The sequence below is a fragment of the Pseudotabrizicola sp. 4114 genome (genome assembly GCF_031457365.1).
Classification (GTDB): domain Bacteria; phylum Pseudomonadota; class Alphaproteobacteria; order Rhodobacterales; family Rhodobacteraceae; genus Pseudotabrizicola.
This window is the reverse complement of record NZ_JAVDWP010000006.1, coordinates 56,395-114,065: the sequence shown is the minus strand read 5'-3', so window position 1 is coordinate 114,065 and position 57,671 is coordinate 56,395. Positions and strand designations below refer to the sequence as shown.

46 protein-coding genes (2 of these 46 only partly in view) are annotated in these 57,671 nt (G+C 64.6%); 26 read left to right on the top strand and 20 right to left on the bottom strand.

What is annotated here, in order from left to right:
* A protein-coding gene (locus tag J2X53_RS14970) for an LLM class flavin-dependent oxidoreductase (RefSeq protein ID WP_349038300.1) crosses the window boundary here: on the top strand, positions 1–617 show its 3' portion. It extends 430 nt beyond the left edge of the window; 617 of the gene's 1,047 nt are visible here — the last part of the coding sequence; its start codon lies beyond the left edge, outside the window; the stop codon is at positions 615–617.
* Positions 618–761: 144 nt separating this feature from the next.
* On the opposite strand, the gene J2X53_RS14965 is transcribed toward J2X53_RS14970, so the two are convergent.
* Together J2X53_RS14965 and dapE are read right to left on the bottom strand one after the other, a co-directional pair.
* A complete protein-coding gene (locus J2X53_RS14965) occupies positions 762–1,187 on the bottom strand; it encodes a GNAT family N-acetyltransferase (RefSeq protein ID WP_349038299.1) in 426 nt (141 codons plus the stop codon).
* A complete protein-coding gene (gene dapE, locus J2X53_RS14960; RefSeq protein ID WP_349038298.1) occupies positions 1,184–2,332 on the bottom strand; it encodes a succinyl-diaminopimelate desuccinylase in 1,149 nt (382 codons plus the stop codon). Before dapE ends, J2X53_RS14965 begins: the two co-directional genes overlap by 4 nt.
* Positions 2,333–2,633: 301 nt before the next feature.
* On the opposite strand from dapE, the gene J2X53_RS14955 reads away from it, so the two are divergent.
* A complete protein-coding gene (locus J2X53_RS14955) occupies positions 2,634–4,214 on the top strand; it encodes a Hint domain-containing protein (protein WP_349038297.1) in 1,581 nt (526 codons plus the stop codon).
* A gap of 3 nt (positions 4,215–4,217) precedes the next feature.
* Positions 4,218–5,204, top strand: a complete 987-nt coding sequence (locus J2X53_RS14950) for a Hint domain-containing protein (protein WP_349038296.1) — start codon at positions 4,218–4,220, stop codon at positions 5,202–5,204.
* Here J2X53_RS14950 and J2X53_RS14945 read toward each other — a convergent pair.
* A complete protein-coding gene (locus tag J2X53_RS14945) occupies positions 5,201–5,536 on the bottom strand; it encodes a hypothetical protein (RefSeq protein ID WP_349038295.1) in 336 nt (111 codons plus the stop codon). The genes J2X53_RS14950 and J2X53_RS14945 overlap by 4 nt on opposite strands.
* Positions 5,537–5,691: 155 nt before the next feature.
* Positions 5,692–6,519 (bottom strand): 2,3,4,5-tetrahydropyridine-2,6-dicarboxylate N-succinyltransferase, encoded by an 828-nt coding sequence (gene dapD / locus J2X53_RS14940; RefSeq protein WP_349038294.1) that lies wholly within the window; start codon positions 6,517–6,519, stop codon positions 5,692–5,694.
* Positions 6,520–6,599: 80 nt separating this feature from the next.
* On the opposite strand from dapD, the gene J2X53_RS14935 reads away from it, so the two are divergent.
* Positions 6,600–7,406, top strand: coding sequence for a TIGR00730 family Rossman fold protein (locus J2X53_RS14935; RefSeq protein WP_349038293.1), 807 nt, complete (start codon positions 6,600–6,602; stop codon positions 7,404–7,406).
* A gap of 9 nt (positions 7,407–7,415) precedes the next feature.
* Here J2X53_RS14935 and J2X53_RS14930 read toward each other — a convergent pair whose 3' ends face one another.
* From J2X53_RS14930 to J2X53_RS14920, 3 genes are all read right to left on the bottom strand, one after another.
* Entirely contained in the window at positions 7,416–11,267 is a 3,852-nt protein-coding gene (locus tag J2X53_RS14930; protein ID WP_349038292.1) for a translocation/assembly module TamB domain-containing protein, read from the bottom strand.
* Complete coding sequence (locus J2X53_RS14925) at positions 11,267–13,102, bottom strand: autotransporter assembly complex family protein (RefSeq protein WP_349038291.1); 1,836 nt, start codon at positions 13,100–13,102, stop codon at positions 11,267–11,269. Before J2X53_RS14925 ends, J2X53_RS14930 begins: the two co-directional genes overlap by 1 nt.
* A 164-nt stretch (positions 13,103–13,266) precedes the next feature.
* Positions 13,267–14,547 carry an ROK family protein gene (locus tag J2X53_RS14920; protein WP_349038290.1) on the bottom strand — a complete coding sequence of 427 codons (1,281 nt, stop codon included), beginning with the start codon at positions 14,545–14,547 and terminating at the stop codon, positions 13,267–13,269.
* Positions 14,548–14,760: 213 nt separating this feature from the next.
* On the opposite strand from J2X53_RS14920, the gene J2X53_RS14915 reads away from it, so the two are divergent.
* The 7 genes from J2X53_RS14915 (at position 14,761) to J2X53_RS14885 (ending at position 23,616) form a co-directional block, all read left to right on the top strand.
* A complete protein-coding gene (locus J2X53_RS14915; RefSeq protein WP_349038289.1) occupies positions 14,761–15,786 on the top strand; it encodes a substrate-binding domain-containing protein in 1,026 nt (341 codons plus the stop codon).
* A gap of 157 nt (positions 15,787–15,943) precedes the next feature.
* Positions 15,944–17,257, top strand: a complete 1,314-nt coding sequence (locus tag J2X53_RS14910; protein WP_349038288.1) for a sugar ABC transporter permease — start codon at positions 15,944–15,946, stop codon at positions 17,255–17,257.
* Between the two features lie 10 nt (positions 17,258–17,267).
* Positions 17,268–18,029 (top strand): ATP-binding cassette domain-containing protein, encoded by a 762-nt coding sequence (locus J2X53_RS14905; protein WP_103334254.1) that lies wholly within the window; start codon positions 17,268–17,270, stop codon positions 18,027–18,029.
* The gene (gene xylB / locus J2X53_RS14900; RefSeq protein WP_349038287.1) at positions 18,029–19,465 is read left to right on the top strand and encodes a xylulokinase; all 1,437 of its coding nucleotides are present in this window, start codon (positions 18,029–18,031) and stop codon (positions 19,463–19,465) included. Before J2X53_RS14905 ends, xylB begins: the two co-directional genes overlap by 1 nt.
* Positions 19,462–20,763, top strand: coding sequence for a xylose isomerase (xylA, locus tag J2X53_RS14895; protein WP_349038286.1), 1,302 nt, complete (start codon positions 19,462–19,464; stop codon positions 20,761–20,763). The genes xylB and xylA overlap by 4 nt, the downstream gene beginning before the upstream one ends.
* A 10-nt stretch (positions 20,764–20,773) precedes the next feature.
* Complete coding sequence (locus J2X53_RS14890; RefSeq protein ID WP_349038285.1) at positions 20,774–22,081, top strand: vanadium-dependent haloperoxidase; 1,308 nt, start codon at positions 20,774–20,776, stop codon at positions 22,079–22,081.
* Positions 22,078–23,616 carry a CRTAC1 family protein gene (locus J2X53_RS14885; RefSeq protein ID WP_349038284.1) on the top strand — a complete coding sequence of 513 codons (1,539 nt, stop codon included), beginning with the start codon at positions 22,078–22,080 and terminating at the stop codon, positions 23,614–23,616. Before J2X53_RS14890 ends, J2X53_RS14885 begins: the two co-directional genes overlap by 4 nt.
* Here J2X53_RS14885 and J2X53_RS14880 read toward each other — a convergent pair.
* On the bottom strand, positions 23,606–24,493 hold the full coding sequence (locus J2X53_RS14880) for a YihY/virulence factor BrkB family protein (RefSeq protein ID WP_349038283.1): 888 nt from the start codon (positions 24,491–24,493) through the stop codon (positions 23,606–23,608). The genes J2X53_RS14885 and J2X53_RS14880 overlap by 11 nt on opposite strands.
* 112 nt (positions 24,494–24,605) lie before the next feature.
* On the opposite strand from J2X53_RS14880, the gene mgrA reads away from it, so the two are divergent.
* The 6 genes from mgrA (at position 24,606) to J2X53_RS14850 (ending at position 31,590) form a co-directional block, all read left to right on the top strand.
* Positions 24,606–25,634 (top strand): L-glyceraldehyde 3-phosphate reductase, encoded by a 1,029-nt coding sequence (gene mgrA / locus J2X53_RS14875; RefSeq protein ID WP_349038282.1) that lies wholly within the window; start codon positions 24,606–24,608, stop codon positions 25,632–25,634.
* Between the two features lie 129 nt (positions 25,635–25,763).
* The gene (locus J2X53_RS14870) at positions 25,764–26,603 is read left to right on the top strand and encodes a flagellar motor protein MotB (RefSeq protein WP_349038281.1); all 840 of its coding nucleotides are present in this window, start codon (positions 25,764–25,766) and stop codon (positions 26,601–26,603) included.
* Between the two features lie 96 nt (positions 26,604–26,699).
* On the top strand, positions 26,700–28,019 hold the full coding sequence (locus J2X53_RS14865; protein WP_349038280.1) for a flagellar hook-basal body complex protein: 1,320 nt from the start codon (positions 26,700–26,702) through the stop codon (positions 28,017–28,019).
* A gap of 10 nt (positions 28,020–28,029) precedes the next feature.
* A complete protein-coding gene (flgK, locus tag J2X53_RS14860; RefSeq protein WP_349038279.1) occupies positions 28,030–29,487 on the top strand; it encodes a flagellar hook-associated protein FlgK in 1,458 nt (485 codons plus the stop codon).
* Between the two features lies 1 nt (position 29,488).
* A complete protein-coding gene (locus J2X53_RS14855; protein ID WP_349038278.1) occupies positions 29,489–30,493 on the top strand; it encodes a hypothetical protein in 1,005 nt (334 codons plus the stop codon).
* Entirely contained in the window at positions 30,490–31,590 is a 1,101-nt protein-coding gene (locus J2X53_RS14850) for a flagellar basal body P-ring protein FlgI (protein WP_349038277.1), read from the top strand. The genes J2X53_RS14855 and J2X53_RS14850 overlap by 4 nt, the downstream gene beginning before the upstream one ends.
* Positions 31,591–31,755: 165 nt before the next feature.
* On the opposite strand, the gene map is transcribed toward J2X53_RS14850, so the two are convergent.
* Positions 31,756–32,562 carry a type I methionyl aminopeptidase gene (gene map / locus J2X53_RS14845; RefSeq protein ID WP_349038276.1) on the bottom strand — a complete coding sequence of 269 codons (807 nt, stop codon included), beginning with the start codon at positions 32,560–32,562 and terminating at the stop codon, positions 31,756–31,758.
* A 137-nt stretch (positions 32,563–32,699) separates the two neighbouring features.
* Between map and J2X53_RS14840 the strand changes: the two genes are divergently transcribed.
* From J2X53_RS14840 to J2X53_RS14830, 3 genes are read left to right on the top strand one after another with little or no spacing between them, the layout of a single operon-like run.
* Positions 32,700–33,419: a molybdopterin-binding protein gene (locus tag J2X53_RS14840; RefSeq protein WP_349038275.1), complete on the top strand. Its 720-nt coding sequence runs from the start codon at positions 32,700–32,702 to the stop codon at positions 33,417–33,419.
* Positions 33,416–34,126, top strand: a complete 711-nt coding sequence (locus J2X53_RS14835) for a GNAT family N-acetyltransferase (protein ID WP_349038274.1) — start codon at positions 33,416–33,418, stop codon at positions 34,124–34,126. Before J2X53_RS14840 ends, J2X53_RS14835 begins: the two co-directional genes overlap by 4 nt.
* A gap of 21 nt (positions 34,127–34,147) precedes the next feature.
* Complete coding sequence (locus J2X53_RS14830; protein ID WP_349038273.1) at positions 34,148–35,140, top strand: OmpA family protein; 993 nt, start codon at positions 34,148–34,150, stop codon at positions 35,138–35,140.
* A gap of 36 nt (positions 35,141–35,176) precedes the next feature.
* Here the strand turns inward: J2X53_RS14830 and J2X53_RS14825 are convergent, their stop codons facing one another.
* Positions 35,177–36,082, bottom strand: coding sequence for a LysR family transcriptional regulator (locus J2X53_RS14825; protein ID WP_349038272.1), 906 nt, complete (start codon positions 36,080–36,082; stop codon positions 35,177–35,179).
* Between the two features lie 292 nt (positions 36,083–36,374).
* On the opposite strand from J2X53_RS14825, the gene J2X53_RS14820 reads away from it, so the two are divergent.
* From J2X53_RS14820 to J2X53_RS14810, 3 genes are read left to right on the top strand one after another with little or no spacing between them, the layout of a single operon-like run.
* The gene (locus tag J2X53_RS14820) at positions 36,375–39,707 is read left to right on the top strand and encodes a transglutaminase family protein (protein WP_349038271.1); all 3,333 of its coding nucleotides are present in this window, start codon (positions 36,375–36,377) and stop codon (positions 39,705–39,707) included.
* A gap of 7 nt (positions 39,708–39,714) precedes the next feature.
* Complete coding sequence (locus J2X53_RS14815; RefSeq protein WP_349038270.1) at positions 39,715–42,126, top strand: circularly permuted type 2 ATP-grasp protein; 2,412 nt, start codon at positions 39,715–39,717, stop codon at positions 42,124–42,126.
* Complete coding sequence (locus tag J2X53_RS14810) at positions 42,123–43,007, top strand: transglutaminase family protein (RefSeq protein WP_349038269.1); 885 nt, start codon at positions 42,123–42,125, stop codon at positions 43,005–43,007. Before J2X53_RS14815 ends, J2X53_RS14810 begins: the two co-directional genes overlap by 4 nt.
* A gap of 38 nt (positions 43,008–43,045) precedes the next feature.
* Here J2X53_RS14810 and J2X53_RS14805 read toward each other — a convergent pair whose 3' ends face one another.
* The 7 genes from J2X53_RS14805 to chvE form a co-directional block, all read right to left on the bottom strand.
* Positions 43,046–44,551, bottom strand: a complete 1,506-nt coding sequence (locus J2X53_RS14805; RefSeq protein ID WP_349038268.1) for an aldehyde dehydrogenase (NADP(+)) — start codon at positions 44,549–44,551, stop codon at positions 43,046–43,048.
* A gap of 81 nt (positions 44,552–44,632) precedes the next feature.
* Positions 44,633–45,544, bottom strand: coding sequence for a Gfo/Idh/MocA family oxidoreductase (locus J2X53_RS14800; protein WP_349038433.1), 912 nt, complete (start codon positions 45,542–45,544; stop codon positions 44,633–44,635).
* Between the two features lie 11 nt (positions 45,545–45,555).
* Positions 45,556–47,298 (bottom strand): L-arabinonate dehydratase, encoded by a 1,743-nt coding sequence (araD, locus tag J2X53_RS14795; protein ID WP_349038267.1) that lies wholly within the window; start codon positions 47,296–47,298, stop codon positions 45,556–45,558.
* 7 nt (positions 47,299–47,305) lie between these two features.
* The gene (gene araD1, locus J2X53_RS14790) at positions 47,306–48,286 is read right to left on the bottom strand and encodes an AraD1 family protein (RefSeq protein ID WP_349038266.1); all 981 of its coding nucleotides are present in this window, start codon (positions 48,284–48,286) and stop codon (positions 47,306–47,308) included.
* 8 nt (positions 48,287–48,294) lie between these two features.
* Entirely contained in the window at positions 48,295–49,485 is a 1,191-nt protein-coding gene (mmsB, locus tag J2X53_RS14785) for a multiple monosaccharide ABC transporter permease (RefSeq protein ID WP_349038265.1), read from the bottom strand.
* Positions 49,486–51,015 carry a multiple monosaccharide ABC transporter ATP-binding protein gene (gene mmsA, locus J2X53_RS14780; protein ID WP_349038264.1) on the bottom strand — a complete coding sequence of 510 codons (1,530 nt, stop codon included), beginning with the start codon at positions 51,013–51,015 and terminating at the stop codon, positions 49,486–49,488.
* 64 nt (positions 51,016–51,079) lie between these two features.
* Entirely contained in the window at positions 51,080–52,147 is a 1,068-nt protein-coding gene (chvE, locus tag J2X53_RS14775; RefSeq protein WP_349038263.1) for a multiple monosaccharide ABC transporter substrate-binding protein, read from the bottom strand.
* A 172-nt stretch (positions 52,148–52,319) separates the two neighbouring features.
* Between chvE and J2X53_RS14770 the strand changes: the two genes are divergently transcribed.
* A complete protein-coding gene (locus J2X53_RS14770) occupies positions 52,320–53,240 on the top strand; it encodes a LysR family transcriptional regulator (protein WP_349038262.1) in 921 nt (306 codons plus the stop codon).
* Between the two features lie 6 nt (positions 53,241–53,246).
* Here the strand turns inward: J2X53_RS14770 and J2X53_RS14765 are convergent, their stop codons facing one another.
* Positions 53,247–54,194 carry a 2-hydroxyacid dehydrogenase gene (locus J2X53_RS14765; RefSeq protein ID WP_349038261.1) on the bottom strand — a complete coding sequence of 316 codons (948 nt, stop codon included), beginning with the start codon at positions 54,192–54,194 and terminating at the stop codon, positions 53,247–53,249.
* An 80-nt stretch (positions 54,195–54,274) separates the two neighbouring features.
* Positions 54,275–55,675, bottom strand: a complete 1,401-nt coding sequence (gene gndA, locus J2X53_RS14760; RefSeq protein ID WP_349038260.1) for an NADP-dependent phosphogluconate dehydrogenase — start codon at positions 55,673–55,675, stop codon at positions 54,275–54,277.
* A gap of 243 nt (positions 55,676–55,918) precedes the next feature.
* Between gndA and J2X53_RS14755 the strand changes: the two genes are divergently transcribed.
* On the top strand, positions 55,919–56,674 hold the full coding sequence (locus J2X53_RS14755; protein WP_349038259.1) for an SDR family oxidoreductase: 756 nt from the start codon (positions 55,919–55,921) through the stop codon (positions 56,672–56,674).
* Entirely contained in the window at positions 56,671–57,168 is a 498-nt protein-coding gene (locus tag J2X53_RS14750; RefSeq protein ID WP_349038258.1) for a gluconokinase, read from the top strand. Before J2X53_RS14755 ends, J2X53_RS14750 begins: the two co-directional genes overlap by 4 nt.
* A gap of 12 nt (positions 57,169–57,180) precedes the next feature.
* Here J2X53_RS14750 and J2X53_RS14745 read toward each other — a convergent pair whose 3' ends face one another.
* Positions 57,181–57,671: the 3' portion of an amidohydrolase gene (locus J2X53_RS14745; protein ID WP_349038257.1), read on the bottom strand. Its footprint extends 361 nt past the window's final position; 491 of the gene's 852 nt are visible here — the last part of the coding sequence; its start codon lies beyond the right edge, outside the window — the gene reads right to left on this strand; it ends in the stop codon at positions 57,181–57,183.

The window sequence follows — 57,671 nt, the reverse complement described above, 5'->3', positions numbered from 1 at the left end:
GTCTGGTGCGCGAGAAAAAAGTGTCGTGGAAGGGTGAGACCCGGTCGCCCTTGAAAAATCAGGTGGTCTATCCGCCACTGGGGCCAAAGGGCCTGACCACCTGGGTCGGCGTCGGCGGCAGCCCCGAGTCGGTGGTGCGCGTGGTGCGGCAGGATCTGCAGCTGATGCTGGCGATCATCGGCGGCGACCCGGCGCGGTTTGTGCCCTATATCGACCTCTATCACCGCGCCGTCGCGTCGATGGATGCCAAGGTGCGCCCGATTGGCGTGCATTCCCCCGGCTTTGTCGCCGCCACCGATGAGGCCGCGCGGGAAGGCCTGTGGCCGCATTACCGCGAGATGTTCGGCCGGATCGGTCGCGAACGCGGCTGGCCGCCGGTGACCAAAGAGAAATATCTGGCCGAGGTCGAGCATGGCTCGCTCTATGTCGGCAGCGCCGAGACGGTGGCGAAAAAGATCGCCAAAACGGTCAGAACGCTGAAAATTGATCGGTTTGACCTGAAATACGCCACCGGGCCGCAGCCGCATGGCGATCTGATGGAGTGTATCCGGCTCTATGGCGAAACCGTCATCCCGATGGTGCGCGACATTCTGGCCAGCAACCGCCCTGCTGCCTGACGGCAGTTCGGGTAAGGGCCTCCGGCGGGAGTATTTAAGAAAGCTGCAAAGCCTGATTGGATTGCACCTTTCTTAAATACTCCCGCCGGAGGCGACGGGTCGGGCAGAGGACCGAAGGCAGTAGGGTCGCCCCCGACGCTTGCGCTACCCCTTAAACGCCATCACCATGTCGCGGTGCGGGATGCCCGCATCGTCGTAGACCGGGCCTTCGGCGACAAAGCCCAGCCGTTCGTAAAAGCCCAGAGCATGGGTCTGCGACCCCAATTTGGCGCGGGTGATGCCGGGCTGGCGGCGCAGTTCCGCAAGCGCCGCCAGCATCAGGGCAGCCCCCAGCCCGGTGCCCCGCGCGGCGGGCAGCACGCAGACCCGACCGATCTTGCCGGTGTCCCCCGACAGCAGCAGCCGGGCCGAGCCCATCGGCACCCCGTCAAGGGTGGCGAGCATGTGAATGGCGCCCTCATCCCTGTTGTCGAGCTCCTCTGCCTCGGCCACGCCCTGTTCTTCGATGAACACGGCGCGGCGTAGGCGCAGGCAGGCGGCGATGTCGCGGGTGGGGGCGATATGGATCATGCGAAGTACTCGCGCAGGATACGGGTGTAGATGGTCTTCAGCTGGTGGATCTGCGCCACCTCAACCCGTTCATCAACCTGATGCATGGTCCGGCCCACCAGACCGAATTCCACCACCGGGCAGTGATCCTTGACAAAGCGCGCATCCGACGTGCCGCCCGAGGTCGAGGCCACCGGCACGCGCCCGGTTTCCGCTTCGACAGCCTTGGCCACCATGGCCGAGAAATCACCGGGCGGGGTCAGAAAGCTTTCGCCGGAGATCTGGAGTTTCAGGTCAAGCTGTACCCCGGTTTCCCCGGCCACCGCCTGTGCGTGATCCTGCAGCCAGCGGCTGAGGCTTGCGCCGGAATGCAGGTCGTTGAAGCGGATGTTCACCGTGGCCGTGCCGCGTGCCGGAATGACATTGGTGGCGGGGTTGCCGCAATCAATGGTGGTGATCGCCAGCGTCGAGGCGTCAAAGTGGTCGCTGCCCACATCCAGCGGCTTTTCCTCCAGCCGGGCCAGCAGCTTGACCAAAGCCGTCATCGGGTTCTTTGCCCGGTGCGGATAGGCGGAATGCCCCTGCACCCCGGTTGCGGAGATAAAGGCGGTCATGCTGCCGCGACGGCCGATTTTCATCATCTCGCCCATTTCATTCGGGCAGGTCGGCTCGCCGACCAGACAATGCGTCATGCGCTCGCCCTGCCGGGCCATCCAGTCGAGCAGCGCCACCGTGCCATCGACCGAAACCCCCTCCTCATCGCCAGTGATGGTCAGGATCACTGCGCCATCGGGTGGGGTTTCGCGCACGAAATCCACCGCAGCGGCGGCAAAGGCGGCGACGCCCGATTTCATGTCGGTCGTGCCGCGACCATACATCCAGCCATCGACCACCACAGCGCCGAACGGATCATGCGTCCAGGCGGCAGCATCACCCACCGGCACCACATCGGTATGCCCGTTGAAGCCGAAACTGCGGTTGGCGCCGCGCAGGCCCCAGCGGGCAAACAGGTTTGACACGCCGCCCCGGTCAACCCGCGTGCAGTCAAACCCCGCGCCCGACAACAGCGCCTCCAGCAGTACCAGCGCGCCACCTTCCTCTGGGGTCACCGAAGGGCAGCGCACCAGAGCGGCGGTGAGGGCGACAGGATCGACAGGTTCTGGCATAGCAGCACTCCGTAATGGGATTGCCACAGGCATACCGGCCCCGCCCGCGCCCTGCAACTGCGTGACGCGACACGCCATATTGTTGCCGCCGCGACACGCTCTGGCCAACGCAAATGCGGCCCCTGCAGCAGTGTGGCCAAAAGAGGGATGACTTGCGGCGAAACTCTGGTAACCATTCATTAAACAACACGTCCCAGAGGCAGGGCAGAGCAGGGTCAACGCACCCATTCCGACAAAACGCTCCGGCAGGCACCCGCCTGACCGCTTTTGATGCTCTGTCTTCCAACGGGGGGAGGCAGTCTTGGCGACAGGCGCAGAACTGAACTACAACGTCAACGCAAACGCCATGACAATGGCCAATGCGATGTTCGGCAGTGGTGTGTCCGTGGTGGGCGCAAGCTATACCGGTCCACGCGACAGCTCGGCGACGTTTACCAACGGCAATCTTGCCCCCGGCGTGCTGCCCTCCTCGTCCGGGGTGATCCTGTCCACCGGCAACGTGCGCGATTTCACCCAGTCCAGTGGTGATCCGAACCGGGCGACCGACACCACCACCGATACCACCGGGGTCGACAACAACAGCCAGTTCAATGCCGTCGCCGGGGCAACCACCTATGATGCGGCCTGGATTGATGTCGATTTCATTCCGACCGGCGATGTGATGACGATGCGCTTTGTGTTCAGCTCCGAGGAATACCCGGAGTACGTGAACTCTGCCTTCAACGATGTCATGGGGGTCTGGGTCAACGGGGCCTATGTGCCGGTGTCGATCGGCAATGGCACCTCGTCGATCAACAACATCAACCCGCTGACCCAGCCCAACCTGTTCCAGAGTAACCTGAACGACACTTACAACACCGAAATGGACGGCTTTACCGTCACCCTGACCCTGACGATTCCGGTGAAGTCTGGCGTAGTGAACTCGATCCGCATCGGCATCGCGGACACGTCAGATGCAAAGTATGACTCGAACCTGATCATCGTCGGCGACAGCATTCAGACCACGCTGGTCGCGCGCGATGATGTTGAAACCATGGCTGCCACGGGCCAGAAAACATTCGATGTTCTGGGCAACGACATCTACGGCGGCTCCGGTACCTTGCGGATTACCCAGATCAACGGGGTCAATGTCGTGGCCGGTCAGGTCATCACCCTGCCCTCTGGTCAACAGGTACGGCTGAATGCTGATGGCACCATCACGGTGATCGGCAATGGCGATATCGAGCAGGTCAACTTCACTTACACTGTCGCCTCGACCATCGGCGGGCACATCGACACCGGGCTCGTCAAGATCACCACGATCCCCTGCTTCGTCGCGGGCACCATGATTTTGACCGACAAGGGCGAATGCCCGGTCGAGTCGCTGCAACCCGGCGATCTGGTGATCACAAAGGATGACGGACCGCAGCCGCTGCGCTGGATCGGGCGGCGGCAGGTGCCTGCAACCGGGTCACTGGCCCCGATCGAGATCAGGGCGGGCACCTTCGGGAACCACCGGCGGCTGCTTGTCTCGCCGCAGCACCGGGTTCTGGTGCATGACTCCCTGGCCGAGTTGCTGTTTGGCGATACCGAAGTGCTGGTCGCGGCCAAGGATCTGGTCAACGGGCGCTCGGTGCGGGTGATCGAGGGCGGTGAGGTGGAGTATGTACACCTGCTGTTTGACCGGCATCAGATCGTCTCGTCCGAGGGTCTGGCCACGGAAAGCTTTCTGCCCGGTCCGCAATCGACGCAAATGTTCGAGGTCGGGATCATCGACGAAATCTGTACGCTGTTCCCTGCACTCGACCCGCGGACCGGCGACGGCTACAGCCCTGCCGTGCGCCGGACCTTGCGGCCCTATGAGGCCCAGCTGCTGTTTGCAGCGGCGGAAAAGGCGGCATGAGCCATGGGTGACTGGCTGGCCCTGTCAGACCTGACGCTGCCAGAGGGCGATCATGCCCCGCTGGAGCAGGGGCTGTTCATCTGCGAGGCCACCTTGCCGCTGGGCGCGGGGACGGTCCTGCTGGAATGGCATCAGGATGATGGCCAGATGCGGACGTTTTCGGTGTTTGCCGATCCGCTGGCCGGGATTGTGATCCTGCACCGCCATGGGAAGCTGATGCGGCGGCATGTGTTGCCGGGGCCGCTGCCCTTTGGCCTTGGCACGGCGCGGATCAGCTATGGCTGGAACCGTCGGACCGGCAGCTGGCGGCTCAGCTTTGGCCGCATCGGGATGGGTGAGGAATGTGTCTGCGCCGGCATCGGGCCGATTGCGCTGTCGCCGCATGAGCTGGCGGGGCTGTGCCGCCGCGATGGGGCCGCCCTGCGGCATCGGTCGCTGTTGTGGTTCGGGGTGACGCAAGGCGCGCGCCCACCGGAGCGCGCACCGTGGCTGGGGCTGCGCACCCCGGTCGAGACCGCGCGCGGGCCGGTGGCGGCGGGCTGTCTGCGGCCCGGCAATCTGGTGCACACCGCGGACAACGGCTTGCAGCCGGTGCTGCGGGTCAAGCGGCTGCGCTTGCCCAGCCGGGGCAGCTTTGCGCCGGTCATCCTGCGCGCGCCGTTTCTGGGTCAGGGCAGCGATGTGCTGCTGTCTGCCGATCAGCTGGTGGTGCTGAGCGGGGCGGAGGTGGAGTATATGTTCGGGGTGGAGGAAGTGCTGGCCCGCGCCGATGCGCTGGCCAATGGCACCATCGGGCGCAGCGACGGGCGGCAGGCGGCGATTGATTGTGTGGCGGTGGATCTGGGCTTGCCGGAGCTGCTGCTGGTCGACGGGCTGAAGCTGCTGAGCCACGGTGTCCGGGCAGAGCCGCCGCGCCCGGTGCTGCTGGCCTTTGAGGCGCAGCAACTGGTCAGCCTGATGGCGCGGCGGAGCCTGTTCGGCGCCGCCTAGTCGTAGAGGGCGGTCATCTGGGCCACGATCACGGAGTTTTCGTCCAGCGCGCGCAGCATCAGAGCCTCTTCTTCGGGGTCGATTTCGACGCCGGCCTCTTTCTGTTCGTCCAGCGAGCCGTGGCCTTCGACCTCCAGCACGGCCAGATCGGCCTGCTTGAGGATGGCCACGGTTTCGCGCACGGCCTCGGCCTCATCGACGCCGCTGGCATAGCACATCAGGGCGCCGCCGGTGGCTTTGGCGGGCAGGTCGTCGCCGGGTTTGCGGCCGACCTGAACCAGCAGGGTATAGACCTGCTGGCGGCTGGCTTTGGCGGGCTTTTCATCGCTCATGGGGCGGCCTTTCGCGGCGCTGCCCCCCTGTGCGACGGGCGTATGTAACACAGGGGGAGTTTTGGATTACCATGCAATATCAATGGCTTGATACTGTGGAATTAAGCAATTTTTAACGCTTCCGCTGCCTGCACCACAGGCTGCGGCGGATTTGATCAGTCGCGCAACAATTCGTTGATGCTGGTCTTGCTGCGGGTCTGGGCGTCGACCTTTTTCACGATCACCGCGCAGTAAAGGTTGATGCCGTTCTTTGACGGCATCGAACCGGCCACGACCACCGATCCGGCGGGCACTTCGCCATACATCACCTCACCCGACTCGCGGTCGACGATCTTGGTGGACTTGCCGATGAACACGCCCATGCCGAGGACCGACCCTTCGCGGATGATGCAGCCTTCGACCACTTCGGAGCGGGCCCCGATGAAGCAGTTGTCCTCGATGATGGTCGGGCCAGCCTGCATCGGCTCCAACACGCCGCCGATGCCGACACCGCCGGACAGGTGGACATTCTTGCCGATCTGCGCGCACGACCCCACAGTGGCCCAGCCATCGACCATGGTGCCCTCATCAACAAAGGCACCGATGTTCACAAAGGACGGCATCAGCACCACGTTCTTCGCGATATAGGCCGAACGGCGGACGATGGCACCGGGCACAGCGCGAAAGCCAGCGGCGCGCCAGTCAGCCTCGGTCCAGCCTTGCCATTTTGACGGCACCTTGTCCCACCAGTTGGACCCGCCGTTGCTGCCCGAAATCTCATGCATATCGGTCAGGCGGAACGACAAAAGCACCGCTTTCTTTGCCCATTGGTTCACATGCCAGTCACCGTTGCCGCGCTTTTCCGCGACCCGCAATGTGCCCGCGTCGAGCGCGGCCAGCGTGGCTTCAATCGCATCTCGGACCTCACCCTTGGTGGTGGGGGTGATGCTGTCGCGGTCTTCCCACGCGGCTTCGATAGCGGTTTCCAAGGCGGCGTTTGACATGCTGTCACCCTTTTTCGGTTGGTCCTGTTGCGCCCTGCCTATAGAGCTTGGGGAGAGTTCACGCAATGCAAAGGCAGGACATGAAAGACGAACCCCGCGCCCACCCGTTCCGCGACTCGGTAGAGGACGTGCAGGCGGCCGACCGGATTCCCGATACCATCCAGACCCGCGCCCCCGCCTACCGGCTGGCCTTTGCCGACGCCGATTTCATGACGCGCGAGGAATTGCGCCCGGTGCGGCTGCAACTGGAACTGCTGAAACCGCAGATGGTGATGGACGAGCGCGGGATTGAATCGACCATCGTGCTGTTTGGCGGCGCGCGGATTCCTGCAACGGCAGAGGCCGGGCGGACGCCTGCACTGGCGGCGCTGTCAGCGTATTATGACGAGGCGCGCAAGTTTTCACGGCTGATGACCGAGCGCAGCATGGAAAGCTATGGCCGCGAGAACGTGATCATCACCGGCGGCGGGCCGGGGGTGATGGAGGCAGGCAATCTGGGCGCGCACGAGGCGGGGGGCCAGTCGATCGGGCTGAACATCGTGCTGCCGCATGAGCAGGCCCCGAACGCCTATGTCACGCCGGATCTGTGTTTCAACTTTCACTACTTTGCCATCCGCAAGATGCATTTCCTGATGCGGGCCAAGGCGATCTGCGTGTTTCCGGGCGGCTTTGGCACGTTGGATGAGATGTTCGAGACGCTGACGCTGATCCAGACCAAGCGAATGAAGCCGATTCCGTTCCTGCTGTTTGGCCGGGCGTTCTGGGACAAGATCATCAACTGGCAGGCGCTGGCCGAAGCGGGCACCATCAGCCCCGAGGATCTGGAGCTGTTCCAGTATGTCGAGACGGCGGAAGAGGCGGTGGCGGCGATTGACGGCTGGGCTTAGGCCCCGCCGTCAATAGTCGCGTTCATAGAACACGCCGATGCCGGTGTTGCCATCGGCCCCGACCCGGCCCTTGAGCGTGACATTGTCGCTGATATCGAGGTTCAGGTTGATCTGGCTTTTGCCGTTCTGATCGACCACGATTTCGGAATAGACATTCTCGGTCAGATATTTGCCGGCGGTCAGCTGGGTGGTGCCATCGGCAGAGGTCTGCACGTCAAGGTCATCGAGGCCAAAGCCCTGCCGCAGGCGGCTGACGATGCCCTCCCCGCCGCGCCCGGCGAGGGTGGCAACGGCATTGGCCAGTTGCAGCGCCTGCAGCGCCGAGAGTGATTCCAGCCGTCTGCCGAACAGCAGTTGCGACAGCACCTCTTCCTGCGGGAGTTGCGGGCTGGAGGTGAAGCTGACCTGCGGATCATTGGCCGAGCCTTCGATCACGACAGAGCTGGTGACGTTTTCATTTTCGGTGCTGGCGATGATGCGCAGATTGGCGTCAAAATCGCCTTCGAGTTGCAGCGAGGCTTCGGTCAGGGTCAGGCGGCGACCGAGGATGTCAAGGCGGCCCCGGATCAGGTCGAACGCGCCCGAGGGGACGATGTTGTCGGTGGTGCCGGTAAGGCGCAGGGTGCCGCCGAGTTCGGCATCCAGCCCCCTGCCCCGGATGAACAGCTGGTTCGGGGCCGAGATTTCAACGTCGAGCTCAAACGGGCGGGTGGGGGTGGTCTGGCCGTTGGCGCTGGCGTCTTCGATCAGGCCGGCACGGCGGCGGGTTTCGCGCACGGCGGCGGGTTCACCGATGTGTTCCAGCCCGTCAATCAGTTCCTGCCCGCTGAAGCCGGTGGGGGCGATGCGGATTTCGGTCTGCGGCAGCGCGATGCGCCCGGCGATCAGCGCGCCGCCGGTCAGCGGGCCGGTGATGCGCAGCTGGCCGTTGGCGAGCGCTTCATAGAGCTGCGGGTCGCGCAGAATGACGCCGGACAGGGTGAGACCAAGGTCGCCGCGATAGGGCGCGGTCAGGCTGATCGGACCAGAGAGCGAGACGCGGCCGCCGCTGGAGACAATGGCGGTGGTGGCGATCTGGGCGGAGCCTCCGGCAAGGGTGGCGCTGGCGTCGATGGCCTGCAAGGCAAAGGGCAATGCGGGATCGGCGAGGGTGCCGCCGGACAGGCCGACGCGGCCCGACAGCGACGACAGCGCGAGCGGGCCGTTGAGGCGCAGGTCGATGCTGAGCGGGCCGGAGACGACGCGGTTGCCAAGGAAGGGGTTGGCGAGCCCAGCCTGTGCGCTGCCCTGCACGGTCAGGTTGGCGGTGCGGAAATCGGTGGCGATGGTGCCCGCAACCCGGGCGTCGATGCTGCCGGGGCCGGTCCCGGTGAGGGACAGGGTATAGGCGCCGCCGGTGTCGACGGCGGTGCCGGACAGGGTGACCGGGCCGGGGAATTCCGGCAACAAGAGGCCAAGGTTGACGAGCCGGGCGGTCAGGTCAATCTCGCGCCTTGTGTCGGTCAGGCGGCCGGTGGCCTGTGCGGTCAGCTGCGGGTTGCTGAGCGACAGGTCATCGATGCGGAGCTGGCCGTCTTCAAGCCGCAGCGCGGCGCTGAGCTGCGAGGTGCCCGAGAGCAGGCGGTTGGTATTGGTGACGCCAAAGCGCAGATCCCCGGCCTCGGCGGCAAGGGTCAATGCGGCGGTGTCGGGGGTGCCCTTGAAGGTCGCGTTGGCGTTGATCCGGCCGCCAAATTCGGGGCGCAGGCGCGAGAGGTCTTGCAGGCTGAGCTGCGCGGTGATGTCGCTGCCGCTGGTCGCCAGCAGGCCGGTGGCGGAAGCGGTGGCGCCGGGGGTGGTGACGTTCAGCTGCTCGACGATCAGGGTGTTGTCGATCAGGTTGGCGATGAGGGCGACCTGCGAGGTGCCGTTGAGCATCCGGTCCGCCTCGGCGATGCCGGTGCGCAGGGCATTGGCGGTGAGGTCGGTTTCGATCCGGGCCTGACCGCTGGTGAGCGGGCCCGACAGCTGCATCGTGCCGGTGACGCTGCCGCCGTAATCGGGGCCGAGGCGGGAAAGGTCGTCCATCCGCAGGGTCAGGCTCAGGTCGGCGAGGTCGGAGGTGAGGGTGCCGGAGCCATCGGCGGCAAGCGAGGGCGCGCGGACGGCAAAGCTGCGCAACACGGTGCCGGTGGTGTCGCGGCGGATGTCGAGTGCCACGCTGGCGGGGCCGCGCAGCAGGTTGTCGGCTTCGGGGATATCGACGGTCAGGTTCTGGCCGTCGATCCGGGCCTGCACGTCAAAGTCACCGGCCAGCGGGCTGCCCTGCCCGCTTGCGGTGATGGTGCCACGCCCCGACAGCGGGCGACCGGCGAGGCCGGACAGCGGGGAGAGGTCGGTCGCCTCAACCGTCAGGCGGCCACGGGTACGGAAACCCTCGGTCAGGCCTGCGATTTCGCCGCCCGCAGACAGGGTGACCGGACCAGCGGTCAGGTCAAGCGCGCCGATGCGGGTGACGCCGGTGCCCTCTTGCCAGAACAGCCGGGTGGAGGCGGTGACGGTCTCGCCAAGCGCCATCGACAGGCCGGGGTCTTGCAGCGCGACGCCCGATCCGGTCAGCGTGAAGCTGCCGCCGATGACCCGGCCCACCGGGGTGCGCGAGATCCGGCCGGAACCGCGCAGATCCAGCCGGGTCAGGCTGGCCTCGGGCGTGGTCACGTCTTCGGCCTCGATCACGGCGCGCCAGGATTCGTCGGTGACCGCGTTGTAGCCGATATCCAGCCGCGCAGAGCGGACTGAGACGCCCGCATCGAAACCGGGGATCAGCACCGGGTTGTTGTCGGGGTCGCGCAGGAAGCCGCTGAGCGCGATGACCTCGGGCAGACCATCGGCGGCGATTGTGGTCTGGCCGCGCAGTTCCACCGAACGCGCGCGCAGATCGAGCGCGGACAGATCGAGCCGCCCGTCAGCGCTGCGCTGGCCGGTGACGTTCAGACTGACGGCATCGCCCAGAAAATCCGCGTATTGCGGGATGAACAGCGGGGCCAGATCGCCTGCCAGATCGGCATTGAACATCCGGCCGCCGGTGTCGGTGCCCGTCAGAGTGACGGTGCCGGCCAGACGTTCGGCGCCGTCGCTGGTCAGCGCGATGGTGGAGGCGAAGTTATCAAGCGGCCCCTCGCCCGTGATCTGCAACGCGACCGAGGGCGCGCCGGGCAGGTCCAGCAGGGTGGCGGCGATGCCGCCCGCATCTTCGACCGCGTTGAGCGACAGCGACAGCTGGGTGGTGTCATTGGCATAAGAGGCCGCGAGGTCGATGCGGCCTTCGGGGCCAGAGTCGGTGCGGTTGATGGTCAGATCTGCCGACCCGTTGCCGCCGGAGAGCGAGAGCGACGCCTCGATGCTGCCCTCGACCGGCTGGCCAAGCAGCGACTCGCCCAGCACCACGCGGGCGGCGGAAATTTTGGAAATGTCGATCGAGACCGGCAGTTCGGGCAGAGCAAAGCCAGATGCCTCGGGCGCGGGAGCGCCGTTCTCGGACAAAGGCGCGCGGGCGACGATGATCTCGGCGGCGGTCAGTTCGTTGACCGAAACTTGTCCGGACAGCAGCGACGAGCGGGACCAGTCAAGCACGATGTCGTTGAGCGTCAGCCAGATGCCATCGTCATCGGCGATGGTCAGTTGCGTGGCGGTGGCGCGCGACGACAGCGCGCCCTGAAACCCGCGCAGAGTGATCTGGCGACCCGCGCCCGAGAGGTTATCCTCCAGAAAGGCGACGATAGTGCCGCGATCTGTGCGCTCGGCCTCGGTTTCGGGTTCAGCATCCTGCGCAAAGGTGACGCAAGGGGCGGCGATCAGGGCGAGGGAGAGGAGCCAGCGCATCAGAATGACTGCCCCAGACCGACGTAAAGCTGCACGCCCTTGCCCGTGGTGCCGCCGACCGGGGCGGCGATATCGACGCGGATCGGGCCAAAGCCGGTGTCATAGCGCAGGCCCAGCCCTGCCCCCGCATGCCAGTCGCCTGCGGCATCAAAGAAGCTGCCGACATCAACGCGTCCGGCATCGACAAAGCCGACGACGCCGATGTTGCGGGTGACCTTGGTGCGCAGCTCCAGCGACGCGGCAAGGAAGTGGTTGCCGCCGATCTTGTATTCGACCGGGCCGCGCAGCAGGTTGACGCCCAGCGACTGGAACGGTTGGCCGCGCACGGTGCCGCCGCCGCCCGAGTAGAACAGATCATCGCGCGGGGTTTCCAGCAAACTGGCCCCGGTGATGATGCCCGCCTGCGCACGGGCGGCGATAACGAAGCGGTCATCGGCCCCAAAGCCGCGATAGCCGCGCAGATCGGCGGTGGCGCGCAGGCCCGAGCCGGTGGTGCCGAACCCGAGGAAGGGTTTGACCTCGGCCTCGATGAAATAGCCGCGTTTGGCGTCGGCCTTGTTGTCGCGCCGGTCCCACGTCAGGGCGACGGGGAGCGACAGGCTGCGGAACTGAAAATCGGTTGAGGCACTGCGGTCTTCGGAAAATTCGGTGCCGTCGATGATGCTGTAGGCCAGATCCACCCGCCCGGTCAGACTGTCGGAAAACACATGGGTAAAGCCGATGCCAAGGCGGCCCAGATCGGCGCGGTAATCCGGCTCGTCCAGACGGGCGATTTCAGAGGAAAAGCGCGCGGTGGTGTCGGGGGTCAGCGTGGCGGGGCGGTCGATGGTAAGCTTGAGCCCGTAATCCATGCCGTTGTCTTTGGCACCGATATTGGCGACATTTGCCTCGATCCGCAGGCGTTCGGCGCCGCCCAGCAGGTTGCGGTGCATCCATGCGGCGGTCAGGTCCAGCCCTTCGAGGCTGGAGATTTCCGCGCCGAAGCTGAGACGGCGGGGCTTTTCCTCGACCACGGTGATGGTGGTGCCCAAGAGGTCGGGGCGGGTGATGCCCTCATCCTCGGTGATGGTGACGGAGGAAAAAGTGCCGGTGCGGCGCAGGCGGTTTTCGGCGCGGTCGATTTCGGCGGGATCATACACCTCACCCTGCGGCAGGCCGGCGATCTTGCGCACACGGTTTTCGCGGGTACGCTGGTGGCCGGTGACATCGACCGGGCCAAAGCGCAGGCGGGGGCCGGGCTCCAGCGTGACACGGGCCGAGAGGGTGCGGTTGGGGTGGTCGGCCACGACATCCTGACCAGTGACGCGGGCCTTGGCATGGCCCTGCGCGCGCCAGCCGTCGACGCCTGCGGTGACGGCCTGCCGAACGAGACCGCTTTGGGCAGGCTCACCCGGGGCGAATCCATCGGGCAGCTCGGTTTCGGGGGCCAGCGGGGTGATCGCGGTCTGGGAAAAGCGGAACTGCGGACCGGGATCGACACGCACTTCGATGCGGGCAACGCGCTGCGGGGCATCCAGCGGCGCGATGGCCGAGGCTTCGCGCCCGTCCAGAAGGACAGAAACCACGGGGGAGTAATGGCCCTGTGCATAGAGCGCGCCGACGAGGCGGCCATATTCGGCACGGGCGGCGGCAAGCACCTGATCAGGCTGATCCTCTTCGTTCGACAGCGCCAGCAGCGCCGAGGCATTGCGCAAAGCGCCGCCAAGGTCGGTATCGGCCCCGGTGATGGTAAACTGCACACGGTCAAGGGCATGGCCGGTCTGCCCGAGGGTCAGCGCGCCCGCGAGGCAGAGCACGAAGGGCAGGCGGGACAGGGCGTGTCTGCGCTGTGTCACAGGAACCTCACTGGCGATTGGTGCGAGTATCGCAACAGCCGGGGCGATGTGCAATCAACTGCTGGTCACCGGCATGGTTTTGGCCCTCACATTTTGCGTCTTTTCGCCACTATGGCACAAATGACGCAAAGCGGATTGTCCTGCGACATGCGCCACGGCAAAACCTATTGCGCGGCGATGTCGCGATTGGCCGCAAGCAGGGTTTCGCTGACCGCTGACAGCGCCAGAGCCGCCGCGCCATGCGCCCAGAGCCGCACACCCCAGGCGTGAATTTCGATCGGGGTGCGCGGTCGGCCGGTGTTGATCATCAGATTGTCCATCTCGGCCAGCGTTTCGGCGGCATAGAGGTAATCATAGCGCATCCGCTCACCCGACAGGATGATCAGGGCGGGGTCGAACAGGTTGACGACATTGGACAACCCCACCGCCAGATAGCGCCCGGCCCGGCGAAAGATGCTGCGCGCGGTGGCATTGCCGGCCTTGGCGTGGTCATACAGGCTTTCCAGCAACACGGTGATGCTCTGGCCTTCCTTGTGGCCCCAGTTCAGCGCGGTGGTCGCCTCGCGCGCCAACGCATAGTCAGCGACATAGGCCTCCAGACAGCCGCGCTGGCCGCAGCGGCAGAGCGCGCCGTCAAGCTGCACCTTGATATGACCCAGTTCCAGCCCGACCCGCTGGGTGCCGCGATAGATGCGGTGGTTCATCACAAAGCCCATGCCGACGCCATGCTCGATGGTGACCACGGCAAAGTCAGACAGCCCCCGCCCCGCGCCGAACCACAGTTCGGCCATGGCGACGAGGTTGGTTTCATTGTCCACCCAGACCGGAAGCCCGACCCGCTGGCTGGTCAGCGCGGCCAGCGCCACGTTGCGGCTGTCAAGGAGCGGGGTCCAGAGCACCATGCCTTCGGCATTGTCGACAAAGCCGGGCAGGCCGATGCCGATGCCGGACAGATCCGCGCGGCGGACGCCGGCCTTTTCGCAGACCCGGGCGAGCAGGGTTTCGATCACCACCAGCAATTCCTCCACCGTCATCGGGCCGGGGCGGCGGGGGATCGATTCTTCGGCGATCAGACTGCCGGCAAAATCGACCAGCACGGCGGTTTGTTCGCGGTCAGAGATTTTCATGCCGACGACGCGATGCGCCGAGGCCCGCACCCCGAGCGCCACGGCGGGGCGACCGCGCACCGTCTCGCCCTCGCGCGGGGGGGCGGCGATTTCCTCGATCAGGCCCGAATCGATCAGTTCCGAGGTGATGGTGGTGACAGAGGCCGGGCTGACGCCCAGATCCTTGGCGACCTGCACCCGTGGAATCAGACCGGCCGCGCGGACGCATTCAAACACCTGCTGCCGCAGCGGGCGCAGCGTATCGGACAAAGGCGCGATCAGCGGACCCACGCCCTTGCGGCCAGCACCTGTGTCACCCGCTGAATAATGTGTCAGCATTTCTTTGGCATCCTAACGAATTATCGGCCTCACCCTGCACGAACCGCCCGAAAATTGCTGCACAGCAGCGTGAAACAGGCTGTTTCTTACTCTCCTTTAGATTTCATCACAATTTTTATTTTGACAACTGAATTTAATCGGGGCAATTTTTGCCAGTCTCGGCGAATCTGCCGAACCAGCCATACGCTGGCTGCATCCATAGGGAGGATACACATGCGTAATGCAATCGTGCTCGCCGTGATCGCGGCGGCAGGGTTTTCATCTGCCGCTCTGGCAGAGGGAAAGAAGATCGGCGTGTCTTGGGGCAGCTTTCAGGAAGAGCGCTGGAAGATCGACGAAGCAGCCGTAAAGGCTGCACTTGAGGCCGCCGGCAATGAATATGTGTCTGCCGATGCGGAATCGTCTTCGGCCAAGCAGCTGACCGATGTGGAGGCCTTGATCGCTCAGGGCGTTGACGCACTGATCATCAACGCCTGGGACAAGGATGCCATCGGGCCGGCGATTGAAGCCGCTGCCAATGAGGGGATTCCAGTTGTCGGCTACGACCGTCTGATCGAGGATGACCGCACGTTCTATCTGACGTTTGACAACGTGGGTGTGGGCCGGATCATCGCGGAAAACGTGTTCGCGGCTGCCCCGACCGGCAATTATGCCATCATCAAGGGCGATCCGGGCGATCCGAATGCCGGGTTCCTGCTGCAAGGCATGATGTCGGTGATTCAGGCCGCGGTTGACGCGGGCGACATCACCATCGTCGGCGAAGCGTTCTCGGATGGGTGGAAGCCGGAAAATGCCCAGAAGAACATGGAGCAGATCCTGACCTCGGCGAACAACGACGTTGACGCGGTTCTGAGCCAGAATGACGGCATGGCCGGTGGTGTTGTGGCCGCATTGGGCGCGCAGGGCCTGACCATTCCGGTCGGTGGCCAGGACGGCGACCATGCTGCGATCAACCGCGTGGCACGTGGCACCCAGACCGTTTCGGTGTGGAAAGATGCGCGTCAGCTGGGCAAGGCTGCGGGCGAAATCGCCTCGGCTCTGGCAGACGGCGGCGCTTTGGACTCGATCGAGGGCGCGACCAAGTTCTCGGGCGGCGAAAAAGGCATCGAGATGAACGCAATCCTGCTGGCTCCGACCCCGCTGACCAAGGAAAACCTGAACGTCGCCATTGACGCGGGCCATATCACCAAGGAAGCGGCCTGTGAGGGCGCTGTCGCCGGTGTGGTTGGCTGCGAATAAGGCCTGATGCGGCGCGGCGGCTGATCGGGCTGCCGCGCCGCAACTTTCGTTTTCCGGCATCTTGCGGGCCGGCATGGCCCAGCGGCTGATCCATGGCGCGGCCATGCGGTGCCGCGTTCGATAGATGTCCCTGTCCCCCATAGCGTTGGACGATTCCATGACCAATACCCCCCTTTCTGTCCCACCCGTGACGCCCGGCCATACGGCTGTCGGCGGCAATCCGGTAAAGCGTTTTCTGACCGCGACCGAGATTGACACCCGGCTTCTGGGCATGCTGGCCGCCCTGTTGCTGATCTGGGGCGGGTTTCACATGTACGGCACCATTGTGAACGGCAATGGCGCGTTTCTGACCCCGCGCAACCTGTGGAACCTGTCGGTGCAGACATCGAGCATCGGGATCATGGCGACGGGGATGGTGCTGGTCATCATCACCCGCAACATTGATCTGTCGGTCGGCTCGCTGATCGGGGTGACCGGCATGACGATGGGGATTTTGCAGGTCGATGTGCTGCCGCAGATCCTGGGGCTGGGGCATTGGTCGATCTGGATCATCACCTGTGTGGTCGGTATCTCGCTTGGGGCGCTGATCGGGGCGTTTCACGGCTGGCTGATTGCCTATCGCGGCATTCCGTCGTTTATCGTGACATTGGGCGGGCTGATGGTCTGGCGCGGGATGGCGTTCATCGCCAATGGCGGCAAGACGATTTCGCCGGTGGACAGCACATTCGCGCTGCTGGGCGGCGGGCCGGGCGGCAATGTGGGCGCGACCGGCAGCTGGATTGTCGGGCTGCTGGCTTGCGTGGGCGTGGTCTGGATGCTGATCAACGGGCGCAAGCAGCGGGTGAAGCATGAATTCCCCAAGCGCCCGATGTGGGCTGAGGTGACGCTGGGGGCCATCGGCTGTGGTGCCATCATCGGATCTGTCTTGCTGATGAACGCCTATCCGCTTCCGGTTGGTATTCTGCGCCGTCTGGAGCTGCCGGAAGATGCCTTTGTCTCGCACGGGTTTGCCATTCCGGTGCTGATTATGATCGCTGTTGGCATTGCGATGACCATTCTGATGACCCGCACCCGGTTTGGCCGCTATGTCTTTGCCATCGGTGGCAACCCGGAGGCGGCGGCGCTGGCGGGGATCAACACCCGCTGGATGACGCTGAAGATCTTTGCGCTGATGGGTGCGCTGACCGGGATTGCGGCGGTGATCGCCTCGGCCCGACTGAACTCGGCCACCAACGCGCTGGGCACTTTGGATGAGCTTTATGTAATCGCGGCGGCGGTGATCGGCGGCACCTCGCTGGCCGGGGGCGTGGGCACGATCTATGGCGCCATCCTTGGCGCGCTGGTGATGCAGTCGCTGCAATCGGGGATGGTGCTGATCGGCTTTGATGCCGCGATCCAGCGGATCGTGGTGGGCATGGTGCTGGTGCTCGCCGTCTATCTTGACAACCTTTACCGCGCCCGCACGAAGTGAGGAGGCAGACATGACCACGAACACAGGAACTCCGCTGGTCGAGATGCGCGACATCTCGATTTCCTTCGGCGGGATCAAGGCTGTCGATCACGTCAGCATCGACCTGCATCCGGGCGAGGTTGTGGGCCTTTTGGGCCACAACGGTGCGGGGAAATCCACGCTGATCAAGTGCCTGTCGGGCGCGTATCAAAAGGATGCGGGCGAGATCTATATCAACGGCGAAAAAGCCGAGATCAGCAATCCGCGCGATGCCCGGCACTATAACATCGAGACGATTTACCAGACCCTCGCGCTGGCCGACAATCTGGATGCGGCGTCGAACCTGTTTCTGGGGCGCGAACTGGTGACGGCGGCGGGCTTTGTCGATGACGCGCAGATGGAGGCGGAGACGCGCAAGATCATGGCGCGGCTGAATCCCAACTTCCGCAAGTTCAACGTGCCGGTGTCGGCGCTGTCGGGCGGGCAGCGGCAATCGGTGGCGATTGCGCGGGCGGTGTATTTCAACGCCAAGATCCTGATCATGGACGAACCCACGGCGGCGCTTGGGCCACAGGAAACCCAGATGGTGGCCGAGCTTATTCAGGAGCTGAAGCGGCAGGGTCTGGGGATTTTCCTGATCGAGCATGACATTCATGCGGTGATGGATCTGTGCGACCGCGCGGTGGTGATGAAGAACGGCCAGCGGGTGGGCACGGTGAATGTCGGGGACGTCACCGATGATGACATTCTGGGCATGATCATCATGGGCAAGAAACCGGCAAAGGCCTATTGATGTATATCGGGCTGGATCTGGGCACCTCGGGGCTGAAGGGCATTCTGATGTCTGACATGCAGGAGGTGGTGGCCGAGGCCACCGCCCCCCTGACCGTACAGCGCCCGCATGAGGGGTGGAGTGAGCAATCACCGAACGCCTGGATTGCAGCGGCGGAAACGGTGCTGGATGCATTGTCGGCGCATGGTCTGGGCGCGGTCAAGGGCATCGGGCTGTCGGGCCACATGCACGGGGCCACGCTGCTGGATGCGTCGGATCAGGTGTTGCGGCCCTGCATCTTGTGGAACGACAGCCGCAGCCATGTGGAAGCGGCAGAACTGGATGACGACCCGATGTTCCGGCGCTTGACCGGGAATATCGTGTTCCCCGGCTTTACCGCGCCGAAACTGATGTGGGTGCAGGCGCATGAGCCTGCCTTGTGGGACAAGGTGGCAAAGGTGCTGCTGCCCAAGGATTACCTGCGGCTGTGGCTGACCGGCGATCACGTGGGCGAGATGTCGGATGCGGCGGGCACCGCATGGCTGGATACCGGCGCGCGCGACTGGTCGGATGATCTGCTGACCGCCACCGGGCTGACACGCGATCATATGCCAAGGCTGGTGGAGGGGTCCGAGGTTTCGGGCACCCTGCGCACCGGGCTGGCCGCGCGCTGGGGTCTGCCTGCGGGCGTGGTCATTGCGGGTGGCGGCGGCGACAATGCCGCGTCTGGCGTTGGGGTCGGCGTGGTGCGCGCAGGCGAGGCGTTTGTGTCGCTGGGGACCTCGGGCGTCTTGTTTGCAGCAAATGACGGCTATCAGCCCGATCCGGCGACGGCGGTGCATACGTTTTGCCACGCCCTGCCGAATACCTGGCATCAGATGGGGGTCATTCTGGCCTGTACCGATGCGCTGAACTGGTTTGCGCAGCTGACCGGCAGCGATGCCGCCAGCCTGACCGGCGATCTGGGGGCGTTGCAGGCCCCCGGCAAGACGCTGTTCCTGCCCTATCTGGGCGGCGAGCGCACGCCGCTGAACTCTGCCTCGGTCCGGGGTGCGTTTGTCGGGCTGGAACATGCGACCGACCGGCAGGCGGCGACGCGGGCCATTCTGGAGGGCGTGACATTCGCGTTCCGCGATTGCCGCGATGCCTTGGCCGCGACTGGCACACGGCTGGACAGTCTGCTGGCGGTGGGCGGTGGCTCAAAGTCCGACTACTGGCTGCGCGCCATTGCCACCGCGCTGAACTGCCCGGTGCAGGTGCCGGTGGCCGGTGATTTTGGCGGTGCTTTTGGCGCCGCCCGTCTGGCGCTGATGGCAGCCACGGGTGCGGGGGCCGAAGTGGCCACCCTGCCCGCCATTGCCCGCGTCGTCGAGCCCGATCCGGCGCTCAAAGACGCCTTCGACGCGGGCCATGCCCGCCATCTTCTTGCACAATCTGCCATCAAGGGCCTGACATGACCGATTTTTTCAAGAACATCCCCGTGATCACCTATCAGGGGCCGAATGCCACCAGCGAATTCGCGTTCCGTCATTACAACCCGGATGAGATCATTCTGGGCAAGCGGATGGAAGACCACCTGCGCTTTGCCGTGGCCTATTGGCACAGCTTTGCCTGGCCGGGCGGTGACCCGTTTGGCGGCCAGACCCTGCAGCGGCCTTGGTTTGGCGACAGCATGGATCTGGCGCGGCTGAAGGCCGATGTGGCGTTCGAGATGTTCGATATTCTGGGCGCGCCGTTCTATTGCTTCCACGACGCCGATATCCGGCCCGAGGGCGCGACGTTTGCTGAGAGCAAACGCAATCTGGACGCGATGGTCGACTACCTTGGCCAGAAGCAGGCCGACCACAAGACCCAGCTGTTGTGGGGCACGGCGAACATGTTCTCAAACCGGCGCTGGATGTCGGGGGCGGCCACCAACCCGGACCCGGATGTCTATGCCTATGCCGCCGCAACGGTGAAGGCGAACATGGACGCCACGATGAAGCTCGGCGGCCAGAACTATGTGCTGTGGGGCGGGCGTGAAGGGTATGAAACGCTGCTGAATACCGATCTGAAGGCCGAACGCGACCATGCGGGCCGGTTCCTGCAACAGGTGGTGGAGTACAAGCACAAGATCGGCTTCAAGGGCGCGATCCTGATCGAGCCAAAGCCGCAGGAGCCGAGCAAGCATCAGTATGATTATGATGTGGCGACGGTCTACGGGTTCCTCAAGGAATTCGGGCTGGAGAAAGAGGTTCAGACCAATATCGAGCAGGGCCATGCGATCCTTGCCGGGCATTCGTTCGAGCATGAGATCGGGATGGCGGCGGCGCTGGGGATCTTCGGGTCGATCGACATGAACCGCAATGATTACCAGTCGGGCTGGGATACTGACCAGTTCCCCAACAATCATGCCGAAAAGGCGGTGGCCTTCTACGAAATCCTGCGCGCGGGCGGCTATACCACCGGCGGCACCAATTTCGACGCCAAGATCCGGCGGCAGTCGCTGGACCCGGAAGATCTGATCCTTGCCCATGTCGGCGGCATGGACACTTGCGCGCGGGCGCTGAAATGCGCTGCTGCGATGCTGGAGTCGGACGAGATGGAGGCCAACCGGCGCGCACGCTATGCCGGGTGGGAAACCCCCACCGCGCAGGCGATGCTGACCGGCGGGCTGGAAGCGGCAGCGGCGCGGGTCGAGGCCGAGGGGCTGGAGCCGGAGCCGGTGTCGGGCCGGCAGGAGCGGCTGGAGAACTTGTGGAACAAGTACATCTGAGGAGGCTGTGATGGACCGGCGCAGGGTTTTGGGCTTGGGGGCGGCGGCAGGAATCGCCGCCCTGATGCCGGGGCGGGTGATGGCAGCCTCTGACCCGGTGCCGGTTCTGACCAACTGGACCAAGCTGACCCTGCAACTGGTGCGGCATACGGCGACCTATTCGCCGCCGGTTGCGGCGCGGGCCTTTGGCTATCTGGGGGTGACAGGGTATGAGGCAGTGGCGGCCTGTGATGGGGCGCTGACCTCGCTGGCGGGGCAGTTGAACGGGCTTGCTCCCCTGCCCCGCCCCGGCGATGGCGCGCATGATGCGGCAATGGTGCTGCAGGCGGCGCTGTCGGCGGGGACCGCGCATTTCTTTGCCAACACCGGACCTTCGGGTCAGCGGGCGATGGCGACGATGAGGCGCAAGCTGGATGAGCAGGTGACGGCGGGCTTGCCCGAAGATGTGGCGGCGCGCAGCCGTGCATTGGGGCTGGCGATTGCCACGCATATCTGCGGCTGGGCCGATGGCGATGGCGGCGCGGTGATCGGAAACATGGGCTTTCCCGAAAGCTATGCCGCGCCCGCCGACCCTGCGGCCTGGGTGCCGACCTCGCTGGTGCGCCAGCAGCAGGCACCGCTGTTGCCCGACTGGGGCACTGTTCGGCCCTTTGCGATGCCTGCGGGGAATACCTGCAGCCTGCCCCCGCCACCCGCGTACAGCGAAGACCCCGCATCGGCGTTTTATGCCGAGGCGATGGAGGTTTATACGGCGACGAAAGCGCTGACGCCGGAGCAGAACCTGATCGCGCGGTTCTGGTCGGATGACCCGATGCTGTCGTCCACCCCGCCGGGGCACTGGATTTTTGTCGCCAATGACCTGATCACGCGGCGGCAGCTGCCGCTGGCGGCAAGCGTCGATGTGATGGCGCGGTTGGGCGTTGCGATGGCCGATGCGTTCATCGGCTGCTGGCAGGCCAAGACCACCTACAATCTGCTGCGCCCCGTCACCTATATCAACCGGGTGATCGACCCCGCGTGGAAACCGCTGCTGAACACGCCGCCGTTTCCGGAATATCCCTCGGGGCATTCCACGGTGTCGGGGGCTGCGGCGACCGTTCTGACAGCAGCATTCGGCGACGGCTACGTCTATGACGATTTCACCCATGAGCGTGAGGGGCTGGACGGGCGGGCCTATGCCAGCTTCTGGGATGCCGCCAATGAGGCCGGGATTTCGCGGCTGTATGGCGGAATACACTTCCGCGCGGCGATTGAGCAGGGGCTGACGCAGGGGCGCTGCATCGGGGCCTATGCGGTGGCGTTGAGGACGCTGGCATGAAGGGCATGATCCGTCTGCTGGGCCTTGTGCTGTGTGCCGCGCCGGTTGCGGCGCAGACCGTGCCGCAGTTTGTCGAGGAAACCACTCCCTCGGGCCTGAGCCACCAATTTACCGGCGAGTGGGAGTACATGGTCGGCGGCGGGGTGGCTGCGTTTGACTGCAACGGCGATGCCTTGCCCGATCTGGCGCTGTCGGGCGGCACCGGGCCTGCAGCCTTGTTCGTGAACCAAAGCACGGCGGGCGGCGCACTGGCCTTTGCCCCGGTGGAGAGCGGGATCGAGACCGAGGCGGTGACAGGCACCTACCCCATCGACATCGACAGCGACGGGATCACCGATCTGGTGCTGCTGCGGGTGGGGGAGAATGTGGTGATGCGCGGGCTGGGCGACTGCCGTTTCGAGCGCGCCAATGAGGATTGGGGCTTTGACGGTGGCGATGCGTGGTCCACCGCCTTTGCCGCAATGTGGGAGCCGGGGGAGAGCCTGCCGACACTGGCGATCGGCAATTACATCAACCAGCGCGAAGAGGCCTACCCTTGGGGGTCTTGCACCGACAACTGGCTGCACCGGCCTGCGGGGGCGGGATATGCCGCGCCCCTGCCCCTGACACCCAGCTTTTGCGCGCTGTCGATGCTGTTCACCGACTGGAATGGCTCGGGGCGCAAATCCCTGCGGGTGTCGAATGACCGCGAGTATTACGAGGGCGGGCAGGAGCAGATGTGGCATCTGGAGCCAGATCAGCCGCCGCGCCTGTATACGCCCGACGAAGGCTGGAAACGGCTGCGGATCTGGGGGATGGGGATTGCCAGCACCGATCTGGATGCTGATGGCTACCCGGAATTTTACCTGACCAGCATGGCGGACAACAAGCTGCAACGGCTGGTGACCCCTGCCCCGGATGCCTTGCCCGATTACACCGATGTGGCCTGGGCCAAAGGTGTCACCGCGCACCGCCCGTTCATGGGCGAAGATCTGCGCCCGTCTACCGGCTGGCATGCGCAGTTTGCCGATGTGAACAACGACGGTCGGGCCGATCTGTTTGTGGCCAAGGGCAATGTCTGGGAAATGCCGGATTTTGCCATGGCCGACCCCAACAACCTGCTGTTGCAGGGCGCCGATGGGGTGTTTGTGGAGGCGGCAGACGAGGCGGGCGTCGCCAGCACGCATGCCGCAAGGGGCGGCGCAGTGGTCGATCTGAACGGCGACGGCGCGCTTGATCTGGTGGTGGTCAACCGAAACGCACCTTTGCAGGTCTGGCGCAACTCCGGGCCGGTGGGCAACTGGCTGGGCGTGGCACTGTCACAGCCGGGGCCGAACCCGACCGGGATCGGGGCTTGGGTCGAGGTGCGGACCGGCGATCATCTGCAACGGCACGAGATCACCTCGGGCGGCGGCCATGTCAGCGGCATCTGGGGGCCGCAGCATTTCGGGCTTGGGACAGCAGAACAGGCCGAAGTGCGGGTGATCTGGCCCGACGGGCGGGTGACGGAGTGGACAGCGGTTCAGGCCAACCAGACCACAACACTCAGTCCGTGACCGTGGGGGCGTTGGTGATCGGGTCTTTGGCCAACGGAGGGGTCTTGTCGCGCGGCGCGGTCAGTTCGGCATTCACCGCACCACCCAGCAACACCGCCAGCACGCCCAGATACAGCCACATCAACAGCGCCACCACCGCGCCAATAGAGCCATAAATCCGGTTATAGCTGTCGAAATTCGCCAGATAGGCGGAAAAGGCAAAGCTGACCGCCGACCATGTCACTGCCGCCACCAGCACACCGGCAGAGACCCATGGCCGCCCGTTGCCCGAGGGCAGGTTGGGGCCGAAGTGATACAGGATCGACAGACAGCTGAGCACCAGCACAAACATCGCAACCCAAGGCAGGATACTCAGAAACCATTCCTCTGCCGGGCCAAAGTCGATGAATTTCAGCACAAGCGGCACCACAACGATGGTGGCAAGCCCGACAATGATCGCCAGAATCAACGCCAGCGTCAGCGCGATATCAACCACCCAGCCCCAGATCCAGCCACGCGGCGTGGCGCGGTTGACCACATCCAGCCCCGTGATCAGCGCCGAAACCCCGGCGCGCGCCGAATAAAGCGCGATCATCAGCGAGACAAAGGTGGCCCACCCCAGCGTGGCGCGCGGCGTGGCCAACAGGCCCATCACCTGATCATGGATCAGGAGTGCTGCATCGGTGGGCAGGAACTGTTCGCCCACATCAAGGTATTCCTCGATCACCATGGGGTCAGCCATCAGGCCCCAGATCGCAACACTGGCGGCAAGGCCGGGAAACACCGCAAACATGGCATAAAACGCCACGCCAGCCGCAATCAGGCCGAAATGCCCGTCATTTATCCGGCCCCAGACAGCCGAAACGAAATCGTAGGTTGTCAGTAGCCGCTGCTTCATGTGCCCATCTATGCCCGTTGTCTGCCCCTGTGCAACGTGCATGTGCCGGTTTGGGTTCACCTTGCACAACCCGTTTTCCGGTGAAAAGATAGCGCCAACAGGAGGATTTTCCATGACTTATACCCCCCATCCCGACCGCTATTCCCGCATGACCTATCGCCGCTGCGGGGCGTCGGGGCTGAAACTGCCCGCGATCAGCCTTGGGCTTTGGCACAATTTTGGCCACGATACGCCGCATCAGACCAAACGCGACATCTGCCGCACCGCGTTCGACCATGGCATCACGCATTTTGATCTGGCCAACAACTACGGCCCTCCCCCCGGCAGCGCCGAAGAGGCCTTTGGCGAGATTTTGCGTACCGATTTTGCCGGGCACCGCGACGAGCTGATCATCAGCTCCAAGGCCGGGTATCTGATGTGGCAGGGGCCTTACGGCGAATGGGGCAGCCGGAAAAACCTGATCGCGTCTTGCGACCAGAGCCTGAAGCGGATGGGGCTGGATTACGTGGATATATTCTATTCCCACCGCTTTGATCCCGACACGCCACTGGAAGAAACCATGGGCGCGCTGGACCATATCGTGCGCTCTGGCCGGGCGCTGTATGTCGGCATCTCCAGCTATTCCAGCGCGAAAACCCGCGAAGCTGCAGCGATTCTGAAATCACTGGGAACGCCGTGTGTCATCCACCAGCCAAGCTATAACCTGTTGAACCGCTGGGTAGAAACGGATGGATTGCGGGACACGCTGGGCGAATTGGGCATCGGGTCCATTGCCTTTACCCCCTTGGCGCAAGGGATCTTGACGAAAAAATATCTGCGCGGCATCCCCGAGGGCAGCCGCGCCACGCAGGGCAAAAGCCTGCGCCCCGGCATGATCACGCCGCGCGCCATCGAAAGCGTGCAGGCGCTGGATGCCATTGCGCAGGCACGGGGCCAGACACTGGCGCAGATGGCGATTGCCTGGGTGCTGCGCGAGGGCAAGATCACCACCGCGCTGATCGGTGCGTCAAAGCCGGAACAGGTGGTCGATTGCGTCGGCGCCATCGGCAATCTGGAGTTCACGGCCGCAGAACTGGCCGACATCGACCGGGTGGCAACCGAAGAAGACATCAACCTGTGGGCCCAGTCTTCGGCGGAGTAACGCGCGCCGGGCAAGAGCAGTCGGGCTGCCGCGGCACCCCGTCCCTGAAAACCCCTAAAACACCAGTCTTTAAGCCCCGGTTTACCGCGTCCGTGTAAACCGGGGATGGGTGTGAAACATGGGTGTGTGATGGCAGGGCAAGCAAATGCCGCGCCAGTCATCATCAAGCGGAAGAAGATAATCCAGGGCGGCGGCCACCACGGTGGGGCGTGGAAGGTTGCCTATGCGGATTTCGTGACGGCCATGATGGCCTTCTTCATGCTGATGTGGCTGCTGAACGCGACGACGGAAAAACAGCGCAAGGGGATTTCGGATTATTTCAGTCCGACGATCCCGATCAACCGGGTTTCGGGCGGCGGCGATGGGGCCTTTGGCGGCGATTCCGTCATGACCGAAAACACGCTGGCCCAGAACGGCACCGGGGCGGCTGCGGTCAAACCAACGGCAGACCGGCAGGCGCGCGGTGATTCTCAAACCGAAGCCGCCGCCCGCCAGGCCGAAGAGGAACGGCTGGCCGAGGTGCAGAAATCGCTGCTGGCACGCAGTGGTGAAAGCATGACGATGGAACGCCTGCTGCGCCATGTCGTGACCCGCGTGTCCGACGAGGGGCTGGTGATCGAGCTGTTCGATCTGGAGCAGGCGCAACTGTTCGAGGCTGAAACAGCCATCCCGACCAAGACCCTGCGCGAACTGTCAGAGGTGCTGGCCGATGTGCTGCTGGCCACGCGAAATGACCTGGCGATTGGCGGATATGTGCGCAGTTATCCGTTGATGATGCAGGATAATCCGGTCTGGCCCCTGTCGGCGGACCGCGCACAGGCGGGGCGCAAACTGTTGCGCAGCCATGGGGTGCAGGACAACCGTTTTGCCCGCGTGACCGGCTTTGCCGACCGCAAGCCGCTGACGCCGGACCCTTCGGTGATCCGCAACAACCGGCTGGAGGTGACGTTGCTGCGCCGCGACCGCTAGCCGGTTTCCTCAAATTGTCGATGTTAGCGGGCTGTTAATCGCAATGCTGCAGGGTCGGAGCACATAGAGGCATCGACCTGTAGAAAGGCGGCATTGATGACTATTTCTTCCTCGTTGAATGCGGGTGTGGCGGGCTTGAACGCGAATGCGACCAAGCTTTCCACCATCTCCGACAACATCGCAAACTCTTCGACTTACGGCTACAAACGGGCCGCAGCCGATTTTGAAAGCATGGTGATAAGCAACGCCCGTGGCGCGGGAAAATACTCGGCTGGCGGCGTCCGTGCTGCCAGCTACCGGCTGATTGACGAACGCGGCGGCATTATCGGCACCTCGAACGCGCTGGATATGGCGGTTTCAGGCCGCGGCATGCTGCCGGTCATGCCGTCGGTCCGCATGGGCGAGGGTGCGATGGGCACGCAGCCAATGATCATGACCACGACCGGATCATTCCGTATGGATGAATCGGGGGTCGTGCGCACTGAATCCGGGCTGGTGCTGCTGGGCTGGCCTGCGAATATCCGCGGCGAAATCCCGACGTTTCCGCGCGATTCGATGGCCGGGCTGCAACCGGTCATCATCAACGCCAATCAGACCGCAGCCGACCCGACCACAATGGTCAGTCTGGGCGTCAACCTGCCTGCGACCGACACCAATGTCGGCGCAGCCGGGGCCCCCATTCCGCTGCCCGTTGAGTATTACAGCAACCTTGGCACCGCAGAAAAACTTGACATCACCTTTGCCCCGACCGTGCCGGTGGCCCCGGCAACGGCGGCGTCCAACACCTGGACAATGGTGATCCGCGACAGCGCATCCGCCGGGGCGGTGGTGGGGGAATACACGCTGGAATTCGACGAGACGCGGGGCGCGGGCGGGACATTGGCCACCGTTACAACCGTTTCGGGCGGGGCTTATAACGCGGCCAATGGCAACGTGGCCCTGACCGTTGCCGGCGGCCCGATCACCTTGTCCATCGGCAGGCCGGGCGAGCCGGGCGGGCTGACCCAGCTGGCCGACACTTTCGTCCCGACCGGTATCACCAAGGACGGGTCGCCTGTCGGCAGTCTGACCGGGGTGGAGGTTGATGAAAACGGCTATATTCTGGCCACCTACGACACCGGTTTCGTCCGCAGGATCTTTCAGATCCCGCTGGTTGATGTGCCCAATCTCAACGGCTTGACCCCGATGAACAACCAGACCTTTCAGGTCTCGCCGCAGTCGGGCGCATTCTTCTTGTGGAACGCAGGCGACGGGCCGACCGGCAGCGTGGCAGGCTTTTCCCGCGAAGTGTCAGCCACCGATGTCGCAGCGGAACTGACCGCGCTGATCACCACGCAGCGAGCCTATTCTTCAAACGCCAAGGTGATCCAGACGGTCGACGAGATGTTGCAGGAAACCACAAATATCAAACGCTGAGGTCTGAATCATGAGCATCTCCTCCGCGCTGTCTTCGGCCTTTTCCGGTCTCAGCGCCGCATCACGGATGGCCGAGGTTACGGCCTCCAACGTGTCGAACGCCCTGACCGAAGGCTATGCGCGGCGCGAGCTGCAGCTGTCCGCCCGCAGTCTGGGCAAGACCGGTGTGGGTGTCGCCGTCACCGGCGTCACCCGCCAGATCGACACCCTGCTGCTGCAGGATCTGCGGCTGGCTTCGGCCAGTCAAGGCGGCCGCGCCACAACCTCTGATTTTCTGGCGCGGATGGAAACGGCACTGGGCACCGCCGATCAGGCCGGGTCCCTGTCTGCCCGGATCGCCACATTCGAACGGACGGTGATCGAGGCGGCCGCCCGGCCCGAAGCGGATGCCCGTCTTGCCACCGTCGTCGATGCAGCGCGCAGTCTGACCCAGAGTATGGGAGAAATCTCTACCCTGATTCAGACGGAACGACAGGCTGCGGATACGAAAATTGCGGGTGACGCAAGGCTGCTCAACGATGCCCTGACGGGGGTGGCAGAGCTGAACACCAGGATCCGGGCCTTTGCCTCGACCGGGCGCGATGCGACCGCGCTGATGGACCAGCGTCAGCAGATGGTCGACTCGATTGCGGCGATCATCCCGGTGCGCGAGATTGCGCGCGAACATGATCAGATCGCGCTGTACACCGCGGGCGGCACCAGCCTGCTGGAGGGGCGGCCGGTTCAGTTCGGCTTCACCCCGACCGGGCTGATCACGCCCGATATGTCGCTGGCGGCCGGCAGCCTGTCTGGCCTGACGGTCAACGGCCAGCCGCTCAGCACCGCGCCTGCGGGCGGGCGTCTGGGCGAGGGGCGGTTATCGGCGCTGTTCGAACTGCGCGATGCGCTGGTACCTGAAGCACAGGCCAATCTGGATGCGCTCGCGCGCGACCTGATCGAGCGTGTCTCGGCCCCCGCCGTCGACCCGACCCGCGCACCCGGCGCACCGGGTCTGTTCACCGATCAGGGAATGGCCCTTGATCCGCTGGACGAGGTGGGATTGGCGGGGCGCATTCAGCTGAACGTTCTGGTGGTGCCTGAGGCGGGGGGAGCGCTGTGGCGGCTGCGCGACGGTCTGGGCGCGGCTGTGGCCGGGCCAGGCGGATTTTCCGAACGGCTGACGGCGCTTGCCGGGTCGCTGAGCGCGGTCCGCCTGCAGGCCTCCGGCGGGCTGTCGCCGGGTGCCCGCAGCCTGTCCGGCTTTGCCTCGGAAATCGCCTCGGCCCAATCGGTCCGGCGGCTGGGGGCTGAGGCTGGCACGGCTTTTGCGGCAGCGCGCAGCGATGCCCTGCGGGCAGAGCTGTTGCGCGCCGGCGTCGATACTGACGAGGAAATGCAGAACCTGCTGTTGATTGAACAGGCCTATGCCGCGAACGCCAAGGTTTTTCAGACCGCGGATGACATGATCCAAATTCTGCTGGGAATGTAACATGACTTTGGTTTCCCTGGGCGATCTGGCCCAATCGTTTCTGCTGAAAGCGCAGACCTCCCGTCTCAAAGGCGAGGTGGGCAGGATCACACAGGAGCTGAGCTCGGGTCGGGTGGCAGACATCGGCGCCGCACTTTCTGGTGATCTGTCGCAGCTGACATCGGTGTCGCGCGCCCGTTCTGTCACCACCGGCTTTCAATCCGGCGCACGGGAGGCGGCGACCCAGGCCGCCGCCACGCAATCGGCACTTGCCGCAATCGCTGGCGCGACCCAATCACTGGTCACCCCGCTGCTTACCGCTTCTCAGCTGGATCTGACGGATCAGATCGCGCTGACCGGGGTAGATGCGCGTAGCCGGCTGGATTCGGTGCTGGCCACATTGAACACCTCGGTGGGGGGCAGGTCGCTGTTTTCCGGGCAGGCGGTCCACAGCCCGGCTGTGATCGGGGCAGAGCCTTTGATGGCCGCGCTGCGCACAGAACTTGTTGGCGCAACCACGGCGCAGGAGGCGATGACCCGCATTTCCGCCTGGTTTGACGCCCCCGCAGGCTACCGGGCCGTTGCGTATCAGGGCGGGGTACCGCTGGAGAATGTGGCTGTATCGGCAACCGACCGGGTCTGGCTGGGGGTGACCGCCGAAGATCCGGCCTTGCGCGCCACGCTGAAAGGCCTGACCGCAGCCGCGCTGATCAGCGACATCACCTCGCCCTTGCCGGTCAGCGAGGGCAAGGCGCTGGCCCGTCTGTCGGCCGAGGCGCTGATGGCCGGGCAGGACGCGCTTACCAATCTTTCGGCGCGACTGGGGATCAGCGAAGGACGGATCGAGGCGGCGCAAAGCCGCAACGCAACGGACCTGCTGGCACACGAAATGGCTCAGGCCGATATGATCCGCAGCGATCCGGAGCGGCTGGCGATGGAGATGGAGGCGGTACAGACCAATCTGGAGACGGTATTTGCCATCACGGCACGGTTGTCGCGGCTGTCGCTGACGGATTTCCTGCGATGATCCGCCAGTTGGTGGTGCTGCTGTTCGTGTGGTGCTGTGGACCGGCTCTGGCTGATGAGGTGCGGCTGAAAGATCTGGTCGAATTTGACGGCGTGCGCGGCAATGATCTGGTGGGGTACGGGCTTGTCGTCGGGCTGAATGGCACCGGCGACGGCATCCGCAACGCCCCTTTTACCGAAGAAATCATGTCGAACCTGCTGGAACGGCTGGGCGTGAATGTCGCCGGAGAGGCGTATCGCCCCAAGAATGTGGCGGCGGTCTTTGTGACCGCCAGTCTGCCGCCCTTTGCCCGCGCGGGCGGGCGCATTGACGTGACGGTCTCGGCCATCGGCGATTCAAAAAGCCTGCTGGGGGGAACGTTGGTGATGACCCCGCTCAACGGCGCCGATGGTCAAATCTATGCGGTGGCGCAGGGCACGATCATTGCCGGCGGCATCTCGGCCGAGGGAGAGGCGGCGCGGGTGGTGCAGGGTGTCCCGACAGCGGGGGTGATCCCCTCCGGCGCGCGGGTGGAGCGGGAGATAGACTTTGACTTCACCACGCTGCAGTCGGTGCGGCTGGCGCTGCGCAGCCCCGATTTCACCACTGCCTCCCGGATTGAGACGGTTCTGAACCGGGAATTTGGCAAGAGGATTGCAATGATGCTTGATTCCGGCACGGTAGAGCTGAATGTCGGGGCCGCAGGCATGCGCTCGCCCGCACATGTGATCGGGCGGATCGAGAACCTGACCATCGCACCCGAAACTCGGGCGCGGGTGGTGGTCGACCAACGCTCTGGTACAATTGTGATCGGTCAGGATGTGCGGATCAGCCGGGTTGCTGTGGCGCAGGGCAACCTGACCCTGCGCGTCGAGGAAGCCCCGATGGTGGTGCAGCCCAACCCCTTTGCCGAAGGCGAAACCATGGTGGTGCCGCGGACCAATGCCAATATAAACCGCGACCCCGGCACCGGGCTGGCGGAGGTGTCAGGCGGGACTTCCCTGTCGGAACTGGTGGCCGGGCTGAATGCGCTGGGTGTCGCGCCGCATGACATGATCGACATTCTGAAGAGCATAAAGGCAGCGGGCGCCTTGCATGCGGATTTCGTGGTGAATTAGGGGGTGGTGATGCGCTGGCTGTTCGCTTTGCTCTGGGTCTCTGGCCTGTGCGCCGCGGTCTTCCGGCTTGCACGTCTGCCCCTTCGCACTTCGGTGCGGTGGAGCAGATCAGACGGCGCTCGGATTGCTTGGCGATCGGGTCAGCTGGCTCCCGGGTGGGGGCCTTCAGCTGGTCGGGTGAAAGCGGTTCGCGGGGGAGAGGGTAAATATCTCACACCCCGTTGCGGTGACCCCGACCGAATGTTCGAACTGCGCCGAGAGGGATTTGTCGCGGGTCACCGCCGTCCAGTCATCGGCCAGAACCTTGGTCTCGGGGCGGCCCAGATTGACCATCGGCTCGATGGTAAAGAACATCCCCTCCTCCAGCACTGCGCCGCCACCCGGGCGGCCGTAGTGCAGCACGTTGGGCGGCGCATGGAAGACGCGGCCCAGACCGTGGCCGCAGAAATCGCGCACCACCGACATGCGGTTCGCCTCGACATAGGCCTGAATCGCATGGCCGATGTCGCCAAAGGTGTTGCCCGGCATCACCGCTGCGACGCCGCGCATCAGCCCTTCGTGGGTCACGTCAATCAGGCGCTCAGCCTTGCGCGGCAGATTTCCGGCCACATACATCCGGCTGGTGTCGCCAAACCAGCCATCGACGATCACCGTGACGTCGATGTTGAGGATATCGCCATCCGCCAGCACTTTGGCCCCCGGAATGCCGTGGCAGACCACATGGTTGACCGAAATGCAGGATGCGTGCTGATAGCCCTTGTAGCCGATGGTGGCCGATGTGACGCCGCGCCGTTCGATGTCTTCGCGGATAAAATCGTCAATCTCGGCCGTGGTCGCCCCCGGCTGGACCAGAGCCGCCACCGCGTCCAGAATCTCGGCCGCGACCCGCCCGGCCGCGCGCATGCCGGCAAAATCAGCCGGTTCATAGATCCGGATTCCGTCTTTTGTGATGCGCCCGCGCGTGTCGTTCATGTCCGATATCCTTTGTCTTTTGCCTGAATAGGCAAATCGGCACGGCTTGACCAGAGGGGCACAAGACCGCAGACCATGGATTGAAACCGTGCAGGCGCGGTCTATACCCGGTCAGGGTTAACAAAAGGAAAGCGGCGATGGCAAATCCAACTGCAGCGATGCTGGTGATCGGCGATGAAATCCTGTCGGGGCGGACGCGCGATTCGAACATGTATTATCTGGCGGGCGAGCTGACCCGGCATGGCATCCGGCTGATGGAGGTGCGGGTGGTCGCCGATGAGCATGCGGTGATCATCGCGGCAGTCAATGCGCTGCGGGCGCAGTATGATCATGTTTTCACCAGCGGCGGCATCGGGCCGACGCATGATGACATCACTGCCGATGCGATTGCGGCGGCTTTTGAGGTGGGGATCACGCACCGGGCCGATGCGATGGCACTGCTTGCGGCGCATTACGACCGTTCGGGGCTGGAGTTCAACGACGCACGCAAGCGGATGGCGCGGATCCCGGATGGCGCAGTGCTGATCGACAACCCGGTCAGCACTGCGCCGGGGTTCAGCCTTGGCAATGTGCATGTGATGGCGGGGGTGCCGAATATCTTTCAGGCGATGGTCGCCAGTGTGCTACCATCCCTGACCGGGGGGGAGCCGTTGCTGAGCCAATCCCTGCGGGTCAACCGGGGCGAGGGCGAGGTGGCGGGGCCGTTTGGCGCACTGGCGGCGGAGTTTCCTGATCTGAGCATGGGGTCGTATCCGTTCATCCAGAACGGCGCGCATGGCACCAATCTGGTGATCCGGGGCACCGATGCCGGGCAGATCGGCCGGGCAATGACCCGGCTGGCGGCGCTGTTCGGATGACGCCGGACACTCTGGCCGAGGTGATGGAGCGGACCTGGCCCCCGGCGCGGGCCTTTGCGGTCGGGCCTTGGTGTATCCGTGACGGGCAAGGCGGCGGCAAACGGGTCAGCGCCGCGACTGCCGGACCGGAGTGGCGCGACGAGGACATCCCGCAGGCCGAGGCGGCCATGGCCGCGCTGGATCAGGGGCCGCTGTTTCTGATCCGGCAGGGGGACGATCTGCTGGATCAGGCGCTGCAATCGCGCGGCTACCGGGTGGTGGATCCGGTGGTGGCCTATGTCGCACCAGCGTCAGCGCTGGCCGATCCGCCTGCCCCGCCGATGGCGGCTTTTGCCCATTGGCCGCCGCTGGCGATCTGTAGTGAGATCTGGGCCGAAGGTGGGATCGGCGCAGCGCGGGTGGCGGTGATGCAGCGGGCCTGCACCCCAAAATGTGCCATTCTGGGGCGGGCACAGGACCAGCCGACCGGCGTGGCTTTTGTGGCGATCCATCAGGGTGTCGCGATGCTGCACGCGCTGGAGGTGCGGCCCCCGGCCCGTCGGCAGGGTTCCGCGCACAATATTTTGCGGGCGGCGGGGGCCTGGGCGCAAGAGAACGGGGCCGACACGCTGTCTTTGGTGGTGACGGTGGCGAACACGGCGGCGCGCAACCTCTATGCTTCCCTTGGGATGGGGGTTGTGGGACAGTATCATTATCGGCAGCGATAAGCCCGAAGAGGCGCACGGCAGGTGAAACGGAGCGGAACAACCCTTTTTGCAGCGCTCGCGCTGTGGCTGGTCGCACCCGCAGGGCTGGCGCAAGCCCTGACGCTTGACATGCCGTTTCCTGCCGTGCCGAGCGAGGGCAAGACGGAAACCCTGAGTTCATATGCCTTGCCCATCGGTGGTTTTGCCAACGGGGTCCTGCCCACCCGCATGGTGGAAGGGGTGTTGCAGCAGACTGCATGGCGGATCGACGCCCCCGGAGCGACGACGCTGGAGCTGTTGATGCCGCTGCGTGCGCAACTGCAGGAGGATGGATTCAGGACCGTGTTTGAATGCGAGGCCGTCGCCTGTGGCGGGTTTGATTTCCGCTATGGCACGGTGATTTTGCCCGAGCCCGAGATGCATGTCGATCTTGGCGATTTCCGTTATTATGCCGCAGAACGCGGCGCAGAGGTGGTGAGCCTGATCGTCAGCCGGACGGCGGCGGCGGGGTTTGTGCAAATGATCCACGTTGGCGGCGCAAGGAATGCGGTGCCGTTGCTGAGCGGGTCCACGATGACCGCCCCTGCCAACCCATTGGCCGCCTTGCCGCTGCCGGTGCTGCCAGACGATGGTGCCACGGCTCCGGCCGCGGATCTGGGCGCGCGGCTGCTGTCAGGCGGGGCGGTGGCACTGGAGGATCTGGTCTTTGCCTCGGGCTCATCCGCTCTGGCTGAGGGGACGTACGGGTCGCTGACCGCATTGGCGACATGGCTGCGGCAGAACCCGGCGCTGACCGTGGCACTGGTCGGGCATACAGACGCCTCGGGCGGGCTGGAGGGCAATATTGCGCTGTCACGCAAACGGGCCGATGCGGTACGGCAGTATCTGATCCGTACCGAAGCCATTCCGGCGGCGCAGGTCGAGGCGCAGGGCGTGGGCTATCTGTCGCCGCGCGCCAGCAACCTGAACGACGCGGGGCGCGAGAAAAACAGACGGGTCGAGGTCATGGTGACCTCGACCCAGTTTACGCCTTGAGGAAGCGCTGGCAAAATCGTGTTGCGGATCAGCGGCTTACCACTTGTCCGGGCCTTTGTCTGAATAGCGGCGGGCCAGAAAGTCGATAAAGGCGCGCACCTTGGGCTGGGTAAAGCGGCCCGGCGGGTAGACGGCATAGATGCCCAGAACTTCGGTCGGCAGACCCGGCAACGCCTCTTCGACCAGACCGTCTTTCATGGCTTCGGCATAAAGAAAGCTGGGGAGATAGGCGATACCAAGGCCGGAAATCGCTGCATTGAGCAGGGATTGTCCGTCATTGACCGTCAGCCAGCCTGCGGTGCGGACCTGACGCTTTTCGCCCGACGGCGCGGTGATTTTCCACACATTGCCATTGGCCTGATTGGAATAGTGCAACAGCTTGTGCTCGTTCAGATCGTCGATTTTTATCGGGCGGCCGTAGCGCTGGAAATAGCTGGGCGAGGCAATCATGCGCTTGGTGGTGTCGGTCAGTTTGCGGGCGCGCAAGCTGCTGTCTTCCAGCTCACCCACGCGGACCGCCATGTCGAAGCCTTCACTGATCAGCTCTACATAGCGGTTGTTCAGCACCATGTTGACGGTGATGTCGGGATATTCGAGCAGGAAATCGCCCAGAATGGGCGACAGAAGGTTCACCCCGAAATCGGTAGCCACCGAGATCCGCAGCAGGCCCGAGGGCGCCGATTGCATCGAGGTCACCAGCGCATCCGCTTCGCCCGCGTCGTTCAGCACGCGGCGGGCGCGGTCGTAATAGGCCAGCCCGATCTCGGTCGGCGAGACGCGGCGGGTGGTGCGGTTCAAAAGGCGCGCCCCCAGACGCGCCTCCAGCGCCGAGACGTGCTTCGAGACGGCGGATTTCGATATCCCCATCTTTTTCGCCGCATCGGTAAAGCCGCCCTGGTCCACGACCATGGCAAAGGCTTCCATCTCAGTAAGTCGGTCCATTTTGTTCCCCAGCTGGCAGCTATATGGGTTTCTCAGCCGTTATTGACCGCGAATTCGGGCAGGATCGCGGCAATGATGCGTTCTATCCGGGGAATTTCAGAGGATCGTTGATGACGAGGAAACAAGTCAACGCGCCGGTCCCGTTTCCGCCTTGCCCGGAATTTGCGCAGTCTTTCGCGGATTGGGCGGGTTTTGTGCGACACCCGAGCGGCAGACGTGCCATAAAGACCTATATCCATACGCATACCCCGCCTGCTGCTATTCAGGGCAAGACCTTACGAGAAGTAACCGAATGTCGATCAAGGCCGCGATTCACCATCTGACACACTACAAATATGACCGTCCGGTCACGCTGGGACCGCAGGTGATCCGCCTGCGCCCTGCCCCGCACAGTCGGACGCGGGTGATCTCGCATTCGCTCAAGGTCAGTCCGGGCGGGCATTTCGTGAACCATCAGCAAGACCCGTTCGGCAACTGGATGGCGCGTTTCGTGTTTCCCGAACCGGTGCGCGAGTTCAAGATCGAGGTCGATCTGGTTGCCGATATGGCGATCTACAACCCGTTCGATTTCTTTGTCGAAGAAGCGGCAGAAACCTGGCCGTTCGAGTATCCGGCGGATCTGACCGACGATCTGGAGATTTACCGCCGCAAGGAACCGGCCGGGCCGCTGTTGCAACAGTTTCTCGATACGGTGCCCAAGGACCGGGTACGCAGCGTTGATTTCGTGGTCAACCTGAACGCGATGGTGGCAAACACCCTGCGCTATACCATCCGCATGGAGCCGGGGGTGCAGACGCCCGAGGAAACGCTTGGCGTGCTGAGCGGGTCATGTCGCGATTCCAGCTGGCTGCTGGTGCAGGCGCTGCGGCATCTGGGGTTTGCGGCGCGGTTTGTGTCGGGCTATCTGATCCAGCTGAAACCGGATCTGAAGGCGCTGGATGGCCCGTCGGGGACCGAGGTGGATTTCACCGATCTGCATGCCTGGTGCGAAGTGTATCTGCCGGGCGCAGGCTGGGTCGGGCTGGACCCGACCAGCGGGCTGTTGGCGGGGGAAAGCCATATTCCGCTGGCCGCCACGCCGCATTACCGCAACGCCGCGCCGATTTCGGGCATGGCGAGCTATGCCGAGGTCGATTTCGCCTTTGACATGACCGTGGCCCGTGTGGCCGAGCATCCGCGCATCACCAAACCGTTCAGCGATGACGCCTGGGATGAGCTGAACGCGCTGGGGCACAAGGTGGATGCGGCGCTTGACGCGGGCGATGTGCGGCTGACCATGGGCGGCGAGCCGACCTTTGTGTCGATTGATGATTTTGAGGCGGAGGAGTGGAACACCGCCGCTGTCGGCCCGACCAAACGCGTGCTTGCGGATCAGCTGATCCGCCGCCTGCGCGACCGTTTTGCACCGGGGGGGTTTCTGCATTACGGGCAGGGCAAGTGGTATCCGGGTGAGACCTTGCCGCGCTGGACGTTTTCGCTGTATTGGCGCACCGATGGCCAGCCGATCTGGTCCGACCCGGCGCTGATCGCCGAAGAGGGCGCGCAGACCGGGGTGACGACCGATGACGCGCAGCGCCTGCTGGCGCAGATCGCCGACGATCTGGCGCTGGAGGCGGATTGCATTATGCCCGCCTATGAAGATCCGGCGCAATGGCTGGTCAAAGAGGCGAACCTGCCCGACAATGTGACGCCCGCGAATTCCAAACTGAAAGACCCCGAAGAACGGCACCGTCTGGCGACCGTGTTCAACCGGGGACTGACCAACCCGTCGGGCTTTGTGCTGCCGGTGCAAAGCTGGCAATCGCAGGCCTCGGGCCGGCGCTGGCGGACGGAGAAGTGGAAGCTGCGGCGCGGGCATATGTTCCTGGTCCCCGGGGACAGCCCGGTGGGCTACCGTCTGCCGCTGGAAAGCCTGCCCTGGCTCCCGCCGTCACAATACCCCTTCATCAACCCGGTTGATCCCACGGTGGAACGTGCGCCGCTGCCCACGCCGAACAGCCCCGATGTGACCGAACAGCGCCCGCAAGCCTCGGCCAGCTTTACCGCTGGCGGGGCGCAGGGTGCCCAAATCGAACAGGGCACTGGCGAAAAGGAACTGGATGGCCATATCCGCACCGCCCTGTCGGTAGAACCGCGTGACGGGCGGCTCTGCGTGTTCATGCCACCGGTGGTGTCGGTCGAGGATTACCTCGATCTGGTGCGCGCGGCGGAAGTGGCGGCGCAAAAGCTGGGGCTGCAGGTGCATATCGAAGGCTATGCCCCGCCGCATGACCCACGGCTGAACGTGATCCGCGTCGCCCCCGATCCGGGGGTGATCGAGGTGAACGTGCATCCGGCGCAGAACTGGCAGGAGTGTGTGGACATCACCTCGGCGGTGTATGAGGAGGCGCGTCAGTGCCGCCTTGGCGCGGACAAGTTCATGATTGACGGCAAACACGCAGGCACCGGCGGCGGCAACCATGTGGTGGTCGGCGGGGCCACGCCGAACGACAGCCCGTTCCTGCGGCGGCCAGACCTGCTCCGCAGTCTGATCCTGCACTGGAACCGGCATCCGTCGCTGTCTTACCTGTTCTCGGGCCTGTTCATCGGGCCAACGTCGCAGGCCCCGCGCATGGACGAGGCGCGGCATGATGCGCTGTATGAGATGGAAATCGCGCTGGCGCAGATCCCCGCCCCCGGCGAAGGCGCGGCTCCGATGCCCTGGCTGGTCGACCGTTTGCTGCGCAACATGCTGACCGACGTGACCGGCAACACCCACCGGGCCGAGATCTGCATCGACAAGCTGTATTCGCCCGATGGCCCCACCGGGCGCTTGGGTCTGGTCGAGTTCCGTGGCTTCGAGATGCCGCCGGATGCGCGGATGAGCCTGTCGCAGCAATTGCTGATCCGGGCGCTGATCGCGCGGTTCTGGGCCAATCCGGCGAAAGGCGAGATGACGCGCTGGGGCACCGCCCTGCACGACCGCTTCATGCTGCCGCATCATGTCTGGCAGGATTTCCGCGACGTGCTGGCCGATCTGGCGCAGCACGGCTTTGCGTTGAGTGAAGACTGGTTCAAGGCGCAGGCGGAGTTCCGGTTCCCGTTCTGCGGCGAGGTGGAGTATGAAGGCGTTCATCTGGAACTGCGTCAGGCGCTGGAGCCCTGGCATGTGCTGGGCGAAACCGGGGCCATTGGCGGCACAGTGCGCTATACCGACAGCTCGACCGAGCGGTTGCAGGTCAAGCTGACCGCCGCCGATCCGTCGCGTTATCAGGTGCTGTGCAACGGGCGGGTGATGCCGCTGACCGGCGTTGGCGCGGGTGAGGCGGTGGCGGGGCTGCGCTACAAGGCGTGGCAGCCGTCTTCGGCGATCCATCCGGTGCTGCCGGTCGATGCGCCGCTGACCTTTGACATTTTTGACACCTGGTCGGGGCGGCCGCTGGGCGGCTGTGTCTATCACGTCGCCCATCCGGGCGGGCGGAATTACGACACCTTCCCGGTCAATGGCAACGAGGCCGAGGCGCGCAGGCTGGCGCGGTTCGAGCCGAATGGCCACCGGCCCGGCCACCACGCCCGCCCGATGGCAGAGCGCCCGCACCGGGAATTCCCGCTGACGCTTGACCTGAGACGGCCCATCGGGCTCTAGTCCGGCGATGGAAAATGTGGTGACGCCCAAAGCGACACGGACCAGCACCGGCAAGCCGCGGGATCGCGGCTTGTCGGCCTATCGCCCGCTGCCCGGCGTGCCTGACGAGCTGGTGTCGGCAGAGGGCACTATGCGCCCGCTGTGGCAACCGCTGGTGGCGCATCTGCAATCGCTGTCGGACGAAGACCTGACTCGGGCGACGGGGCGGGCAGACCAGTATCTGCGCGATTCCGGGGTGTTTTACCGGCAGTACGGCTCGGGCCAGTCGATCGAGCGGCCCTGGCCGCTGAGCCATATTCCGGTGCTGATCGACGAGGCCGACTGGGCCGAGCTGACCCCTGCCCTGATCCAGCGCGCCGATCTGCTGGAAGCGGTGATGGCCGATCTCTATGGCGAAAACCGGCTGGTGGCGGAGGGGCATCTGCCTGCCGCGCTGGTGGCGGGTAACCCGGAGTGGCTGCGGCCACTGGTGGGGGTGCGCCCGGCATCGGGGCATTATCTGCATTTTGTCGCGTTCGAAATCGGGCGCGGGCCGGACGGGCGCTGGTGGGTGCTGGCCGACCGCACACAAGCGCCGTCGGGTGCGGGCTATGCACTGGAAAACCGGGTGGCCACAGCGCGGGCCTATTCCGACGTGTTTGCCGGGCTGAATGTGCATCGGCTGGCAAGCTTTTTCCGCGATTTCCGCGACGCGCTTCTGGGTTTGCGTGGCGCGCGGGATGGCCGGGTCGCGATCATGACCCCCGGCCCGCTGAACGAGACCTATTTCGAGCAGGCGTGGATTGCCCGCTATATGGGTGTCAGTCTGGTGCAGGGCGAGGATCTGACAGTCGCGGATGGCCGGCTGATGGTGCGCACCGTTTCCGGCCTCTACCCGCTGGATGTGCTGTGGCGGCGGCTGGATGGCAGCTATGCCGACCCGCTGGAACTGGACCCCGCGTCGCGTATCGGCACACCGGGCATGGTGGCTGTGCTGCGGCAGGGCGGGCTGACCATGGTGAACTCGCTGGGGTCGGGGGTGCTGGAGACGCGGGCGCTGATGGCGTTTTTGCCCAAACTGTCGCGGCACCTGACCGGGGTTCCCTTGGCGATGCCCAACATCGCGACCTGGTGGTGTGGCGGTCTGCCCGAACGGGCGCAGGTCATGGTGGCGCGCAGGCGGCTGGTGCTGTCGGCGGCGCTTGGCACCGGCCTGCCGTTTGACCGACAAGGCGAAAGCACGGTGGCGGCATCGCTGACGCCAGAGGAACTGGCAGAGCGGCTGGCGGCGGATGGCCCGGATCTGGTGGCACAAGAGGCGGTCACACTGTCAACCACGCCCGCCCTGATCGACGGCAAGATCGTGCCGCGCCCGATGACCCTGCGGGTGTTTCTGGCACGCACACCCTCTGGCTGGCAGGTGATGCAGGGCGGCTTTGCCCGGATCGGCGCCTCGGCAGACCCGACGGCGCTGGCGATGCAACGTGGTGGCAGTGCTGCGGATGTCTGGATCGTCAGCAAGGACGAGGTGCCCGCCATCAGCATGGTTACGGCGACTGATGCACAATACCGCCGCTCTACCCCCGGCGCGCTGCCAGCGCGGGCGGCAGATAACCTGTACTGGCTGGGCCGCTATGTCGAACGGACCGAAGGCATCATCCGTCTGCTCAGGGCGCGGCACATAAGGCTGGCCGAGGGCGGGCGGGCGGCCTTGCCGCTGCAAAAGCAGATGGATGCGGTGCTGAAGGGCTATGATGTCGATGGCGCGGTGGGTCTGTCGCCGGGTCTGCTGGATACGCTGGGCGCTGCGGTGGCGACGGCGGGTCAGGTCCGCGACCGCTTTTCACCGGATGGCTGGTCAGCGCTGAACGATCTGGACAAGAGCGCGCGCCGGATGGCGGGCAAGGTCGCTCCCGGCGACGATGCCGCGCGCGCGCTGTCGGCGCTGCTGCGCAAGCTGGCCGGGTTTTCCGGTCTGGTGCACGAAAACATGTACCGCTTTTTCGGCTGGCGCTTTCTGTCGATCGGGCGGCAGCTGGAGCGGGCTTCGGCCATGACCGGGCTTTTGGTGGCTTTTGCCGATGCCAAGGCTCCGGCCGGCGCGCTGGATCTGTGTATCGAGCTGGGCGACTCTGTGCTGACCCATCGCCGCCGGTTCAGCGTCGGCTCTACGCGTGAGACAGTGATTGAACTGCTGGCGCTGGACCCGATGAACCCGCGCTCGGTGCGGCATCTGATCGACGGGCTGAGCGAACAGGTGCAGGCGCTGCCGGGCGCCGCGACGCACGGGCAACTGTCTGAACTGGGCCGCGCGATGCTGCGCTGTCAGGTCGAGATTGCGACGGCGACACCGGGCTCGCTGACAACCAAAGGGCTGGAAGAGCTGCGCGAAAGGCTTGCCGGGATTTCGGACCTGCTGACCGAGGCCTATCTGCGGTGACCCTGTATGCAGTGCGCCAGTCGATCCGCTATGATTTCAACCGCCCGACCGGGGCGGGACGGCAGCTGTTCCGCATTCTGCCTGCCGACATTCCGGGCATGCAAAGCGTGCGCGAGGCGGGCTATGCGTTTCAGCCCGATGTGGGCGAGCGGGGCGAGTTCCACGATTTCTTTGGCACCCATGTGATCGAAGCGGCGATGCCGCCGGGTCTGGTCAGTCTGGACCTGACCATGCATTCGGTCGTCGAACGCACGGCGGAAGACGCCTTGCTGGATCTGTCGCCGCCGTTGCGCGGGCTGGCGGCGGAACTGGCGGCGCATCGCTCGGTCGGGCCGCGCGCGCCGCATCATTTCACCGATCCGTCACGGCGCATCCCGGATTCGGCGCTGATCGCCGGGTTTGCCCGCGCGCAGGTGCAGGAGGGCATGACCGCGCGGGCGTTGATCGAGGGATTGGGGCTGGCGCTGCATGATCACATGACCTTTGACTCAAAGGCCACCCGCGTCGACACCACGCCGGAAGAGGCCTTTGCGCAGGGGCGCGGGGTCTGTCAGGATTTCGCGCAGATCATGGTCGGGGCCTTGCGCGCCCTGGGCGTGCCGGGGGCCTATGTGGGCGGCTATCTGCGCACCCTGCCCCCGCCGGGCAAAGCCCGGTTGGTGGGTGCGGATGCGATGCATGCCTGGGTTCGGGCCTGGGCGGGCGAGGAAATGGGCTGGGTCGATTACGACCCCACCAACGCCTGTTTTGCCCGCAATGACCACATCGACGTGGGCTTTGGCCGCGACTACGACGATGTGGCCCCGGTGACGGGAAGGCTGCGGCTGGACGGACGTCAATCCGGCAGCCACAGCGTTGATATTGAAGAGATCACGGCCTAGGGCCTGTCGCGTTTGACTCCGATCAAACGCGAGAGCCTTCAGCGGAAATCTGCGGGCAGCAGGGCGTCTGGCAGGTTCTGGTAGCAGACCGGGCGCAGCCATCGGCGGATCGACAAGGTGCCGACCGAGGTTGCGCCAAAGTTGGTGCTGGCCGGATACGGGCCGCCGTGGACCATCGCATCGGCCACCTCGACCCCGGTCGGGAAGCCGTTGGCAAGGATGCGCCCGGCCTTGCGCTCCAGGATCGGCAGCAGGGTCTGACCAAGAGCGGTGTCTGCGTCATCCAGATGCAGGGTGCAGGTCAGCTGGCCCTGCAGGCTGCTGGCAATCGTCTCCATCTCTGCCGCATCGCGCACCCGGATGATCAGGCCGAGCGGGCCGAACACCTCTTCGGCCAGCATGTGATCGGCCAGCCAGTCAGTGCCTGACACCTCGAACAGGTTCGGCGTGGCGGCGCGGGCGTCGCACATCGTGGTCAGCAGGCTGCGGACGCCGGTGCCAGCGGCCACCCGGTCGCGGCCGGTGCGGTAAGCCTCGGCCATGCCATCGGTCAGCATGGTTTGCGCGGCAACGGGTTCGAGGGCGGCTTTCGCAGCGGTGGCGAAAGCGTCTGCCTCCGGTCCGTCGATCACCACGGCAATGCCGGGGTTGGTGCAGAACTGGCCGGCACCCATGGTCAGGCTGCCCGCCCAACCTTTGGCCAGCGCTTCGCCACGTGCCGACAGGGCGGCGGGCAGCAGGAACATCGGGTTGACGCTGCCCAGCTCACCAAAGAACGGGATCGGGTCTGGACGGGCGGCACACAGGTCATAGAGCGCGCGGCCACCGCCGAGCGAGCCGGTGAAGCCGACAGCGCGGATCAGCGGATGCTGGACCAGTGCTTCACCCACATCGCGCTTGCCGCCCTGCACCAGACTGAACACGCCGGGATGCAGGTTGCAGGCTTTGCGCGCCGCATCAATGGCCTGTGCCACAATCTCACCCGTTCCGGGATGGGCAGAATGGCCCTTGACCACCACCGGACACCCCGCCGCGAGCGCAGAGGCGGTGTCACCGCCAGCGACCGAGAACGCCAGCGGGAAGTTCGAGGCACCAAACACCGCGACCGGGCCGATCGGGCGTTGCATCATCCGCAGGTCAGGCCGCGGCAGCGGCTGACGGTCGGGCAAAGCCGCATCGTGGCGGCGGTCGAGGTAGTCCCCGGCGCGGATATGCGATGCAAACAGGCGCAATTGGCCGGTGGTGCGGCCCCGCTCGCCTTGCAGGCGCGCGACCGGCAGGCCGGTTTCCTGCGTGCCGATCTCGGTGATGGCGTCGCCACGGGCGTCGATTTCTTCGGCAATCGCCTCCAGAAACCGGGCGCGGTCTTCACGTGAGGTGGCGGCAAAGGACGGGAACGCCGCCTCGGCGGCCTCAACAGCCTGTGCCACCAGCGCGGGGGTGCCGACGCCAAAGTCATGCGAGGGGCCATGGGCCGGGGTGGACGCAAAGGTCTGCGCCCCTGCAATCCAGTCGCCTGCGATTAGGTGCTTACCTGTCAGCATGTCAGTCTCCGATCATTGGCGGCAGACCGGGGGATTCACACCCCCGGTCTGCCATGGGATATTCAAGGATAGAAAATGGGGTCAGAAGTGGAAATGGTCTGTGAGTGCGCGTTTGCCAAGGGTCATCGCGTCCGCAACATGGACCATGGGGGCAAGGTCAACCTCGGACTGCCCTTTCGCGACCAGTTCAGCCATGCGGGCGTAAAGGGCGGGGTACTCATCCATGATGGTGTTTTCACCCTGCGCCGGCTGACCGTCGATTTCCAGCACATTTCCGCCCATCCGCAAGGCCATCTGGCCCTCTGTGGTGTCGATTTCCATGTCCCAGGTCTGCGGGCCGGTCTGCCGCCAGTCGAAATCAGCGGTGATGTTGCCGGTAAATTGCAGCCGGGCGGCAATCGGGGTCTGGCGGTTGGCGGGAAATTCCAGGTCGGCGCTTTGCAGATGCACCGGCGCGGGCAGAATCTCGGTCAGGATCGACAGGGCATTGATACCCGGATCAAACACACCCATGCCGCCCGCCTCGAACACCCAGTCCTGACCGGGGTGCCATTTGCGCACATCCTCACGCCATGTGATATGGGCACGGGTGATGGTTTTACCGGCGAGCCACGCCTTTGCCGGGGCCACGGCATGGGCCATGCGGCTGTGCCACGTGGTATAGAGTGTGACGCCCTGCGCTTGCGCAAGAACTTGCAGCGCATGGATTTCCGCCAGCGTGGCGCCGGGGGGCTTTTCCAGCATCACATGCCGACCGGCGCGGATCGCGGCCTGTGCATAGTCAAAGCGCGGCACCGGCGGGATCGCCAGCGACACGGTGGTGATGTCGGGCCGCGCCTCCAGCATCGTGACGATGTCGGTGAAAGCCTCGACGCCCTCGACCGTGCCCGCGCGCGAGACGGTGGCGGCAAGCTGCCAATCAGGGCTGTTTGCGATGGCCGGCACGTGCTGGTCCACCGCGATCTTGCCGATGCCAACGAGGGCAATTTTCATCGGTTGCGGCATCAGTGCGAATCCCGGCCCACCGGCGCGCCACGCGTGCCCTTGAGAAAGTCGAGATCAGCCCCAGTGTCGGCACCTTCGACATGGCGCTGGTGCAGCCAGCCGTAGCCCGACGGATATAGGTCATGCGTCGGCTGCCACGCCGCCAGACGGGCGGCGAGTTCGTCATCGGGAATGTCGAGGTGCAGGCGGCGGTTCGGCACATCAAGCTCGATGAAATCGCCGTTCTGCACCACCGCCAGCGGCCCGCCTGCCGCAGCCTCGGGTGAAGTGTGCAGGACGACGGTGCCATAGGCGGTGCCCGACATGCGCGCATCAGAGATGCGGACCATATCGGTGATGCCCTTTTTCAGCACCTTTGGCGGCAGGCCCATGTTGCCGACCTCGGCCATGCCGGGATAGCCCTTTGGCCCGCAGTTCTTCAGCACCATCACGCAGGTCTCGTCGATATCCAGCTCCGGATCGTTGATCTTGGCCTTGTAGTCGTCGATGTCGTTGAACACCACGGCGCGGCCCCGGTGCACCATCAGATGCGGGCTGGCAGCCGATGGCTTCAGCACCGCTCCTTTCGGCGCGAGGTTGCCGCGCACCACCACCACGCCGCCCGACTGGGTCAGCGCCTTTTCTGCGGGCAGGATCACGTCTTCGTTGTGGTTGCGCACATCCTTGACCTGATCCCACATCGAAGACCCGGAAACGGTCAGCGCGTCCTTGTGCAACAGCCCCGCTTCGCCCAGACGCTTGATCACGACGGGCAGGCCGCCTGCGTAGAAGAATTCCTCCATCAGGTATTTACCCGATGGCATCAGGTTGACGATGGTCGGCACGTCGCGGCCGCAGCGGTCCCAGTCATCCAAGCTGAGGTCAATGCCGACCCGGCCCGCGATGGCCAGCAGGTGGATCACGGCGTTGGTGGACCCGCCGATGGCGGCATTGGTGCGGATGGCGTTCTCGAACGCCTCTTTCTTCAGGATGTCGGACGGTTTGAGATCATCCTTGACCATCTGCACGATGCGCCGCCCGGTCATCTGCGCCATGACGCGGCGGCGGGAGTCCACCGCCGGGATCGCGGCATTGCCCGACAGCGCCATGCCAAGCGCCTCGGCCATGGAGGCCATTGTGCTGGCGGTGCCCATGGTGTTGCACGAGCCGGGGGAGCGGGACATGCCCGCCTCGGCCTCGGCGAACTCTTCCTGGGTCATCTCGCCCGCCTTGACCGCTTCGGAGAATTTCCACAGGTGGGTGCCGGAGCCGACCCGTTCGTTGCGGTAATAGCCGTTGAGCATCGGCCCGCCGGTCACCACGATTGATGGCAGGTCGGTGGAGGCGGCGGCCATCAGCAGCGAGGGCGTGGTCTTGTCGCAGCCGACCAGCAGCACGCAACCATCCATCGGCTGACCGCGCATCGCCTCTTCGACCGCCATGGCGGCGAGGTTGCGGAACATCATCGCGGTGGGGCGGAAGGCGGATTCAGAGGCCGAGAACACCGGCACTTCGACCGGAAAGCCACCAGCCTCGTAGATGCCGTTCTTGACCCGTTGCGCAAGGTCATTGAGGTGGGCGTTGCACGGGGTCAGTTCGGACCAGGTGTTCAGGATGCCGATGACCGGGCGGCCATCGAACAGGTCATGCGGAAAGCCCTGATTTTTCATCCAGCCGCGGTGATAGATCTGGTCGCGGCCGGTGCCGCCGAACCATTCCTGCGAGCGAAGATGACGGGGCCATTTGGCGGGTTTAAAGGTCATGTCTTCCTCACAGGATCTGAACGGATGCCATCCCGGCATCGGCGGCAACGGCAAGCGGGTTGGTCAGCGGCAGGCCAAAATCGGCCACCTCGATCTCGAAGATATCGCCGGGCTCTGCCCGGATGCCATCGGCAAAGGACAGCGTGGCGGTGCCGAACATATGCACATGCAGATCGCCGGGCTGACGGAACAGATCGTATTTGAAGTGGTGGTGTTCCAGATTGGCAAAGCTGTGCGACATGTTCGCCTCGCCCGACAGGAACGGCTTTTCCCAGATCACGCGGCCTGCGCGGCGGATGCGGCTGGTGCCGCGCACATCGGCAGGCAGATCGCCCACAAGGATTTCGGGGCCGATCGACGCCTGACGCAGCTTGGAATGTGCCAGATACAGATAGTTGATCCGCTCGGTCACATGGTCGGAAAACTCGTTCGCCAAGGCCCAGCCGACGCGGCAGGGGGTGCCATTGGCGGCAATCACATAGATGCCCGCCAGCTCTGGCTCTTCGCCCCCATCCAGCGCGAAACCGGGCGAGGTGAGCGGCGCGCCGGGGTCGACCAGATGCACGCCGTTGCCCTTGTAGAACCATTCGGGCTGCACGCCGGGGCCAGTGGCGGGCTTGCCGCCCTCCAGCCCCATGCGGAACATCTTCATTGAATCGGTGGCATCGTCGGCATTGGCCTTGGTGTGCATCGCGTCGCGGGTGGCGGCGCTGCCCAGATGGGTCAGGCCGGTGCCGGTCAGATGCAGATGCGCCGGGTCCGGATGGGTGATCGGCGCGATCAGCCGCCCCTCGGTCGCGGCGCGCAGCAGGTCGACCGCAGCGCCAAGACCGTGGGCCGCAATCACCTGCGCCAGCGAGCGCCCGGAATTTGCCGCCTCGGTCGCCAGAGAATAGGTGCTGGCGGCCCCCTGAACGATGGCAGCCTCGGAGCCTTCGCGGGCGACGACCGCGATGCCGGAGTCCGTCTTGATCTGTGACAGCAGCATGGGCGACCTCATTTGTTTTTGTTGTAAACGTCGAAGATGACAGCGGCCAGAAGCACAAGGCCCTTGATCACCTGCTGATAGTCGATGCCGATACCCAGGATCGACATGCCGTTGTTCATGACCCCCATGATCAGCGCGCCGACCACGACGCCGATGATCTTGCCCGACCCGCCGGTCATCGAGGCCCCGCCGATAAAGACGGCGGCGATCACGTCGAGTTCAAACCCGCCCCCGGCCTTTGGGGTCGAGGAGTTCAGGCGCGCGGCCACGATCATGCCGGCCAGAGCCGCCAGAACGCCCATGTTCACAAAGCAGAAGAACACCAGCCGCTCGGTCTTGATCCCCGACAGTTTGGCCGCTTTTTCATTGCCGCCAAGCGCGTAGATGCGGCGGCCGCTGGTGGTCTGTTCGGTAAAGAAGGCGTAGATCACCGTCAGCACCGCCAGCACCATCACCACATTGGGCAGGCCGCGAAAGATCGCCAGCTTGTAGCCGACAAAGATCAGCGCGCCACAGACGATGGCATTGCGGATCCAGAACACTGGGGCCGGTTCGGGCGTCAGGCCAAAGCTGGCATCCTGCGCGCGTTTGCGCAGGCCAAGATAGACCACGATGCAGGCCGCCACGACCACAATCAGCAGCGCGGTGCCGTTCAGCCGGTCCATGCCGAACAGCGCCTGATCGGCATCGCCAAAGATGTCGGGGATAAAGCCGGTCGAAAGCGACTGAAACGAGCGCGGGAACGGGCCGATGTTCTGGCCATTCAGCAGCCAGAGCGTCGAGCCGCGAAACACCAACATCCCCGCGAGCGTGACGATGAAGGACGGGATTTTCCAATAGGCCACCCAATAGCCCTGCGCCGCCCCGATCAGCCCGCCGACCACCAGACAGGCCGGGATCACCGCCCAGACCGGCCAGCCCTGATTGACCGTCAGCACCGCCGCCACAGCGCCGGTAAAGCCGACCACCGAGCCCACAGACAGGTCGATATGTCCGGCCACGATGACCAGCAGCATCCCCAGCGCCATGATGATGACGTAAGAGTTCTGCAGGAACAGGTTGGTGATGTTCTGCGCCGACAGAAAGTCAACGTCGATAGAGGCGCGCACGATCACGGTAAAGAAAAACACGATGGCGACCAGCGCCATGATCATGCCGTACTCGCGCAGGTGACTGCCAAGATAAGATTTTTCCGACATTTAAGCCGCCTTCCCAACAGAATTCAGGATCATGGCCATGATGCGTTCCTGCGACGCCTCGGCGCGGGAGAGTTCCCCCACGATCCGGCCTTCGTTCATCACATAGATGCGGTCGCACATGCCCAGCAGCTCGGGCATTTCCGAGCTGATCATCACGATCCCCCGGCCATCGGCGGCCAGCTGGTTCATGATGTTGTAGATTTCAAATTTCGCACCCACGTCGATGCCGCGGGTCGGCTCATCGAGGATCAGCACCTGCGGATCGGTGAACAGCCACTTCGACAGCACCACCTTTTGCTGGTTGCCGCCCGACAGGTTCATCACCTTTTGCTGCACGTTCGGGGTGCGGATGTTCATGGCGCGGCGGTAGTCTTCGGCCACCTGCGCCTCACGTCGCGGGTTCAGCACGCCGCGCAGGGCGATGCCGGCAAGGTTGGCAAGGCTGATGTTGCGCAGGATCGGCTCTTCGAGGATCAGGCCAAGCGCCTTGCGGTCTTCGGTCACGTAAGCCAGACCCGCGTCAATCGCTTTGGTCACGGTAGAGGTATCCACCGGCTTGCCGCCCATGGTGACGCTGCCGGTGATGTTGCGGCCGTAACTACGCCCGAACAGGCTCATCGCCAGCTCGGTGCGCCCCGCCCCCATCAGCCCCGCGATGCCAACAATCTCGCCCTTGCGCACGGAAAAGCCCGCATTGCGGATCATCTGGCGGTCTTTCTGGTCGGGGTGAAAGACGTTCCAGTCCTTGACCTCCAGCAGCATCTCGCCGGGGTTCGGGGTGCGGTCGGGGTAGCGGTGCGCCATGTCGCGGCCCACCATGTCGCGGATGATGCGGTCTTCGGTGATCTGGTCGCGGTTCAGGGTCGACACCGTGGTGCCATCGCGGATGATGGTGGTGCGGTCGGCGACGCGGCCGATTTCGTTCAGCTTGTGGCTGATGATGATCTGCGTCACCCCCTGCGCCTTGAGCTCCAGCATCAGGTCGAGCAGTTTCTGGCTGTCGTTTTCCTGTAAGGCGGCGGTGGGCTCATCCAGGATCAGCAGCCGCACGTCCTTGGCAATTGCTTTGGCAATCTCGATCAGTTGTTGCTTGCCGACACCCAGCTTGCCGACGATGGTGCTGGGGGCTTCGTTCAACCCGACCTTTTGCAACAGCGCGGTGGTTTTCTGAAACGCCAGCGGCCAGTTGATCACGCCCGCCTTTGCCACCTCATTGCCCAGAAACAGATTTTCGGCAATCGACAGCAGCGGCACCAGCGCCAATTCCTGATGGATGATGATGATGCCACGCGATTCCGAGTCGGCGATGGACTTGAGCGCCAGCGTCTCGCCGTCGTAAACGATGTCGCCGTCATAGCTGCCATGCGGGTAGACACCCGACAGCACCTTCATCAGCGTGGATTTTCCGGCACCGTTTTCGCCGCAGATCGCGTGGATCTCACCGGCCTCGACCGACAGGTTCACCTGATCAAGCGCGCGCACACCGGGGAACAGCTTGCTGATCCCGCGCATTTCCAGAAGCGTTGTCATCGTCCCCTCCCCGAGGAAACCGGGCCTGCCCGCCGGTGGCAGACAGGCCCGGAGTCTTTGCCGATTATTTCAGCTGGTCAGCGGTGTAGTAGCCCGAACCCACGAGGATCTCTTCGTAGTTCGACGCATCGACCGAAACCGGCTCCAGCAGGTAGGACGGCACGACTTTGACACCGTTGTCATAGGTCTCGGTGTCGTTGATTTCCGGCTCGGACCCGGTCAGCAGCGCCTCGACCATACCAACCGTGACACGGGCCAGTTCGCGGGTGTCCTTGAACACGGTGGAATACTGCTCGCCTGCGATCATCGACTTGACCGACGGCACTTCGGCATCCTGGCCGGTCACGATCGGCATCGCCAGATCACCCGAGCCATAGCCCACGCCCTTGAGCGACGACAGAATGCCGATCGACAGCCCGTCATAAGGCGACAGCGCGCCGTGCAGAACCTTGTCGCCGTAGTTGGCCGACAACAGGTTATCCATGCGCGACTGCGCCACAGCGCCATCCCAACGCAGGGTGCCGACCACATCCATGCCCATCTGACCCGATGGCACAGCGATATCGCCGGAGTCGATCAGCGGCTGCAGGACCGACATCGCACCGTTGTAGAAGAAGAACGCGTTGTTGTCGTCGGGCGAGCCGCCGAACAATTCGACGTTATGCGGTTTCACATCGGGGAAGCGCTCATTCAGACCCGCAACAAGGCTTTCCGCCTGCTGCACGCCAACCTTGAAGTTGTCAAAGGTGGCGTAATAGCTGACATCGCCGCTTTCGCGGATCAGACGGTCATAGGCGATGACCTTGATGCCCGACGCCGCCGCGTTTTCCAGCGCGTTCGACAGCGTGGTGCCGTCGATGGCAGCGATGACCAGAACCTTGACCCCTTTGGTGATCATGTTCTCGATCTGGTTCAGCTGGTTCGGAATGTCATCTTCGGCATATTGCAGATCGGTGCCGTAGCCGGCTTCGGTGAACTGTTTCACCATCGACTCACCGTCCGAGATCCAGCGGGCCGACGATTTGGTTGGCATCGAAATGCCGACAGTGCCCTTGTCCTGGGCAAAGACGGGGCTGCCCAGAAGCGTGGCGGCGACCGCCAGCTTGAGCACAGCGCGTTTTGTGAATTGCATGTCTTTCTCCTCCCATTTGCCGTGAAACACGGCACTGTCGCGGCGGTTTGTCCGTTCTCAGGCGCTTTGCACACAGAGACCGCGATCACGCGGGACATTGACTCGGCAATACATCAGCGTCAAATGAGATTGCATGAAGCATGTACTTCATTATTGATATGGATTGATGCTCATGGCGCTGGCCCTGCACCATCTGAAGATGACCCACCTGCGGTTGCTGGCGCATCTGGCCGAAACCCGGCGGATCACGGCAGCGGCGGATCTGATCGGGGTGTCGCAACCCACCGCCTCGCGCCTGATTGTCGAGATCGAAGATATTCTGGGCCAGCCCATTCACGAACGCAGCGGGCGGGGAATCGCCTTGACCGTGGTGGGCGAGGCGCTGGCCAGACGGGCGCGGCGCATTCTGACCGAGTTGCAGGAGGCGACGGTCGAGGTTTCGGGTCTGGCTTCGGGCGACTCGGGCCATCTGCGGCTGGGGTCAGTGACCGCGCCTGCGTTGGGGCTGATGCTGCCCGCGTTGCGCACGCTGCGTCTGACGCATCCCAACATCACCGCCGATGTGACCGTCGCCCCCTCGGCGCTGCTGTGTCAGGAGTTGCGGGCGGGGCGGCTGGATCTGGTGCTGGGGCGGCCAACCGAACCGCGCGACCATGAAGAGTTCGCGACCCTGCCGCTGGATACCGAGCCGGTGGCGCTGCTGGTGCGGCAGAATCATCCGCTGGCGGGCAAGCGCGATCTGGTGCTGGCAGATCTGATGCGGTTTGACTGGGTGATGCCCGCCGACACCTCACCGCTTGGCATGGCGATGGCACAGGCGTTCCGCGAGAATGAAATGCCCGCCCCCCGGCAAAGCCTGACCACGGCGTCATTTCTGCTGACGCTGACCATGGTGCGGCAGACCAATGCCATTGCCCCGCTGGCCCGGGCGGTGACCGACGTGTTTGCCGGACCTGACGGCGGCTATGCCACGCTGGACTCGCCCTTGCAGATCGACGTGGGGTCTTATGGGTTGCTGACCCGGCGGGGGCAGGCGCGCACACCTGCCCTGAACCGGCTGATTGATCAGATCGTCGGGCAGGTGCCGCTGTAGCGCGGCTCAGTTCACCCGCGACAACAGCGGCTGACCGTTGAAATGCGCGTCCAGATTGGCGACGGCCAGCTGGGACATCGCCGCGCGCGTCTCGCGCGTGCCGCTGGCGTGGTGCGGGTAGAGGGTCACGTTGGGCAGCGCGGTCAGTGCCGGGTCGGGGTTGGGTTCGTTCCAGAACACATCCAGCGCGGCATGGCCCAGTTCCCCCGCCCGCAACGCTTCGATCAGCGCCGGTTCATCCACCACCGAGCCCCGGCTGACATTGACCAGCGTGCCCTGCGGGCCAAGCGCGCGCAGAACGGGCGCATCGATCAGGTTCATCGTGCCCGTGCCCCCCGCCACGATGACGATCAGGATATCGGCCCATGTCGCCAATGCGGTCAGGTCGGGCTGAAACGGGCGGTTCACCCCCGGCTTTTCGGTGCGGCTGAAATAGGCCGTCTGCAGCCCCGATGCCTCGGCCCTCGGGATGATCGCCTGACCGATCTTGCCCATGCCGACAATGCCCAGCCGTTTGCCGCGCAGCGAGGATTGCAGTGGGAACGCCCCGTCGCGGCCCCAGTCGCCCGAGGTGACATGCGCATGCGCCGCTACCAGCCCGCGTTGCGCGGCCAGGGTCAGCATCATCGCGGTGTCGGCCACATCGTCGGACAGCGCGTCCGATGTGTTGGTCAGGGGAATGCCGCGCACGGTCAGCGCGGCCACGTCGAGGGTGTCATAGCCCGCCGACCCGCAGGACACGATCTGCAACGCAGGCATCTGCGCGATCATCTGGGCCGTCAGCGGCGTGTGCCCGTTGGTGATCACCGCCTGAACGCGCGGCCCCAGATCGGCCAGCATCGCCACCTGTGCCTCGTTATCGGCAAGGTCATGGCGATGCAGGGTGTAGCGGCTGGCCAGATCGTCAAGGCAAGCGGGCAGCGGCGGGGCCATCACCAGAAGGTCGGGTTTCATGAAATAAATCCTTGTGGTCAGTTCAGGGCGACCGGCCAAAGCGGGCTTTGGCCGGTGCCGGGCGGATCAAAATCGGAGCTTCAGGCCGGATTGCCCCAAGGGCCGTGAGGCGCCTTTTTGCCATCCAGCCGCTCAAAGCCATGCGCGCCAAAGAAATCGCGCTGGCCCTGAATCATGTTGGCGGTGCCGCGCGTCTGGCGCATCAGATCGAACCACGCCAGACCCGCCGACAGCGCGGGCAAGGGCAGGCCTTGCAACGCGCCTTCGGCCACCACGCGGCGCAAGGCGGGCAGGCCGGCATCCAGCCGGTCAGCAAAGAACGGCGCGAGGATCAGGTTGCGCGCGGGGTCTTCGGCCAGCGCCTGCGCCATGTCGTTCAGCATCGACGAGCGGATGATACAGCCCGCGCGCCAGACCCGCGCAATCGCGGGCATGTCGAGCGCCCAGTCAAAATCACGGGCGGCGGCGGTCATCATCGCAAAGCCCTGCGCATAGCACAGGATCTTGCCCGCGATCATCGCCTGTTCCAGATCCTCAAGCGGCAGGTCGATCCTGGCCTCGGCCCCGCCAAACCGGGCCTGACCTGCGGCACGTTCGGCGCGCCGGGCCGATACGTTGCGTGCCATCACCGCAGCCTCGATCACCGGGACCGGGGCGGCCAGATGCTGCGCCTCAACGGCGGTCCAGCGCCCGGTCCCTTTTTGACCAGCGGCATCGACGATCATGTCGAGCATCGGGCCACCCGCAACCGGGTCCGTCGCTGCGGCGACCTGAGCTGAAATCTCGATCAGGTAGGATTGCAGCGGCCCCTTGTTCCAGCGGTCGAACACCGGGGCAATTGCGGCGGCAGACAGGCCCATGCCATCGCGCATCACGCCGTAAACTTCCGAAATCATCTGCATATCGGCATATTCGATGCCGTTGTGCACCGCTTTGACGAAATGCCCGGCCCCCGATGGCCCCATATGGTCGGCGCAGGGCGTGTCGTCTTCGGCCCGCGCAGCGATGGCTTGCAACAGCGGTTTCATCTGCGCCCAGGCCACATCCGGCCCACCAGCCATGATGGCGGGGCCATGGCGCGCGCCCTCTTCGCCGCCCGACACGCCGATGCCCATGAAGCGGAACGGCAGGTCTGCCGCATCGCGACGGTTGGTGTCGCGGAAGTTGGCATTGCCCGCGTCGATCACCAGATCCTCCGGCCCGAGCAGCGGCGTAAGCGCGGCAAGCTGATCATCCACCGCCTGCCCTGCGGGCACCATCAGGATGATGGCACGCGGCGGGGTGATGGCCTGCACCAGACCGGCGAGCGTTTCGACCGGCGTGATATGCTGCGCAAGATCGCCCGCATCGGCGTGAAACTGCTGCGTGACCGAGGCTGTCCGGTTCCATACCGCGATCGGGAAGCCCTTTTCTGCGATGTTCAGCGCCAACGCGGCACCCATCGTGCCAAGGCCGATCAGGCCGGTATGTGTTGCGGTCATGATGAGGGGGTCCTTTGCAGTTCGGTATCAGGGTAGAGGTCGATATCCCGGGTATAGACCACGCGACGCGTGGGATTAAAGAGCCGGTTGTCCTCCTGTCGGCGCAGATCAGGCACAGTCGCGCCGGGCATCGGGGCAGCCAAAGGGGTTCCGATGCTTGACACGGGTGCGTTAGCGTTAACATAAACGAAACACAAAGCGATGGTCGAGGGTCTTTGCACAGGGCCCGGCAGGGAGGCGGACATGGGATTGCAGCTTTTTGACCTGAGTCGTCGGCGCGCGTTGATTACCGGATCATCGCAGGGCATCGGTTTTGCTCTGGCGCAGGGACTGTCGGACGCTGGGGCGCAGGTGGTGCTGAACGGCCGTGATGCGGACCGGCTGGCCGCAGCTGCGGCACAGATACCGGGCGCGCAGAGGCTGGCATTTGACGCGACCGACCATGACGCGGTGCGCGCGGCGGTGGACGGGTTCGAGGCCAGCCATGGCGCCATCGACATTTTGGTGAACAATGCCGGGATGCAGCACCGCGCCCCGCTGGAAGAGTTCCCCGCCGAGGCGTTCGAACGGCTGTTGCAGACCAACATCGCGTCGGTGTTTCATGTCGGACAGGCTGTTGCGCGCCACATGATCGCGCGCAGGCGGGGCCGCATCATCAATATCGCCAGCGTTCAGACCGCCCTCGCCCGGCCGTCGATTGCGCCCTACACTGCCACCAAGGGCGCGGTTGGCAATCTGACCAAGGGCATGGCGACGGATTGGGCGCGCCATGGGCTGAACTGCAATGCCATCGCGCCGGGCTATTTCGACACGCCGCTGAATGCGGCGCTGGTGGCAGACCCCGCCTTTACCGACTGGCTGGAAAAACGCACCCCGGCCGGGCGCTGGGGCCGGGTCGAGGAATTGCAGGGCGCGTGCATCTTTCTGGCCTCGGATGCCGCCAGTTTCGTCAACGGACATATCCTGTATGTCGATGGCGGGATCACGGCGTCGCTATGAGCCTGCGTGTCATCATCATGGGCGTCGCGGGCTGCGGCAAATCCTCGGTCGGCGAAGGGGTGTCAGCCGTGCTGGGCATTCCCTATCTCGACGGTGACGATCTGCACCCGGCGGCGAATGTCGCAAAGATGCGCGCCGGCACGCCGCTGACCGATGCCGACCGCTGGCCCTGGCTGGACCTTGTGGCGCAGGCGCTGGCGGATCAGGCGCCGGTTCTGATCGGGTGTTCGGCGCTCAAACGGGTGTATCGCGACCGTATCCGGGCAGGCGCAGCGGGCAAGGTCAGCTTTGTCTACCTTGACGGATCACGCGATCTGATCGCCGGTCGGATGGCACAACGCCGCGGGCATTACATGCCGCTGTCGCTGCTGGACAGCCAGTTTGCCGCGCTGGAGGTGCCGGGGCCGGATGAGGCTTTTGCCGTGCCGATTGATCAGCCGCTGGAGGCGATTGTCACGGCGATTACCGGTCATCTGCGCGGCGCGCAGGGCTGACGCGCGGGGGGCCTACAGCCGGTAGACCAGTCGCGCGGTATCCACACCGATGGCGCGCTGTTCATCCGGTGACAGATCGCCAAGCAGATCGCGGGTAAGGTCGATCCAACCGGGCAGCGTGCTGTGGATATTCACCACCGGCCAGTCGCCGCCCCAGAGGATGCGGTCTGGTCCGAAACAATCAATCAGATGCGCGACATAGGGGCGCAACAGCGCTGCGCTGACCGTGCCTGGCGCGCAATTGGCGGTGATGCCGGACAGTTTGGCGTAGAGATTGGGGAAATCCGCCAGACGGCGCAGGCTGGCGGCCCATGGGGCAAACGCCCCGGCGGCAATGTCGGGATTGCCGCAATGATCGAGCACAAAGATCTGGTCGTCATGGGTTTTGATCAGCGCTTCGGCCAGATCATGCTGGCGCGCCAGAACGCACAGATCAAACGGCAGGCCCCGCCGCCCGATCTTGCGCAGGTTGGCGCGGAAGGTGGCGGATTGTGACAGGCCAT

What these genes read in the sequence shown, in the direction of transcription:
- J2X53_RS14965 (WP_349038299.1), bottom strand. Translation starts at nt 1,187, where the DNA reads ATGATCCATATCGCCCCCACCCGCGACATCGCCGCCTGCCTGCGCCTA.
- dapE (WP_349038298.1), bottom strand. Translation starts at nt 2,332, where the DNA reads ATGCCAGAACCTGTCGATCCTGTCGCCCTCACCGCCGCTCTGGTGCGC.
- J2X53_RS14950 (WP_349038296.1), top strand. Translation starts at nt 4,218, where the DNA reads ATGGGTGACTGGCTGGCCCTGTCAGACCTGACGCTGCCAGAGGGCGAT.
- J2X53_RS14945 (WP_349038295.1), bottom strand. Translation starts at nt 5,536, where the DNA reads ATGAGCGATGAAAAGCCCGCCAAAGCCAGCCGCCAGCAGGTCTATACC.
- dapD (WP_349038294.1), bottom strand. Translation starts at nt 6,519, where the DNA reads ATGTCAAACGCCGCCTTGGAAACCGCTATCGAAGCCGCGTGGGAAGAC.
- J2X53_RS14935 (WP_349038293.1), top strand. Translation starts at nt 6,600, where the DNA reads ATGAAAGACGAACCCCGCGCCCACCCGTTCCGCGACTCGGTAGAGGAC.
- J2X53_RS14930 (WP_349038292.1), bottom strand. Translation starts at nt 11,267, where the DNA reads ATGCGCTGGCTCCTCTCCCTCGCCCTGATCGCCGCCCCTTGCGTCACC.
- J2X53_RS14920 (WP_349038290.1), bottom strand. Translation starts at nt 14,547, where the DNA reads ATGCTGACACATTATTCAGCGGGTGACACAGGTGCTGGCCGCAAGGGC.
- J2X53_RS14915 (WP_349038289.1), top strand. Translation starts at nt 14,761, where the DNA reads ATGCGTAATGCAATCGTGCTCGCCGTGATCGCGGCGGCAGGGTTTTCA.
- J2X53_RS14910 (WP_349038288.1), top strand. Translation starts at nt 15,944, where the DNA reads ATGACCAATACCCCCCTTTCTGTCCCACCCGTGACGCCCGGCCATACG.
- J2X53_RS14905 (WP_103334254.1), top strand. Translation starts at nt 17,268, where the DNA reads ATGACCACGAACACAGGAACTCCGCTGGTCGAGATGCGCGACATCTCG.
- xylB (WP_349038287.1), top strand. Translation starts at nt 18,029, where the DNA reads ATGTATATCGGGCTGGATCTGGGCACCTCGGGGCTGAAGGGCATTCTG.
- xylA (WP_349038286.1), top strand. Translation starts at nt 19,462, where the DNA reads ATGACCGATTTTTTCAAGAACATCCCCGTGATCACCTATCAGGGGCCG.
- J2X53_RS14890 (WP_349038285.1), top strand. Translation starts at nt 20,774, where the DNA reads ATGGACCGGCGCAGGGTTTTGGGCTTGGGGGCGGCGGCAGGAATCGCC.
- J2X53_RS14885 (WP_349038284.1), top strand. Translation starts at nt 22,078, where the DNA reads ATGAAGGGCATGATCCGTCTGCTGGGCCTTGTGCTGTGTGCCGCGCCG.
- J2X53_RS14880 (WP_349038283.1), bottom strand. Translation starts at nt 24,493, where the DNA reads ATGAAGCAGCGGCTACTGACAACCTACGATTTCGTTTCGGCTGTCTGG.
- mgrA (WP_349038282.1), top strand. Translation starts at nt 24,606, where the DNA reads ATGACTTATACCCCCCATCCCGACCGCTATTCCCGCATGACCTATCGC.
- J2X53_RS14870 (WP_349038281.1), top strand. Translation starts at nt 25,764, where the DNA reads ATGGCAGGGCAAGCAAATGCCGCGCCAGTCATCATCAAGCGGAAGAAG.
- J2X53_RS14865 (WP_349038280.1), top strand. Translation starts at nt 26,700, where the DNA reads ATGACTATTTCTTCCTCGTTGAATGCGGGTGTGGCGGGCTTGAACGCG.
- flgK (WP_349038279.1), top strand. Translation starts at nt 28,030, where the DNA reads ATGAGCATCTCCTCCGCGCTGTCTTCGGCCTTTTCCGGTCTCAGCGCC.
- J2X53_RS14855 (WP_349038278.1), top strand. Translation starts at nt 29,489, where the DNA reads ATGACTTTGGTTTCCCTGGGCGATCTGGCCCAATCGTTTCTGCTGAAA.
- J2X53_RS14850 (WP_349038277.1), top strand. Translation starts at nt 30,490, where the DNA reads ATGATCCGCCAGTTGGTGGTGCTGCTGTTCGTGTGGTGCTGTGGACCG.
- map (WP_349038276.1), bottom strand. Translation starts at nt 32,562, where the DNA reads ATGAACGACACGCGCGGGCGCATCACAAAAGACGGAATCCGGATCTAT.
- J2X53_RS14840 (WP_349038275.1), top strand. Translation starts at nt 32,700, where the DNA reads ATGGCAAATCCAACTGCAGCGATGCTGGTGATCGGCGATGAAATCCTG.
- J2X53_RS14835 (WP_349038274.1), top strand. Translation starts at nt 33,416, where the DNA reads ATGACGCCGGACACTCTGGCCGAGGTGATGGAGCGGACCTGGCCCCCG.
- J2X53_RS14825 (WP_349038272.1), bottom strand. Translation starts at nt 36,082, where the DNA reads ATGGACCGACTTACTGAGATGGAAGCCTTTGCCATGGTCGTGGACCAG.
- J2X53_RS14820 (WP_349038271.1), top strand. Translation starts at nt 36,375, where the DNA reads ATGTCGATCAAGGCCGCGATTCACCATCTGACACACTACAAATATGAC.
- J2X53_RS14815 (WP_349038270.1), top strand. Translation starts at nt 39,715, where the DNA reads ATGGAAAATGTGGTGACGCCCAAAGCGACACGGACCAGCACCGGCAAG.
- J2X53_RS14805 (WP_349038268.1), bottom strand. Translation starts at nt 44,551, where the DNA reads ATGCTGACAGGTAAGCACCTAATCGCAGGCGACTGGATTGCAGGGGCG.
- J2X53_RS14800 (WP_349038433.1), bottom strand. Translation starts at nt 45,544, where the DNA reads ATGAAAATTGCCCTCGTTGGCATCGGCAAGATCGCGGTGGACCAGCAC.
- araD (WP_349038267.1), bottom strand. Translation starts at nt 47,298, where the DNA reads ATGACCTTTAAACCCGCCAAATGGCCCCGTCATCTTCGCTCGCAGGAA.
- araD1 (WP_349038266.1), bottom strand. Translation starts at nt 48,286, where the DNA reads ATGCTGCTGTCACAGATCAAGACGGACTCCGGCATCGCGGTCGTCGCC.
- mmsB (WP_349038265.1), bottom strand. Translation starts at nt 49,485, where the DNA reads ATGTCGGAAAAATCTTATCTTGGCAGTCACCTGCGCGAGTACGGCATG.
- mmsA (WP_349038264.1), bottom strand. Translation starts at nt 51,015, where the DNA reads ATGACAACGCTTCTGGAAATGCGCGGGATCAGCAAGCTGTTCCCCGGT.
- chvE (WP_349038263.1), bottom strand. Translation starts at nt 52,147, where the DNA reads ATGCAATTCACAAAACGCGCTGTGCTCAAGCTGGCGGTCGCCGCCACG.
- J2X53_RS14770 (WP_349038262.1), top strand. Translation starts at nt 52,320, where the DNA reads ATGGCGCTGGCCCTGCACCATCTGAAGATGACCCACCTGCGGTTGCTG.
- J2X53_RS14765 (WP_349038261.1), bottom strand. Translation starts at nt 54,194, where the DNA reads ATGAAACCCGACCTTCTGGTGATGGCCCCGCCGCTGCCCGCTTGCCTT.
- gndA (WP_349038260.1), bottom strand. Translation starts at nt 55,675, where the DNA reads ATGACCGCAACACATACCGGCCTGATCGGCCTTGGCACGATGGGTGCC.
- J2X53_RS14755 (WP_349038259.1), top strand. Translation starts at nt 55,919, where the DNA reads ATGGGATTGCAGCTTTTTGACCTGAGTCGTCGGCGCGCGTTGATTACC.
- J2X53_RS14750 (WP_349038258.1), top strand. Translation starts at nt 56,671, where the DNA reads ATGAGCCTGCGTGTCATCATCATGGGCGTCGCGGGCTGCGGCAAATCC.